The organism is Marinobacter sp. C2H3, assembly GCF_037080155.1.
In the GTDB taxonomy this organism is placed as follows: domain Bacteria; phylum Pseudomonadota; class Gammaproteobacteria; order Pseudomonadales; family Oleiphilaceae; genus Marinobacter.
The window spans coordinates 57,672-114,895 of the sequence record NZ_JBBBNZ010000001.1; the positions used below are offsets into that span (position 1 = coordinate 57,672).

A 57,224-nucleotide genomic window follows, 5' to 3' on the forward strand; every position below is an offset into this window, starting at 1 on the left:
CCCAACGTGCCCACCTGGATGTGCGTGAACAAGCAGGACCGGGAGTACGTGCTGGAGCACCTGGACGAACTGGTGGTCAAGCCCGCGAACGAGTCCGGCGGCTACGGCATGCTGGTGGGGCCGCACTCCACCAAGAAGCAGCGCACCGAGTTTGCCGCGCTGATCAAGAAGAACCCGCGCAACTACATCGCCCAGCCGACGCTGGCCCTGTCGGTGGCGCCGACCCTGTGCGACGGCGGCCTTGAGCCCCGGCACCTGGACCTGCGGCCGTTCGTGCTGCAGGGGGTGCGCACCTACGTGACCGCCGGCGGCCTGACCCGGGTGGCCATGCGCAAGGGCTCGCTGGTGGTGAATTCCTCCCAGGGCGGAGGCAGCAAGGACACCTGGATTGTGGATGGGGAGAACTGACGTGCTTTCACGCGTAGCAGAACGGCTTTACTGGATGTCACGGTACCTGGAGCGGGCCGAGAACACGGCGCGCATGCTCCTGGCGTTCAATTCCATGACCCTGGACATGCCCCGGCACGAGCGGCTGTCCTGGCGCGGGCTGGTGGCGGTCACCGGCATGCAGTCGATTTTTGACGAACACTACCAGCGGGAAGATGAACGCAACTGCGTGAAGTTCCTGATCGCCGATACCTACAACCCCAGTTCCATCCACGCCTGCCTGTGGGCGACCCGGGAAAACGTCCGGACGACCCGGGACCAGGTGCCCACGGAGGCCTGGGAAGTCATCAACGAGCTGTTCCTGTTTGTGAAGGACAACCTGGATGCCGGGCTGGCAAAGCGGTCCCGCTACGAGTTTCTGTCCAGCGTGGTGGAGCGCTGCCAGATGCTCACCGGCCTGTTGGCCGGCTGCATGAGCCACGACGCCGGCTACGACTTCATTCGGGTGGGCCGCAACCTGGAACGGGCCGACATGGCCACCCGGCAGATTGAAGTGGGGGCGCTCCAGTTGCTGGAGGGATTTGATCCCACGGAACCCTATGGCGGCCTGCTGTGGACCAGCGTGCTGCGCTACCAGAGCGCGTTCCAGATGTACCGCCAAAACGTCCGCCGGCGCGTGAACGGGCCGGCGGTGCTGCGGTTTCTGCTCCAGAATGATCCGTTTCCCCGCTCCGTGCTGCACAGCCTGACGGAAGTGGCCAGCGCGCTGGAGCGGCTGCCCCGGAACGAGCTGCCCCTGCGCACGGCGCTGCAGGCGGTGCGCCACACCCGGGACGCGGACGTGGACGGGCTGATTCGCAAGAACCAGGTAATTCCGTTCCTGGAGAGCCTGCAGCTGGAAATCGGTGAGCTGCACCAGGACATCGTCGACAACTGGTTCCCGGTAACCCACGCCGCCTGAGCCCACCACTCCGGTGATCGGAGGGAGTCCCTGTTATGTCCATCCACGTTGCCCTGAACCACACCACCCGCTATCGCTACGATCGGCCGGTGAACCTGGGTCCGCAGGTTGTCCGGCTGCGGCCCTGCCCGCATTCCCGGACCCGCATCCTCAGCTACTCCCTGAAGGTGACCCCGGCGGGCCATTTCATCAACTGGCAGCAGGACCCCCAGGCCAACTACCTGGCGCGGCTGGTGTTCCCGGAGAAAACCCGGGAGCTGTGCATCACCGTGGATCTGGTTGCCGAGATGGCAGTGATCAACCCCTTCGATTTCTTTCTCGAACCCCACGCGGAAACCTGCCCCTTCGAGTACGAGGACTGGCAGTTGGTGGAGCTTGCCCCGTATCTGCATCGGCTGCCGGAGACCCCCGTGTTCCGGGCGTGGCTGGCGACGCTCGACTGCAGCGAGCGACCCAGCGTCGACTACCTGGTGGCGTTGAACCAGCAGGTGTGCGAACGGGTGGACTATCTCATTCGCATGGAGCCAGGGGTACAGACCCCGGAGGAAACCCTCGAAAACGGTTCCGGATCGTGCCGGGATTCCGCCTGGCTTCTGGTGCAGACCCTGCGGCATCTGGGGCTGGCGGCCCGGTTTGTGTCCGGCTACCTGATTCAACTGACCGCCGACCAGAAAGCCCTGGACGGCCCCTCGGGCCCCGAGCAGGATTTCACCGATCTGCACGCCTGGTGTGAGGTCTACCTGCCAGGCGCCGGCTGGGTAGGGCTGGACCCCACCTCCGGCCTGTTTGCCGGCGAAGGGCATATTCCCCTGGCGTGCAGCCCCGAGCCGTCGTCAGCGGCGCCGATTACCGGGGCCGTGGATGAGGCCGAGGTCGAGTTTGAGCACCAGATGAGCGTGACCCGCATCTGGGAAGCGCCCCGGGTGACCAAACCCTACACCGAGCGACAGTGGCAGGCGGTTCTGGACCTGGGCCATCAGGTCGACCAGCGCCTGTCCGAACTGGACGTGCGACTGACCCAGGGGGGCGAGCCGACGTTCGTGGCGATCGATGGCCGTGATGAGCCGGAGTGGAACACCGAGGCCATGGGGCCGACCAAGCGGCGCCGGGCCCTGGCGCTCTACCATAAAATGAAAGCGCGCTACGGCGCCGGCGGGCTGGCTCACTTTGGCCAAGGCAAGTGGTACCCGGGTGAGCCGTTGCCGCGCTGGTCTCTGAACCTGTTCTGGCGCCGGGACGGCGAGCCGATCTGGCAGGACGACCGCTGGATCGACGACGGGGCCGGCACCGGAGCAAAGGCGGACAAAGGCGCGGGTGAGGGCGCCGACGACGCGGCCCGGGCTGAGCGTTTTTTGCACCACCTGGCCGGACGCCTGGGCCTTGACCCGGCGCAGCTGTTTCCCGCCTACGAGGACGCCTTTTACTACCTTTGGCGGGAACGTCGCCTGCCGGTCAACGTCGACCCGTTTGATTCGCGTCTGGACAACCCGCTGGAACGCCAACAGTTACAGGCCATCTACAGCCGTGGCCTGGACCGGCCCACCGGCTACGTGTTGCCCATTGCGGTGGCCGAGGACGACGACGGCTGGGTGACCGGCCCCTGGTTCCTGCGCAGCGAGCGCTGCTACCTCGTGCCGGGCGGCTCACCCATGGGCTACCGGCTGCCCCTGGACAGCCAGCCCTGGGTGGTGGAGACCGACTACCCATGGATTCACAGCCCGGATCCCTTTGCCCCCCGGGAGCCACTGCCCCCGGCCGGCAGTGAGGGTCGGCGCGCGGTACCCGCAATGGGCCCCGCGCAACCGCCAGAGCCCGGTGAGTCGGCGCCGGACATTGTGCGCACCGCCCTGTGCGTCGAGCCCCGGGATGGCGTGCTGAACGTGTTCATGCCGCCGATGGCGGAGCTTGAACCTTACCTGGAGCTGGTTGCCCAGGTAGAAGCGACCGCCGCGGCCCTGGGCCAGCCGGTGTCCCTGGAAGGCTACGAGCCGCCCCGCGATCCCCGGATCACGAACCTGCGCATCACCCCGGACCCGGGGGTGGTGGAGGTTAACGTGCAGCCGGTATCGTCCTGGGAGGCGTTGGTGGCGCAGACCGAGGCGCTGTACGCGGATGCCCATGAATGCCGGCTGACCCCGGAAAAATTCATGGTCGATGGCCGCCATGTGGGCACCGGTGGTGGTAACCACATGGTCCTGGGCGCCGCCCATGCGGACGATTCGCCCTTCCTGCGCCGGCCGGACCTGCTGCGCAGCCTGGTGGCGTTCTGGCACAACCACCCGAGCCTGTCGTACCTGTTTTCGGGGCTGTTCATCGGCCCCAGCTCCCAGGCGCCCCGGATCGATGAGGCCCGCAACGACCACGTCTTCGAGATGGAACTGGCGTTCAAGGAGCTGGACCGGCAATGCCCGCCGGGTGGTGACTGCGCCCCCTGGCTGGTGGACCGGCTGTTCCGGGACCTCCTTACCGACATGACCGGCAATACCCACCGGGCGGAGTTTTGCATCGACAAACTCTATTCCCCGGATGGTCCGACCGGCCGCCTGGGGCTGCTGGAACTGCGGGCCTTCGAAATGCCACCCCACGCCCGCATGAGCCTGACCCAGCAACTGCTGCTGCGCGCCCTCATCGCCCGCTTCTGGGAGACACCCTATACCCCCGACCGGCTGGTCCGCTGGGGCACCGAGCTGCACGACCGGTTCCTGCTGCCGCACTTTGTCTGGCAGGATTTCCGGGACGTGCTGGCGGACCTCGCCGACCACGGCCTGGCCCTGGATGACGCCTGGTTTGCGCCGCACTTCGAGTTCCGTTTCCCGCGCATCGGGGACTATCAGGTTCGCGGCCTGCAGCTGGAGCTGCGCAACGCCCTGGAGCCCTGGCACGTGACCGGTGAGCACGGCGCCATCGGCGGCACCGCGCGCTACGTGGACTCGTCCCTGGAGCGCCTGCAGGTGCGCCTGCGGGGCGCGGCGCCGGACCGCTACCAGATCACCTGCAACCAGGTGCCCCTGCCCATGCAGCCCACCGGCATGGTCGGGGAAAGTGTCGCCGGCGTGCGCTATCGGGCCTGGCAGCCGGCCCAGTGCCTGCATCCGACCCTGGGCGTGGATGGGCCGCTGGTGTTCGATGTGGTGGACACCTGGAACGAGCGCAGCCTGGGGGGCTGTGAGTATCACGTCAGCCATCCGGGTGGCCGCAGTTTCGAGACCCGCCCGGTGAACGCCTTCGAAGCGGAAAGCCGACGCATGGCCCGGTTTTTCCGGATGGGCCACCACGGCGGTGCGCAGCCCCGGCGGCCGGTGCCGGAACAGCGGGAATTTCCCTTTACCCTGGACCTGCGTTTTCATCACTGAGGCCCGTGGCGCTGGCTCCGCCGGCGCCAAACCGGCTATGCTGCGGGAACACGTCCGGCCTGCCGGGCCGCCCGTCGTACGACCACGCCCGTTCGATGAACACAAGGGAGCCACCAGCCAAGGTGACCAGACCGCGCCCGATAACCGACGTTCTGCGGCATTACGCCCCCGCCGCCGATCGCTATGACGAATTGCTGTGTGGCGGCTCTGTGCCCGGCGCCCACTGGCAGCCGCTGCTCCAGCAGCTGAACCAGGAGTCCCTGGATTCGCTGAACCTGCGGGCCCAGACGGTGGCCAACGCGATTGCCGAGGACGGCGTCACCTACAACGTCTACGAAGATCCCCGGGGCGTCGCCCGCCCCTGGGAAGTGGACCTCCTGCCGATGGTGCTGGGCGCCGGGGAATGGCAGGCGTTGTCCAACGCGGTGGCCCAGAGGGCCGAGCTGCTGGACCGGGTGCTGGCGGATCTGTACGGTGCCCAGACCCTGCTCAGCGATGGCCTGCTGCCGCCGGCCCTGGTCTACGGCCAGGCCGGGTTCCAGTGGCCCTGCCAGGGCATCCAGCCTGTCAGCGGCCGTCACCTGCACCTGTACGCGGTGGACCTGGCCCGGGCGCCGGATGGCGGCTGGTGGGTGATTGCCGACCGCACCCAGGCGCCTTCTGGCGCGGGTTACGCGCTGCAGAACCGGCTGGTGATCTCCCGGGCCTTTCCGGCGCCGTTCCACAACCTGCCGGTGGCCAACCTGGCGACCTTTTTCCGCAGCCTGCAGAACAGCCTGTCGAGCTTTGCGCCGTCTGGCCTGGAGACGCCTCTGTGCGTGCTGTTAACGCCGGGCCGGTTTAACGAAACCTATTTTGAGCACGTGTTCCTGGCCCGCTATCTCGGCTTCCCTCTGGTGGAGGGCCAGGACCTGACGGTGCGGGACGACGCCGTCTACCTCAAGACACTGCAGGGCCTGCGGCGGGTACACGCGATTTTGCGTCGCCTGGACGACGGCTTCTGCGATCCGCTGGAATTGCGCACTGACTCGGTACTGGGCGTGCCTGGCCTGCTTGGGGCGGTCCGTGCCGGCAAGGTGCTGATGGCCAACGCCCTGGGCTCCGGGGTGCTGGAAAGTGCCGCGCTGTTCGGCTTTTTGCCGGAGATTTCCAAACGCCTGCTGGGGGCGCCGCTGGCGATGCCCTCCGTGGCCTCCTGGTGGTGCGGTGAGAAGCCGGCACTCGAGTACGTGTTGGCAAACCTGGACGATCTGGTGATCAAACCCGCCTTTGCCACCATGCGGATGGAAGCGGTGTTCGGCCATAAGCAGCGGGGCGCTGCCCGGGACCGGCTGATTCGGAAGCTCCAGGCTCAGCCTCATGCCTATGTGGGCCAGGAACTGGTGCATTTGTCCCAGGCGCCGATCTGGACCGGTACCGCCGGAAGGCCGCTGGCCACCAGGTCGATGGGCTTGCGGGTGTTCGTTGCGGCAACGCCGTCCGGGTGGCAGGTGATGCCCGGCGGCCTGACCCGCATCGCCGCCGATGCCGGGGTGGAGGTGATCTCCATGCAGCGGGGCGGGTTTTCCAAGGACACCTGGGTGCAGACCGACGCCGCCCGGCAGGCGACCTCGCTGATCAAGAAGCGCCTGCAGGTGGCGGACCTGCTTGACGGCGAGCGGGATACGCCATCCCGTGTCGGGGAAAACCTGTTCTGGATGGGGCGCCACGCGGAACGGGCCGAAGGCACCGCGCGCCTGCTGCGGGCCGCCCTGAACCGGCTTTCCGGGCACGACCAGGCCGATGAAGAAGCGCTGCTGGGCCTGCAGCAGGCGGCCCGGGTGTTCGAAACCCTGCCGCAGCCGGCTGAGGGCGAAGCGCCGATACCGCTGCCCCAGGCGCTGCTCGCGGCGGTCAGTGACCCGGATAACCCGGGGTCTGTGGTGTCCATCCTTCGGGCCCTGCAGTTCAACGCCAGCCAGGTGCGAGACCGGCTCTCGGCGGATAACTGGCACGCGCTGCATCGGCTGGGCAAGCCCCTGGTGCCGGCGCCTGCGTCGCCGGACCGGGCGGTACGGGCGCTGAATCTGGTGCTGCTGGACTGCATCTCCCTCGCCGGGTTCGCGATGGACGACATCACCCGGGATACCGGCTGGGTGTTCCTGATTGCCGGCCGGCGCCTGGAGCGGTTGGCCAACCTGTGCGCGCTGGTCAGCGTGCCGCTGTTCAGCGACCGGTTCAGCCGCAGCGCCATGCTCGAATGGCTGCTTGAGATTGCCAACTCGGAGGTGACCTACCGCACCCGCTACCGGCGCGCGCCGGAATTGCTGGCGGTGATCCACACCCTGGTCATGGACCCGAGCAACCCGCATTCCATCGTCTACCAGATCCGCCATCTGCAGCAGGAACTGCCGGAAATGGGGCGCAAGACCGGCCAGCTGTTCCCGCCGGACCTGAATGGGTTTGAGCGGCGCCTGAGCACCCTGGACCTGCATCCGTTCGAGAAAAAGCGCCCGGACCAGGCCTGCGAAGCGCTTGGACAACTGCTGCTGGAGGTACGTGCGGCCGCGTATCGCGTGGCGGACGAAATCCAGCGACAATACTTCATTCATTCAAGGCTGTCCCATCGGGCAGGAACGGGTCACTGAGGCGCATCATGGCAGCTGTTCGCTATCACGTTCGTCACGAGACCCGCTACCAGTACGATCAGGTGGTCGGTGAATCGCACCATTTGCTGCGGCTCACGCCCCGCAACCTGCCCTGGCAGCGATGTCTGGAACAGCATCTGGCGCTGGTACCGGAGCCGTCCAAACGTCGCCAGTTTGCCGACAGCTTTGGCAATCAGATCACCGCGATCCAGTACATCCGGGACCACGACTCCCTGGAGGTGACCAGCGAATTCTGGGTCTCCGTGGACGCCCGGCCTGTGGTCCCGGCGGCGGTGGCCAGAGTGCCCTGGGAAACCGTGCGGGACAGCCTGCGGTATGACGCCGACCGTCGCTTCCCGCCGGAGCACCTGGCGGCCACGGCCTTCCGGTTCGCGTCGGCCAACGTGCCGATCGATTCCCGTTACGCCGACTATGCCCGTCGGGCGTTTACGCCGGGCCGGCCCCTGGCCCAGGCGGCGCAGGCGCTGATGGCGCTGATGCACGGGGATTTCGCGTTTGATGCCACGGCCACGGATGCGTTTACCCCTGTAGACCAGGCCTTCGAGCAGCGTCGGGGCGTGTGCCAGGATTTCTCCCACATCCTGCTGGCCTGCCTTCGGTCCATTGGGCTGGCGGCCCGGTACCTGAGCGGGTACATCCTGACTCACCCGCCCAAGGGCCAGCCCCGGCTGATCGGCGCCGACGCGACTCACGCCTGGGTGGCGGTGTTCCTGCCGGGCTATGGGTGGCTGGAACTGGACCCCACCAACAACGTGGTGGCGGGCCGGGAACACATCATCCTGGGCTGGGGCCGGGATTTTTCCGATGTCACGCCGCTTCGGGGCGTACTGCTGGGGGGCGGTGATCACGAGCCGGAGATTGCGGTGACCGTGGTGCCGGAACAGGATTTTGCCGCCTTGTACGGCGATGTTGAAACCTATCTGGAGGATGTGCCTGAGTGATGGAGTTGTTTTTTTCGACGTACCTCAGCAGTACGGTACGGTTTGTGTTCCTGCTGGCCCCGTTTTTTGTGGTGACCATGTTCCTGGCCCTGACCCGCGGGCTGCCGGCGCCCGAGAAATCCTCCATCATCCGGCGCTCCTGCGTGTCGGCGCTCATTCTGGGCCTGGTGCTGTTCTTCGCCGGCCCGGTCCTGTTTGATGCCATCGGCATTACCCTCAACTCCTTCCGCATCGGCGCCGGCTGCCTGCTGTTCCTGACGGCCGTCAGCCTGGTCAACAGCGGCACCCGCAGCCATGCCACGGGGTTGCCCGAGGAAGATCGGGACGACATTGCCGTGGTGCCCCTGGCCATTCCGGTGATGATCGGCCCGGCCACTATCGGTGCCATTCTCGTGTACGGCGCCGAACTGAAGTCCCTGCCGGCGGTGCTCGGCGGTCTGCTGGGGCTGGTCTCCGGCCTGGGCATCCTGGCGGTGCTGCTGCACCTGTCCGGCTACCTGGAGAAGGTGCTGGGCAAGACCGGCCTGAACATTCTCTCCAAGGTGAGCGGCCTGATTCTCTCTGCCATGGCGGCGGAAATCGTGCTCACCGGCATTTCCGGCTTTGTGCGCGCCACTGAGGCCGCGTCCTGAGCCCCGCTGTTGAACAGGTTTGATGCATGTCTGTGAACACCGTTGAGCACAATCGCCGCCGCTTCAGCTTCGAAGGTATCCGGGAGATCTGGCTGTTCGGCTACGGGTCACTGATCTACAAGGTGGACTTTCCCTACCTGGAGCGCCGGCCTGCCGCCATTCGTGGCTGGGCCCGCCGGTTCTGGCAGGGCTCCCACGATCACCGGGGCACGCCGGAGGCGCCGGGCCGGGTGGTGACCCTCATCGAAGCCCCCGGCACCGAATGCCGGGGCATGGCCTACCGGGTGTCGCCAGAGGTGTTCGAGCACCTCGATGAGCGGGAGAAGAACGGCTACCTGCGTTTCTCCACCCCAATGACGTTTGACGATGGCACCCGCGCGGAGGGCCTGGTGTACATCGCCACGCCGGATAACGCCGCGTTCCTGGGCGACGCGCCGGAGTCGGCCATCGCCGGCCAGATCGCCCGGGCCCACGGGCCCAGCGGCGCCAATGCGGATTATCTGTTGCAGTTGGCGGATTCACTGCGGGCGCTGGGCGATGATTGCCCCCATACCTTTGCCATTGAGGCCCACCTGCGGCCGTTGCTGGCCGAATCTGTGTCAGGAAACGACCCGATTCGGTAAAGCCTGTGTAAAGCCGGGCCCTGGCCGCTGACTTTCCATACCGCTGCGGTACCCTGAAGGTGAAGACACACTCAGGAGGTGCCCTATGAAACGCACACTGATTCTCGCGCTGGCCCTGGTTGGCCTGACGGTCTCGGCCGGTGCCCAGGCCGATGGCTTTGTGAAGCCGCCGGGGCTGGAGGCCTATCAGAAAGCCCACCCGCCGGGCCACGATAAACGGCCGATGCAGGCCCGGTATGAGCACCCCGGCAAGCACCACGGCTGGGACAAGGGACGCGGCCATGATCGTGGCCACTGGGACCGGTACGATCACGATCGCTATCGCCACCACGAACGGTGGGACAATGACCGCTACGGTTACCGGTATCCCCATCACCGGTACGAACATTCCGGTCATCGTCATGGAGAGTGGCGCTCGGGTTCCTGGATTACCTTTCAGTTCAGCGAGCGCCTGGACTGACGTGATTGGGCGGCAGCCGCTGCCCGAGCACTCAACGCCTTGCCCGATCTCGGCGGGCCCGCGGCCTCAGCCATTCATCGGCTGAGGCCGCAGCTCCCGGCGGCTCCGATCACGGGAGCGTAACCCCACCATCATCAGGGGCACCACGATCATGGCGCTGCCCACGGCGAACCAGAGATCCGGCATTTCACTGAAGCCGATCCAGCCAATCATCACCGCCCAGATCAGCCCGGTGTATTCCGCACTGGTGACCTGGTTGGCGTCCACCTGCTGATACGCCAGAAGCACGGTGATGTTGTAGCCCAGGATAAAGAAGGCGGAGCCGGCGGCACTCACCAGGATGCCCGGTGACCACGCGGCGCCTTCCCAGAGCGCCAGGGCGCCGGCGGCCGGCAGGATCAGCAGGTAGTTGAGAAACAGTTTGTGTACCGTGGACTGCTGTTTCGGTAGTTTCCGGACCATGACGGCGTTGATCGCCAGTGCCAGTGCGGCCCCGAGGGCGGCGATGGCGGCCCAGTTGAATTCCACCGGGCGCAGGATGACCACGATGCCGGCGAACCCGCTGAAGACCGCCAGCATGCTTACGGCTGTCAGCCGCTCCCGGAACACCAGGGCCGACAGCGCCATGACCAGAATCGGTGCGCCGTAGAAGAGCGCGTTGGCCGTGGCCAGGGGCAGGTTACTGAGGGCGACCACCATGCACAGAATGCCGGCCAGGTGGATGTGAGCGCGCACGGTGTGCACCCGCAGGCCGCTGAACAGCGCCCGCCGGTTGATCTGGCCCGCCAGCGGCAGCAGGAACAGCAGGGTCAGCAGGCAGCGCAGGAAGGCAAACTGGAACACCGGGGCGCCGGGTTCGAGCAGCTTGATGAACACGTCTGAGGCGATGGCCATGGCGTTGCCGATGATCAGCAGCAGAATGGCGCTGTTGACGGTTTTTCCTGACACCTTCGTTGACTCCCTGATCGTTAGAACTCTGACTATTGGGGGAAGAATCCGGCCGGGTGGGTGCTCCGAAAACCGCCGCGAGTACGTCCCTGTAGGCTTGCTTTCGGCCATCCCTGGCCTCCAGCATTTTCGGAGCACCCACCCGGCCGGATTCCCGGCGCTTGGTATGGGCTTTCTGAAAACCGCCGCAAGTAAGTCCCTGTAGGCTTGCTTTCGGCCATCCGTGGCCCCCAGCATTTCGAAGCGCCCACCCGGCCGGCTTCCCGGGCCTTCCCAAAACTCGTGGACAGTGTAGGGCTCTGCTACTATCCGATAAAATGATGATTCTTATCCCGTCATGAGAAATTTCGATAGATGAAGCTACCGCCCCTCAAAGCCCTGCCCGTGTTCGAAGCCGTTGCCCGGCTGCGGAGTTTTTCCCAGGCGGCGGAGGAGCTGGCGATTACCCAGAGCGCGGTCAGCCATCAGATCAAGCAGCTGGAAACCTATCTGGGGGAGCGGCTGTTCTGGCGGTCCGGGCGTTCGGTGACACTGACCGACGAGGGCCGGCAGTACGCGGAGGTGGTGGGCTCGGCGTTGTTGGACATTGAGCGGGCGAGTGAAACGCTGCTGGGGGAGGAGGCGTCCCGGTTGCGGCTGTCGGTGTTCAGTTCGTTTGCCGTGCGCTGGTTGGTGCCACGCCTGCCGGAGCTGCAGCGGCGGCACCCGCAGATGGATCTGGCCCTGGAGATGAGCAGCGGCAATCCGGTGCTGTCGGACCGGGTGGCGGACTGTTTCATCACCATTCGCACCCAGGCGCCGGCCTACAGCTACGAGCTACTGTACGAGGAACGGTTGTTTCCGGTGTGCAGTCAGGCGTACTGGCAGAAAATCCTGCGGACGCTGGGGCGGGATCTGGCGCCGGCGGCTGCTTCCGGGCCTGAGGATCCGGACCGGGCGCCGCTGTTACCGGCGGAGGTGGCGCGGTTTCCGTTGCTGTCGACCCACAGCATTTTTGACCGGGCCGCCGGGGACTGGCTGGCCTGGTATGGGGCGGCAAACGCGACGTTGCCGGAGGCGGCGCGGGTGCAGCACTTCAGCCATATGCTGTTGGCGCTGGAGGCGGCCCGGTATCACCAGGGTATCGCCCTGACTAACGACTACATGCTGAGTACGCGGGAGGATTCGGCGGATTTCGTGCGGCTGCCGTGCCACGCCGTGGTTACCGGCGACAAATTCCATTTTGCCTGGAAGACCAGCCGGCGGCAGGAGCGGGGCATTCAGACCCTGCGCCGCTGGCTGGTGGAGGAGGCCATCCGGGGCGGTCTGCGAGCCCCGTGATGGCGATGGCGGCGGTTACAGGTACTGGTAGCGCAGCAGGCGGTGCTTGATGCGCTCCAGCAGCACCTGGTCGATGACGGCGGCCAGCACGGCGATCACCAGGATGTTGGTCATCACACCGGTCATGTCGGCGATTTCCCCGGAGTAGGCCAGGGACTTGCCGAGGCCGGCGCTGAAGCCGACGATCATTTCCGCGGAGATCAGGGCGCGCCAGGCATTGCCGAAGGCGAGTTGGGCGCCGGTGATCAGCTCCGGCGTCACCGCCGGGAAGTACACCCGCTTGAGCATCTGGTAGCGGGACGCGCCCATGACCCGGGCGGCGGCGATGTGCACCCTCTCGACGCTTTCGGTGGCGTTCATCACGCTCAGGGCGGTCGGGAAGAAGGCGCCAATGCCCACCACCACGATGATCGGCAGGTTGCCGAAGCCCATCAGGATCAGAAACAACGGCACCCAGGCGATCGAGGGGATGGACTGCAGGATGATGATGGCGGCCTTGAGGGTGCTGCGCACCGCGTTCAGGGAGCCGCCCACCAGCCCCAGCACCACGCCGGCCACCAGCGCCGCGCCGTAGCCGGCGCCCAGGCGCATCATGCTGTTGCCCAGGCCCTCATAGAAGCTGGCGCTGTTGAGCTCTTCCCAGAGCCGGGCGATGGCGGTGGGCACGTCCGGCATCAGGAAGTCGGGCAGGAACCAGGCCGCCACCTGCCAGAACAGCAGGATGACGGCGATGGCGATCACATAGGCCCGCTTGCTGGCAACGCCGCTGGAAGGGGTGGCCGCCATGTTCAGAGCTCGCGCGCGTTCTGCCAGGACAGGTCAAGCAGGGCGTCAACGTTGAAGGCCTTGTCCGCCGGCAGGATGCCCTGGGATTGCATGATGCCCGCCAGTTCCTTCATCCGGCTGATGTCCTGGTCGGTCAGCTTGGCGCTGAAGTCGTTGGTCTTGATGGCGCCTTCGATGACCTGTTCCGCCGGGATTTCACCTTTATCCAGGGATTTGATGGTGTCTTCCTTGATGAAGTAATCCGTGATCAGCGGGGAGGCCTTCTCCGGGGCGTTCTCGAGCATGTCGATGGCGTCACGCTGGGCGTCCAGGGCGGACCACAGGACCTCTTTGCGGTTCTTCAGGGTCTCCGCGGAGGTGATGACCACCATGCACGGGAACGGCCAGACGTCACCGATCTGGTACACCTGCTTCACCGGCGCAACCAGCTGGGCGATGGTATCGTACGGCTCGAACAGGAACGCGGCGTCCACACGGCCACCCACCAGGGACTGCACGGCCACGGCCGGTGCCACGCCCATGATGTTCAGGTCGTCCGGGGTCAGGCCGGCGTTGGCCAGCATCACGCCCTTGAGCACGATGTCGGCGGTGCTGCCCTGTTTCTGGGAGGCCAGGCTGTGGCCCTTGAGGTCTTCGACCGAGTCGATGCCGGCGTCCTTACGAACCACCAGGGAGTGGTAGCCGCGCTGGGCACCGCCGACGATTTTCAGGTCCGCGCCGCGGGCGGCCCAGGTGAAGGCGTTGGAGAAGCCCAGCACGCCGATGTCCAGCTGGCCGCCAACGATGCCTTTGATCAGGTCGGTGCCGGAGCTGAATTCAATCAACTGGGCATCCAGGCCGTATTTTTTGTACAGGCCGGCCTCGTAGGCCACCATGGCCTGGGCGTCGTCCATCACGCGGACGTAGCCGACTTTCAGGGTTTCGGCGGCGGATGCCGGGGCGGCGATGGCCAGGGCCAGGATCAGGGTACTCAACCAGCGAATCATGCGCTTGCTCCTTCCTCTTTGGGATGGGTTGTGGTTTGTGTCTCGGTGTCTGCGTCCGTGTCGATGCCCAGCAGGGTCAGGATGTCCCGGCGGATGGGGGCGAACGCGGACAGGTCGTGGGTCTTGGGAATGTGCCCGATGGTGATTTCCTTGAGGACCGTGGCCGGGCGATTGCTGAACACCAGCACGCGGTCAGCCAGGTACAGGGCCTCGTCCACATCGTGGGTCACCAGCACCACGGTGGGCCGCTCTTCCTCGATCAGGTCCTTGAGCACGCTCTGCAGCGTGAGCCGGGTGAGGGCGTCCAGGGCACCGAACGGTTCGTCCAGCAGCAGCACCTGGGGCCGGGCGATGAACGCGCGGGCCAGGGCGCAGCGCTGGCGCATGCCCCCGGAGACCTGGTGCGGGTAGTAGTCTTCAAAGCCGGCCAGTTTCACCCGGCCCAGCCAGAGCGTGGCCTTCTCCCGGGCGCTGGCGCGGCCTTCACCCTGGAATTCCAGCGCCACGGCCACGTTTTCGATCAGCGTCATCCACGGGTACAGCGCGTGCTCCTGGAACACCAGGGTGCGCTCCGGGGACGGTTTTTCCACCGATTTGCCGCCCGCGGTCAACGTGCCGGTGGACGGGCCCTGGAGCCCGGCGACCATGTGTAGCAGGGTGGATTTGCCGCATCCGGACGGGCCGACAAGGGCGACGATTTCGCCGTTGCCGATGGTGGCGTCAAACTGTCCGATCACGCTCAGATCACCAAACTGCTTGGTCACCTGCTTGAATTGGAGTTCCATATAACCTGCCGGTCTAACGTTATATTCTAGAAAAGAATAGTGATGGGTTATTTTATAACCTTTAGGAGTCCCGGGGAAAGGTGCCAATGGCCTTTCTGTGCGCGGTGACGTAGCGACTTTCCGAAAGGGTCTGATACTCTTCGACCGATACGTTGGACCACCTGGATGGTCTGTTTTTCCGCACTAAACGATAAGGACATCTGCCCATGCACTCGCAATCTCACACCGCTTACGTCAAAAACCCGCCCGCGATGCCCCGTAAGGCCGAGGCCGGTCCGCCGCTGAGCTGGATCGTCCAGTCCATGCGTCTGTTCCGTGCCCATTGGGGGCTGGTACTGTCCGCTTACCTTCTGATTCTGTTGGTGACTGTGCTGATCCAGCTGGGCGTTGTTGCCCTGATGGCAAGCGCCGGGATGGCGGCCGCGGTGGTGGCCAGTGTGATCGGCGTTGTGGTGTCCTGCGCGATCAACGCGGGCCTGCTGGCGGTATTCCACGGCCTGGCCGAGGGTCGGCCGGCGTTTTCAGACGTGCTGGCCGGTTTTACCCGCCACGCCCTGTTGCGCGTTCTGCTGATGTTGGTGATGCTGCTGCTGATGGGGGTGGCGCTGGCGGCCGTAGGGTATTTGGCGGTTTCGTTTTCGGCGCCCTCGGGGGCCGGTTTTGACAGCCAGGATCTGAACCAATTGATGATGGCTGGCCCTTTCGCCCGGCAGGGCGGGGCCGCCGTTGCGGTCGCTGTGGTTGTTGGGGTGGTGCTGGTGGCGGTGTTTGCCACCCTGTTTGCGTTTGTGCTGCCGCTGGTGGTGATTTCACGGCAGGGTTTGTTTCGGGCCATGGCTAACAGTTTCCGCGCCAGCATGCAGAACATACTGGTGCTTCTCTTTTTCGGTATTAATAGTGTGGTGTTTGCCCAGTTGCTGATGCTTCCGGTATTCGCCATCGGAGTGGCGACCGCCTCCGAGGTGGTTCTGGGTGGACTGGTGCTGATCGCGTCCCTGTTCTGGGGCGCGATCCTGGGTGGCGCGTATTATCTGTCGTTCCGCGCGATCTTCCTCGATGAGCCCGGTCAGGCGTCGCCCTCGGAAGACTCAGCCGCTGCTGCGGTCTGATCGAGCCAAGGGAACACGGTATCCTCGATATCGCCAAAGAACCGGCCGCCCACGGTCCAGTGGTCGCAGCCGGGAATTTCCACCAGCCGGCAGCGATCACCGTAGCGCCGGGCAATCTGCCGCTGGACGCGGATCGGCGTAATGCGGTCCTCCGTGCCCCCGATGATCAGCATCGGGCAGGTAATATGGCCCGGTGCCACGTCGGCCGGTGATCTCCGGCTGAAGGCCGCCAGCGTCAGTTCAAAAGTTACCCGCCCCGATTCGTAGCCGCAGCGGTCGGTAATGTCCCGCTGTTCGACGTCGCTCTGGGCGTTGGCAATGCCGTAGCGGACGTTGGCCAGGCCCAGTTCCGTTGCCTGGGTCCACAGTGGGAATTTCAGCAGGTTGCGCCCGAGGGTGCGCAGCACCGACAGCCCCAGCCCGTTGATGCCCGCCGGCGCTGCGGACGACAGCAGAACCAGCCGGTCACAGGGCATCCGAGCGGCGACGAGCTGGGCCAGCAGCCCGCCCATGGAGTGGCCCACCAGGATGGGTGGCCGGTCCAGGGCGCGGACCTGGTCCACCAGGAAGTCGACGTACGCCTGCAACCCGGTGCGGCCAAGCGCCGCCCGGCTTTGTGCGGTGTGCTGCGCCCGGGGAGCGTGGTGGGGCAGGGTGACGGCGGTGACGGGGTAGCCCCGGGCGGCAAACGCGTCCCTGAGTTCCCGCAGGGTATCGGCGTCGCTCCACATGCCGTGGATCAGCAGAACCGGCGGTTTCTGGCCAGTGGTCATGGCGGTGTCTCCCGGTTCGGTGCCCGTTGCCGTTTGCATCAGGCGGTTGCCGCCATCGGCGGGCGCTCACCGGCGACCGCCGTCGGTGCCTCGAACTGGAGAATGCCGTCGTCCACGGGGTCATCCACCAGCATTTTCTTGTCCTTGCCGTAATGCATGGTGACTTTCCACGGGCCGCGCAGGCCCTGGCGGGGCATGCGGTCTTTGGCGCGCATAATGTAGCCGGGGGCAAACCCGTCCAGCATGCCGCCGTCGCTCTCAAGCCCGTCCATGTCCACCGGGCGCACGGCGGCCGCGCCTCGGGCGTCCATCTGCTCGAACAGCCGGCACAGGTAGCGCCCACCGATATCGCACTTGAGGGTCCAGGGCGCGTTGGTGTAGCCGAAGATCCAGGCGTAGTTGGGCACGTCCTGCAGCAGGATGCCCTTGTAGGTGAGCTTGCGGGTAAGGTCGACCGGCTCGCCGTTCAACTGCAGCGCCAGGCCGCCCATCAGTTGCACGTCCAGGCCGGTGGCGGCCACGATGATGTCGGCCTCCAGGGTTTGTCCGGATGTGAGCACAATGCCGGTTTCAGTGAGGTGGTCGATGTGGTCGGTCACCATGTCCGCCTTGCCGGACCGCAGGGCCTTGAAGAAGTCCCCGTCCGGCGCCGCGCACAGCCGCTGCTCCCAGGGGTTGTAGCTGGGCGTCAGGTGGCGCGGATCGATGTCCGGGCCGGCCTGCTTGCGCATGTGGCTCAGCATGAACCGGCGCATGGCGTTGGGCCAGCGCATGGAGGCCAGGTACAGGCCCCGCTGGAACAGGATGTTGCGCTTGCGGGCGAGGGTGAACACCAGTTTTTTCGGCAGCACCTTGTTCAGGGCCATGGAGATCTTGTCCGTGTCCGGCATGGCCATGATGTAGCTGGGGGAGCGCTGCAGCATGGTGACGTGGCCGGCCTTCTCCGCCATGGCCGGCACCACGGTGATGGCCGTCGCCCCGCTGCCGATCACCACCACTTTCTTGCCTTCGTAGTCCAGGTCTTCCGGCCAGAACTGGGGGTGGATCAGGGTGCCCTTGAAGTTCTCTTCGCCCTCGAAGGTAGGGCGGTAGCCGTGGTCGTAGTTGTAATAGCCCGCGCAGTTGAGCAGGAAGCCGCAGGTGAACCGGCGGGTATCGCCGGTTTTCTCGTGGAGGGCGGTCACCGTCCACTGCTGGTCCGCGTCGGACCAGTCGGCGCCGGTGATCTTAAGGCCGTAGTGCACCTTGTCCTGGAGGTGGAACTCCCGGGCGGTCTCCTCCACGTAGTGGCGGATATCGGTGCCCTTGGCCAGTACCCGGTCGGAATACCAGGGTTTGAAGTTGTAGCCGAAGCTGGCCATGTCGGAGTCGGAGCGGATGCCCGGGTAACGGAACAGGTCCCAGGTGCCCCCAATGCTCTCCCGCCGCTCCAGGATCGCCAGGGTCTTGTTCGGATACGTCTGGGCAACCCGGCAGGCGCTGCCGATGCCGGACAGGCCGGCACCGATGATGATGAGATCGTAATGGGGCGTGGCCATGGGATTCTCCTTGTTGTTGATCGTCCACGGTATACCACCACTATGCCAAGCGTCCGGCTTGACAATATTGCCGGATCTGGACATATTTTTGACAAATCGCGACAACTGATGGGAGCCAGGCCACGTGTCCAGCCTGATCCGGGCCACCAACCTCTGGGGGTTCGACGAGCGGGTCCGACGGCAGGGCGGCGACCCGCTGCCCCTGCTGGCCCGTTACCACATTCCGCCCGAAGAGCAGCGGGACGACCAGTCGTTCCTGGTGTTCCGACACATGACCGCGCTGCTGGAAGACACCGCCGAGGCCCTCGAAGATCCGGCCTTCGGCATGATGCTGGCGCAGTACCAGGGCATGGACATCCTCGGCCCCATCTCGGTCATCGCCCGCAGCTCGCTCACGGTGGGTGAGGCCATCAACAGCATTGCCCGTTACCTGCACCTGCACTGCCCGGCGCTGGCCATGGCCATGTCCCGGACGACCCTCAACGAGCAGCCGGTGATCCGGTTTGTCTACACCATCGACCCGGAAGGCGGCGACTATCGGGCCCAGGCCTACGAGCTGAGCCTTGCCAACGCCATGCAGGTGATGAAGCTGCTGTGTGGCGAAACGTTCACCCCGCTGTCGGTGCATTTTCAGCACCGGCGCCAGGCATCGCTCGCGGCGTACACCGAGGTCTTCCGCTGTGACGTGCGTTTTGCCGAGCCCTGGTGCGGGTTCTACCTGCCGGCGTCCGTGGCGACCCTGCCCCTGCCCAGCGCTGACCACCGCACCTGGCAGTTGGCCCAGCGCTACCTGGAGGCGCAGCAGGCCCCAAACGCCCACACCCTCTCGGAGGACGTCATCCGGCTGATCAACACCCTGCTGCCCACCGGGCAGTGCGCGAGTGCCACCATTGCCGCCCACTTATCCCTCAATAAGCGCACGCTTCAGCGCCGGCTGGCACGGGAGGGCACCCGCTACGAAACGCTGCTGCAGGACGAGCGCAAGCGCCTCGCCCGGCAGTACCTGGGCGAGCCCAATCTGGGATTTGGCCAGATTGGTGGTCTGCTGGGCTATTCGGAGCAGTCCGCGTTCAACCGGGCCTGCCGGAGCTGGTTTGGCCAGACGCCGAAAGCCTACCGCCAACGGCTGTTGGGCGACGCCGGGGGGAACCTCGGAGGCCCGCAGCGCGTGTGAACTCTCAAAGCCACTGAACGACTTTGAAGGACAGACATGACGAAACGCACAATGATGGCACTGGTCTCAGCCCTGACCGTTTCTACCGCCGCCTGGGCCGGGCACGGCCACGACGGCCGCGGCTCTCTGCCGCCGGGTCTGCAGAAAAAACTGGACCGGGGCGAGGCGCTGCCGCCGGGCTGGCAGGACCGGGTGGACTACCATCGCGGCGATCACCTGGATGAGGCGGTGATCCGTTACGGTCACGTCTATGACATCGACGGCCGCCGCGAGCGGGTGGAAGTGGAGGACCGGGTGTACACCATCCTCAAGGACACCCGGGAAATCGTGGACATTCTCAAGGGCGAGCGCTAAGCCGCCGAGGGCGGCGGCTGCCATAACCGGCCGCCCTGCAAAACCGGTCAGGCCTCAGGCCTGATCGACCGGCCGCTCCACCACCTTGCGCTTGCCCTTGGCGCAGCGGGCCAGCGCCTGCAGGCCGTCACCGTCAAAGGCGTCTACCCGGATCACGTCGTACAGGGCCGTGAGGGCCGTTTCCAGGTGTTCGCACTCGCTCTCCTTGACGAGCCCCTCCTTGCAGGCCCACTGCACCAGCTCCTTGCGTTGGTGGCCCATGAGCAGGGCGATACCGTCCAGATCGTCCTCGTCCCGGTGGCGAATGGCCTCGTGCAGGCGGTCACGGACGCCGGCGGTGTCGTTGGCCAGGCGGTAAGCGTTCAGCACCCGGCCAAGCGGATCGGCCGGGTCTTCGGTGACGAACACGCCCCGGCTGATGCGATGGCGTAACGGCGTGTCGTCCACAATGGTACGGGCCACGCGGGCGCCAAGGCGGTCGTCCGGGCCGTTCAGACCGACGGCGCCGACCGGGAACACAAGCAGGCGCAGGGGCCAGCGCAGGGCTTTTACCGGGAAGTTGAGGATCGCCGCCCGCAGGGACCGTTGCAGGTCCCTCAGGCAGGTCTGCAGGCACCACTCCACCAGCGGGCGCTGGTCGTCCGGGTAGCCCTCTTCGTGCCACTGTTTGATCACCGCGCTGGCGTAGTACAGGTGCACCAGGGCATCGGCCATGCGGCCAGACAGCCGCTGCCGGGCCTTCAGGCCCCCGCCCACGCTCAGCAGGGTGACGTCCGTCATCAGGGCAAAGGCCGACGAGAAGCGGGCCAACTGGCGGTAGTAGCGTTTGAGGTCGCCCTGCCGGGGCACGGGTTCCAGATACCCGCCGGTGAGGGCCAGCACGGTGGACCGCAGCGCGTTGCGGGTGGTGTGGGCAATGTGGCGGTAGAAGATGCCGTCGAACCGGCGTACCGCCTCGTCCTGATCGTCCATGCCGGCGGCCTCGATTTCCTCCACGATGAACGGGTGACAGCGGATGGCGCCCTGGCCGAACACCATCAGGCTGCGGGTGAGGATGTTCGCCCCCTCCACGGTGATGCCAATGGGTACGGCCTGATAGGCCCGGGCCAGGAAGTTCCGGGGGCCGGTGATCACGCCCCGGCCGGCGACCACATCCATGGCGTGGTTGATGACGATGCGCATCAGATCGGTGTTGCGGTACTTGAGCACGGCGGAGGGCACCGACGGCCGCACGCCCCGGTCCAGCATGCCGGCGGTGAGCAGGCGAGCGGCGTCCATCATGTAGGTGTAGCCGGCGATGGGTTCCAGCGCCTCCTGCACCCCTTCAAACTGGCTGATGGAGCGGCCGAACTGCTCCCGGGTGTAAGCGTAGGAGCCGGTGGCCAGGCTGGCCAGCTTGCCGGCACCGGTGCCCAGGGCCGGCAGGGAAATGGAGCGGCCGATGGACAGGCACTCCAGCAGCATGGTCCAGCCCTTGCCGAGCATGTCCTGGCCACCGATCACCTGGGTCATCGGGATGAACACGTCGTTGCCCCAGGTCGGCCCGTTCATGAACACGGTGTTCATGGGCAGGTGACGGGCGCCGGCATTCACGCCTTCGGTCTCCCGGGGCACCATCACGCAGGTCACCCCTACCTCGTCGTCCTCACCGAGCAGGTGGTCCGGATCATACACCTTGATGGCCAGGCCAATCAGCGTGGCCACTGGCGCCAGGGTGATGTAGCGCTTGTTCCAGGTGACTTTCAGGCCCAGCACTTCCTCACCGTTCCAGGTGCCCTTGCAGACAATGCCCTTGTCCGGGATAGCACCGGCGTCCGAGCCGGCCACCGGGGAGGTCAGGGCAAAGCAGGGGATGTCCTCGCCGCCGGCCAGGCGCGGCAGGTAGTGCTGCTTCTGCTCGTCGGTGCCGTAGTGCATCAGCAGCTCGCCGGGGCCGAGGGAATTGGGCACCATCACCGTGACCGCGGCGGACACGCTGCGGGTGGAGATTTTCATGACAATTTCGGAGTGGGCGGTGGCGGAGAAGCCCAGGCCGCCGTCCTCCTTCGGGATCACCAGCCCGAAGAAGCCGTTTTCACGGATGTAGCGCCAGACCTTGTCCGGCAGGTCATAGTGTTCGTGGGTGATTTTCCAGTCGTCCAGCATGCCGCAGAGGGTTTCCACGGGGCCATCGAGAAAGGCCTGTTCCTCGCTGGTCAGGTGGGCCGGGCGGGCGTCAAACAGGGCGTTCCAGTCCGGCTGGCCGGAAAACAGCTGGCCGTCCCAGTCCACGGAGCCGGATTTGAGGGCTTCCTGCTCGGTGTCGGACAGCTTCGGCAGGCGGCTGCGGACCCAGCCCAGCAGGGGCCGGCTCAGGCGGCTGCGGCGCAGGTCCCCGGGGATGGCCAAAACCAGCGCGAGGGCGAGCAGGGCGCCGCCAAACACCAGGCTGGCCGGGTGCCAGCCGTCCTGGATAACGCCGAGCACGGTGGCGACGATCAGGGTCACCACCGCCGGGGTGCCGCCGATGCCCAGATAGATCAGCACCAGGGCCGCAATCACCAGAAACAGTACGCTCATGCACAGACCTCCTTATCGTCAGTGACGTCAACCGGATCTGCCTTTAACCATCGGCGAAAGTGAGTCCGGTTGCAAGGCGGTCGGCGTGGATGCCGCGAACTGGGCGGAGGAAGACGGCGGAGGCCTCACCGGCGCGATGAAGGCGCCCGGGCAACTCAGACGTAGCCGGCGGCGAACACCAGGCCGAGCACGATGGGCATGACCACGAGGCTGCCAAGGTTGCTCAACAGCACCAGCGAGGCCACCGTATGGGGCTCCTGGCGGTATTGTTCAGCCACCATGTAGTTGAGCACCGCCGGGGGCAGGGCGGCAAATACCCAGAGGGCGGCAATCTGCAGGCCTGGCAGGTCCAGCAGGGCCACCATCGGCCAGGCCAGCAGCAGGCCGCTGGCGGGGCAGGCCACGGCCCCCAGCAGGCCCAGCTTCCAGTCGCTGAAGTCCACCTCCAGCATGCGCACGCCCAGGGCAAACAGCATCAGCGGAATGCACACCTCCCCGAGCATGTGCATGGATTCCAGCAGCCAGCCGGGCAGGTGCACGCCGGCCAGGTTCACCGTCAGGCCGGCGATGCTGGCAAACACGATGGGCAGTTTCAGCCGCTGGATTATGGAGCTGTGGGGGTCGAGCATGTAAAGGCCCACCGAGAAATGCAGCAGCATTTCCACGATGAACAGCACGATGGCGGCGGGCAGCGCCTGGTCGCCGAACGCCAGCAGGATCACCGGAATGCCCATGTTGCCGGAGTTGTTGAACATCATGGGGGGCAGGAAGGTTTTGAGGTTCAGCTTCAGCACCCGGGCCAGCGGGTACAGCACCACGCCGGAACCGAGCACTACCACGGTAGCGGCCAGGGCCAACTGGGCGTAATCCTGCAGCGGCGCCTTCTGATCGGCCAGCACGCCAAACACCAGCAGTGGCACGAACAGCTCCATGTTGAGCACGTTCAGGCCCTTGATGTCCGGGCTGCGGAAGCGGCCGTACAGGGCGCCACATCCGGCAATCAGGAACACCGGCAGCATGGTGGAGATAATCTGGCCAATCATCGGGGGCTCCGTCAGAATCGTTCGCGCCATGGGGTTCGGGCACGGTGCGGTTGTGAAGACATAAACGGTTAGGTTCGCAAGTATTTGCGGCCGTGGCAAATACTATCCGGAGGCCTTAGACCAAAGCCGAATCGGCCGGAGGGTCGTCCCCCGCTTTGCCCGAACGCCGGCCCGCATCGGCCGTGGCCGTGGCCCTTGGATCTCCTGTGTCGGCAGGGGAGAATAGGACCTGACCGGCGCTGGCGGCCCGCCAGAAACGACGACCAGCGCCGTGACCATGACCAGAGGAGAGTGTGAATGTCCCGATTCGATCAGTGCCCGTCACGGGAGGGCACCGCTGCCGTCAAGCTCGACGCCCGCCAGGCGGTGTTTGGCCGGGCCGACGTGGTGCCGGCCTGGGTGGCGGACATGGACTTCGCCGCCCCGGAGGCGGTGACCGAAGCCCTGGTGGCCAGGGCACGCCATCCGGTCTATGGCTACACCCTGTTTCCGGACTCGCTCTACGAGGCCATGATCGACTGGTTCGAGCGCCGCCACGGCCTGCGCCTGGACCGGGAGGCGATCCTGATGGCGCCGGGTGTGGTGCCGTCTCTGCACGCCGCGTGCCTGGCCTTTGCCGGCTCGGGGGAGGGGGTGATTGTGCAGCCGCCGGTGTACCCGCCGTTTTTCAGCTCGGTCACGGTCACCGGCCGCCGGGTGATCGAGAACCCGCTGCGGTGCATCGACGGCGACGATGGCCCCGACTACGCCATGGACCTGGACCACCTGGAGGCCTGCGCCGCCCGGCCGGAGGCGCGTCTGCTGTTGCTGTGTTCGCCCCACAACCCGGTTGGTCGGGTCTGGCGCCGGGACGAGTTGGACGCGGTGCTGGCCATTGCCCGCCGGCACGGGCTGGTGGTGTTCAGCGACGACATCCACGCCGATCTGGTGTACCCGGGGGAGGCACCCCATACCCTGCTGGCCAGCCTGGCCACGGAGGAGGACGCCCTGGTCACGGCGCTGGCGCCGAGCAAGACCTTCAACCTGCCCGGGCTGGGGCTGTCCGCCCTGGTGGTACCGGACGCCCGCCGGCGCCGGGCCCTGCAGGCGGAATTCGAGCGCCTGCACCTGCCTCAGTGCAACCCGTTCAGCATGGTCGGGTTCGAGGCCGGTTACCGCCACGGCGGCCCGTGGCTGGACGAGTTGATGGTGTATCTCCGGGGCAACCGGGACGCGGCGGTGAGCTACGTGCGGGAACACCTGCCGGGCATTCGGACGCGGGCACCCGAAGGTACCTACCTGCTCTGGCTCGACTGTCGGGAACTGGCGGCGTGGCTGGACGACGGTAAGACGTCGCGGGACCGGGCCCTGCGGCGCTTCTTTGTGCAGCAGGCGGGCGTGGGCCTGAACCCCGGGGCGTCGTTCGGTGCCGCCGGGGACGGCTTCATGCGCCTGAATCTGGGCACCAGCCGGGCCACGCTGATGACGGTGCTGGATCAGATCCGGGACGCGCTGCAGGCGCTGCGGGGCTGATCAACGCCCGCAGTTGCCGGGCGCGGCCTCCCAGGCCGGCGGCATGCCCACCCCGGGCATGCTGCCGTTGGACGGGCGGATGGCCCGCCAGGTCTGGCCCTTGTACTGCACCCGGGTGCCGACGGTATAGCTGACGGCAAATGACCACTCCGGGGCCTCCGGGCAGGGGCGCGCCGCCGGTTGGTTGTCACGCCCGTGGGCGCTGCTTCCGTTTTCCTGACCGTGACCTTTGCCGGTGTCGGCGTTCGATGGCGGGTGTTTATCAGCGACGCCGGGGGCGTTGCTGTCGGCCGCCTGGTTGGCCGGTGACCGGGTCACTGGCTCGTCGCAGCTTGGCACCGTGTCCAGCGCCTGCCATTCAAAGGCCGCGCCCGGGGTGCGGCCTTCCTGGAACTCCCGGGACCGGTACCACTGGCCGTTGTGATAGACCACGGCGCCCTGGCCGTAGTAGCGGGAGGGCAGCCAGCCGTGACTGGCCGGGTCGCAGGGCGCGGCAGCGGCGGTGCCCGCCCCGGCAAGCCCGGCCAGGGTGAGGGCGGCCAGAAGCCAGCGGCGGGAACGGTCGATCTGGGTCATGAAGGTCTCCCGGATGAGGTCGAGGGGGCAAACGCGGGCCGCTTGACCCGGGTGGCCAGCAGCAGGCCGGCCAGGATCAGGGCGCCGCCGACGATGTGGAAGACGCCCAGGGATTCGCCGAGGAACACCCCCGCCAGCACCGACGCGTACACCGGCGTCAGGTACATGAAGATGGCGGCCCGGCCGGGGCCGATGGTGTGCACCCCGTGGTTCCAGAAACCGTAGGCCAGAATACCGGGAAAGATGGCAAAGTACACCAGCGGCCAGGCGGTATCGCCGGACAGGGAAAAGCCGCCGGCGAACCAGGTCAGATCGATCAGGTACACCGGCAGGATAATCAGCGTACCGAGCAGAATCTGTGCGGTCAGGAAGGTCAGCGGCGGCAGCGGCACCGCCTGGCGCCGCAGCAGCACCGAGAACAGCCCCCAGCAAAACACCGCCCCCACCATGATCAGGTCGCCGGGCTGCGCCTCGAGCCCCGTCAGCACCGACCACTGGCCCCGGGCAATCACGATCAGGATACCGGTCAGCGCCAGCACAATCCCCAGGCCCTGAATCGGCCGGGTGCGGTCCCCCAGCATCAGCCAGGCCAGCAGTGCCACGAAAATCGGAATGGTGGCGTTGATCAGCGCAATGTTGGTGGCCGTGGTGGTGATGGCGGCGTAGTACAGCAGGGAATTGAACGCGGCCACGCTGAACAGGGCGAGCGCCAGCATGGAGCCGAGGTGCTGGCGGATTACCCGCCGGTGCCGCAGCACCCCGGGCAGCCCAAAGGGCAGCAGGATGGCCAGGGCAATCACCCAGCGCCAGAACGACATGGACAGGGGCGGAATCTCAGCCACCGTGCCCCGGGCCACCACGGCGTTGCCGGCCCAGAACAGGGGGGTGAGCACCAGCCCGATGTAGGCGAGCGCGTTGGCGGACAGGGGCAAACGGGTGCCAGTGGATGTATCGGCCAAACCGGAGTCTCCTGTAAAGATCACGCCTGACGGCGGAAAATCACTAGGATACTACTCTCCCGGCACCTCTGCCTCTGTACCAACGTGGTAGGCGGCGAAGCCCGCCATCACCACCTGATCCACCGCCATGCCAATCACCCGGCCATCCGCCTTGGCGCGGATCGGGTACTGGGCGTTGGTGATCGGGTCTGCCACGTAGCCCAGCACCTCGCCCTTGCTGATGCGATCGCCGAGATCGACGTCACTGAACAGGATGCCGCCGTGGTCTACCCGGATCCAGGACGATTGGTAGTACACCGGCTCCGGATCGCCCCATTTGAACATGCGGGAAATCATGCCCTGCTTTTCCATCAGGCTGGTGATGCTGTTCACCCCGGCTTTGATCTGATGTTCCTGAATGCGCTCGGATTCCCCCGCCTCCAGGGTGACCGCCCGGATGCCGGCCTCGGTGGCGGCAATCCTCAGCATGCCCTTGCTGCCCGGGCTGTGGACGACCGCCATGCGGTCGAAGCCTTTGGTGAAGTTGGCCACTTCCGGGTTGTTCATGTCCGCCCGCAGCTGCGGCAGGTTGGTGCGCTTGAGCGACCCGGTGTGGATGTCCACCAGCATGTCGCAGTGGTTGATCACGCTGTGGAAGAGCGAGTAGGCGATGCGTTCGGCCAGGCTGCCGTCCGGGGAGCCCGGGAAATAGCGGTTCAGGTCCCGGCGGTCCGGCAGGTAGCGGCTGCTTTCCTGAAACCCGGGCAGGTTGACGATGGGAATACCCACCACCCGGCCGGTCAGGCTTTCCGGATCCAGGTCGTACATGACCCGCCGGATGATCTCGATGCCGTTGAGCTCGTCCCCGTGGATGGCGCCGGTGAGGCACAGGGTGGGGCCGGCGCGTTCGCCGTTGACCACCAGCACTGGGGTGGGCTGGGACAGGCCGGCAATCTGGATGCCGGGGGTCCACGCCAGCCGGGTGGCAATGCCCGGACGCACTTCGCTGCCCAGCAACTCGAAGGTGGTGGCGGGCACGTACTCCACCAGCGGCGCCCCGTTGCCTGTGCCGGGAGCGGGCTCTTGGGTGCCCGCGTCTGTGGGGGCGTTTTCGTCCGCGGCCTGCGGGGCTGCGGCGGTATCCCCCTCCGTGGCCTCTGCGCCCGCACCGCTTTCCGTAAGGGGCGCCGGCGCGGGCGGGGCCATGGGCGCGACTTCCTTGAGGTCCATCGCTGGCGCCAGGTTCGGGCCACTGTCGCCATCGGGGGTGCCGTCGTCGGCGGAGGTCTTCCCGGCAGCACTGGCGGTTTCGGCCGAGGCATCGTTCGGGCCGGTGGCGTCATCGACGGTGGTGCTGACGGCCTGCAGGTCGTCGTCGGGCTTGGCCGGCGCCTCGTCCTGGGCGAACGCCGGGGGCGCCAGCAGGGTGAGGCAGCCGGTGAGCAGAATAGGGGCGCAGCGTGGCAGGGGCAGTTGTCGCAGCATAAAGGGTGGCAGCATCCTCGGGTTGGCGATCACACACTCGGTTTTCGCAAACCTTAAGAATAGAGGGTCGGCCCGGGGTCTGCCTATGGTTGTGAAAAAGCTTTAATGGCGCGGTGTCGGGGCGATCTGCCAGAGGCCTTCGGCATCCTGCCGTGCCCGGTTTTCCTGTGCCAGCTTCAGCAGGTGCGCCAGCAGGGACCGCTGAGCCACGCCGTGCAGGGCATCGGGAACGTCGTCGTAGGCATGGCGGACCAGGGTGGCCAGTGCCGCTGGCCCGTGCTGCCCGAGGCTGCGGACGACTTTGTGCTCCCGGGACAGGCGGTGGGTGATCAGGTAATCGATCACCGCTTCCGGCTGGGCCATCAAAAAACCGTGGGCCGGAGCGATCACCCGGATGGGCTCGGCCAGCAGATCGTACAGGGATTCCAGGTAGGCCTTCATGTCGCCATCCGGCGGGTTAATCACCACGGTGGAACCCTGCATGATGTGATCGCCGGAAAACAGGATGCCCTGCTCCAGCAGCAGAAAGCACAAATGGTTGGAGGCGTGGCCCGGCGTGTGCAGGGTGCGCAGGACGCCCGCCTCGGTCACAATCAGATCGCCGTGGGACGGTTCGTCGTCGGCCCGGAACGCCCGGTCGTGGCCGGGCGCCTCGGGTGCCGGCCAGCCAAATACCCGACATCCGGTGCGGGCTTTGAGGGTCTGCGCCGCCGGTGAGTGGTCCATGTGCGTGTGGGTGACCACCACCTGGTCGATCACCCCGCCGGTCAGTTCGAGCAGGCGTTCAATGTGGCCGGGGTGGTCGGGGCCAGGGTCGATCACGGTAAACCGCTCGAACCCCAGCAGATACGTGTTGGTGCCCGGCCCGGTCATCAGGCCCGGATTGGGGGCGGTCAGCCGACGCACGCCGGCGCCGAGGGTCACCGGCTCGCCCGGAAGAATCTCCGCCCGGGTCTGGCCTTCGCCCTCCGGGTCGAGCCGTACGGCTTCGTCGTAAGCGGGCGCGCCCGGTTCCAGGGTGACCGGCTGGCCCTTTTTCAGGGCGGGCCAGGGCTGGGACGGCCGGGGCTCCGGCGGGTTGGCGTGGGCGTAGCGCATCAGCGCGGCGGTAGTGTCGAACTCGCTCAACACCCGCAGGGTACGCAGGGTCGGCAGGCCCAGCAGTCGGTGGCCCTGGCGGTGATCCTCCAGCGCCCGGGCCGGGGACAGCCAGGCGTGGGCGATGGTTTCCACGCCGTCGTGGCTGGCGGGCTGGCCCTCGGGTGCGACCGCCACGAAGAATCGGGTATCAAACCGCCGGGGCGGCCCCGGTGGCGTCACCCAGTGGCTCAGGTACGCGAGCCGGTCCAGGGGCAGTTGCAGCCCGTGGCGCTGGCACAGCTCGGCCAGGGACGTTTCGCCTTTGAACACCGCCTCGCGTTCCCGGTGAGCGGGGTGCGCTCCGTCAATCAGAGCGCCGCTGGCGTCGGTGGCCAGCAGGATGCCCGCTTCCTCAAAACATTCGCGGATGGCGCTGAGCATGTAGTCCGCGCCGCCTTCGTCCAGGCTCATGGTCTGGCTGATGTCGCTGTCCGCCGGGCCGGTGGCGTGCCGGCGACCCAGGAGCTCCTGATCGTCCACCGCGCCGCCGGGGAACACGAAATACCCGGGCAGGAACACCGCGTCCCACGTGCGCTGGAGCAGCAGGACCTCGAGCCCGTTTTCCGTGTCCCGGGTCAGAACGAGGGTGGCGGCGGGGCGAATGTCCATAGGGGGTCCTGTGGTCTGGTCAGGGGGTAGTTGTGGCCGCTCTGGCGTCCAGCCGGGCCATGCCCGCGCGGTAGAAACGGTAGGCCATGGCGCCAGCAAACAGGTTGCCCAGCAGGGCACCGGTCATCAGACCATAGATACCATTGAGCTGGCTGCCGATCCAGAGGGCGGGCAGAAAACACAGGAACAGGCGCAGGGTGGACACCAGCAGCGCCCGCATGGCCAGGCCCAGGGCGTTGCACACGGACACCATCAGCATGCAGATGCCGAGGCCGCTGTAGCTCAGGGGCACCCGCACCAGATAGCCTTCCAGCACGGACTGAACGCTCTGGTCACTGGTAAACAGCGTGGAGACCACGCCGGAGGCCAGCAGCCAGACCAGGCCCACCACCAGCTGGAACACCAGCACAAAGCGCACCGCCAACGCCACCAGCTCGCGGATGCGGGCCAGATCGTTACGCCCGAGCATGCGGCCGATCATCGGCGGCATGGACATGGTCAGGGCCAACACCACCACAATCGAGAAGAACTCCAACCGGGTGCCCAGGCCCCAGGCGGCCACGGCGGCGGAGCCCGATCCGGCCACCAGGGCGGTGGCGAGCATGGCGGACACCGGCGGCATCAACTGGCTGACCATGGCCGGGGCCATGATGCGGTTCAACTGGGCCAGGGCCTGGCCGAGGGCCAGCTGGCGCAGGTCAAAGCGGGCCCAGCCCCGTTTCAGAACGGTGGGGTACACCACCGCGCATCCGGTGCCAAAGGCGGTCACGGTGGCCCAGGCAGCGCCCGGCAGGCCCCAGTCGAAAACAAAGATGTAGAGGTAGTCGAACCCGATGTTGAAGCCGCTGGTGATCATCATCAGGTAGCCGGGCAGGCGGGTGTCGCCGTGGGAGCGGCAGACGCTGTAGCCGAAGTAGAGCATGGCGCCGGTCCAGGCGGACAGCAGCCAGGGCAGCCAGTACCGGTGGATCAGGGGCAGCAGGCTTGGGTCGGCGCCCAGCGCGGCCATGATCGGTGCCCGGGACAGCCAGAGCCCGATGCACAGCAGCAGGACCAGGGTGCCACCGACCACGACCACCAGGCCGCCCTGTCGGTGGGCGCGGGTCTCGTCGCCGGCGCCGAGGGTGCGGGAGATGATGGCGGTGGTGGCAATCCCGAGGCCCACCTGCAGGCCGATGATCAGTTGCTGCATGGGCAGGGTGAAGCCCAGGGCCGCCAGCGGATCGCGGCCCAGTTGGCCGACGAAGGCGCTGTCCACGAGCTGGAAGGTCATCAGCGAGAGCACGCCAAACAGCATCGGCCAGGTCATGGCGTACAGCTGGCGGCCCAGGCTTGGGTTCTGGGAGTTCGATTGCACGGGGTGTTGGGGGCCTTGGGTTCAGGGTTCGGCGTCTGAACTAATCATGACGCGCAAGTCGCTTAGCTTACCAAATTCAGCGTGGGCGTTCGCGATCTTGCCGGCCGGGGCGCCCAGGACACGCCGTGAACCCGTCCCTGGGGGCTTGGCATTGCCATCCCTGGCAATGCACAGTCCTGGGCGCCCCGGCCGGCAAGATCGCCCCTGAATATGCGGGTAACGTCGACGACTGGGGAGTCGGCCGTCGGGCTGGGCCTGCCGCTTGAAACCGTGCGGAGCCAAGGATGGCGGAGCCGAGCTTACAGGGATGTATTTACAGCGTGTTTCAGGCGGCAGGCCCAGCCCGGCGGCGCGGGCCTGCTCCATTAGCTCAGAGCACGCTCAGGGCGGCGTCGTAATCCGGCTCGTTCTTGATTTCGTCCACCAACTGGCTGTGCAGGACCTTGTTGCTTTCGTCCAGCACCACCACGGCACGGGCGCACAGGCCGGCGAGGGGGCCGTCCTGGATGGCAACGCCGTAGTCCTGCTGGAAGCTGTAGTTGCGGAAAGTGGAGAGGGTCTCGACGTTCTTCAGGCCTTCGGCGCCGCAGAAGCGGGACGCGGCGAACGGCAGGTCGGCGGAGACCACCAGCACCACGGTGTTGTCCAGGCTGCCGGCTTTCTCATTAAACTTGCGCGTAGAGGCCGCGCACACGCCGGTGTCGATGCTCGGGATGATGTTCAGGATCTTGCGCTTGCCCGCCCACTGCTCCAGCTTCACTTCCTGCAGGCCGCTGTTGGTGAGGGTAAACGGGGGGGCGTTGTCGCCTTTCTGCGGAAACTTGCCGCTCAGTTCGAGGGGGTTGCCGTCCAGTGTCACTTTGCTCATGGTGCGCTCCTTGGGGTATCGGTCTGTTCATTTACTGCTGACAGACTAGTTTGGATGTGCGCGCTTGTCACCGCCCCCGTTGTGCCGGCGTGGCCGTAACCAGCGCCGGCAGCCGGTGATTCAGGCCCAGGTACAGCCCCAGGCCCGCCAGGGCGCACAGGGCGATGGTGGTGGCCATGGTCAGCGATGTGCCGGAATCCAGGTGCCCCACGAGGGCGCCAATGGCGGCGGCCACCGCCATCTGCACGAACCCGAACAGGGCCGAGGCGGAGCCGGCCATGGTGGGAAACGGCGCCAGGGCGCCCGCCATCGTCTGCGGCAGCACCAGGCCAGTGCCCACCATGAACAGCGCCTGGGGCAGGATCACCGCCCACACCGAATACACCTCTTGCCCCGCCAGCAGCGCCATGAGGCCGCCGCCGGCGACGGTGATCAGCAGGCCCCGGAGCAGCACCTGGTCCGGCAGCAGGCGGCGGCCAAGGCGCACCGAGAGCAGGTTGCCGAGCACATAGCCGGCGACCATGCAGGCAAAGTACAGCCCGAAGCGGTCCGCCGGGACGTTCAGGAAATCGATCAACACGAACGACGCCCCGGACAGGAAGGCGAACAGGCCGCCGAAGATGGCGGCGTTGGTGAGGGTATAGCCGATGAAGGTGCGGTCCCGGGCGATGTGCCGGTAGTTGGCCAGCAGCACGCGCGGCCGCAGGGGCTGGCGGTACGCCGGGTTCAGCGGTTCGGGCATGCTCAGGGCCACCACCATCGCCACCATCAGGGCGTAACCCGCCAGAACCATAAAGATCACCGGCCAACCCAGGCTGACGGTAATCAACCCGCCGATGGTGGGTGCCAGCGCCGGCGCCAGGGCCATGATGCTGGCCAGAATCGCGAGCAGGCGAGCGGCGTCCCTCGGCGCGTAGATGTCCCGGATGGCGGCGCGGGCCAGCACCGGCCCGGCCGAGCCGCCGAGGGCTTGGAGGAACCGGCAGACCTGCAGGGTGGTGATGTCCGTGGCCAGGGCACAGCCGACGCTGGCGAGGGCGAACAGGGCCAGGCCGCCGATCATCACCGGTTTGCGGCCGAAGCGGTCCGACAGGGGGCCGCACACCAGCTGGGCCAGGGCGAAGCCGATCATGTACAGGCTCAGGGTCAACTGGACCTGGCCGGTATCCGCGTCCAACTGTTGACCAATGGCAGGCAGGGCCGGCAGGTACATGTCGGTGGCGAGCGGCCCCATGGCCACGGCGGCGGCGAGCAAAATGGTGGTCCAGAGGCTGGTCAGGGCAAACATGGGGGCGGTCCGCAACGGGTGACTGTGGGAGCAGTGTAGGGCTCGCACCCGTCGGGATCATGAGCCTGGCGCTCATGGGACATATGAAGAAAATTGATGAATCAGCGGCCGACGCCGTTGATGGTCGCCGCGACCGCATTGACCTGATGACGCATCCAGCGATGCGCAGGATCATTCTGGTTTCGGCGGTGCCACAACATGAGCAGGGTAAACGGCTTGATCTCCACCGGCAGGTCGGACACCGCGAAGTCCCGCAACAGGTTGGCGGCCATGCGTTCCGGCGCCGTCGCCAGGCGCTGTGATCCGCGCAGGAAGGCGGGCAGGCCGGAGAAGTTGGACACCGTCACGGGCGTGCGCCGGGTCAGCCCCAGGGCCGCGAAGGTGGTCTCCAGGGCCGGGCGCTCGCCGGAGGCAAACACCACCGCCACGTGGTCCGCCTTCAGGTACTCGGCCAGCGTGCCGGGCGCCGTCCGCACCGCCGGGTCGTGGTAGACCACCATCCGGTCCGCCAGCAGCCCTCGCTGCATGATGTCCGTCGCCTCCGGCGCGTGGGGGGAGAGGATCAGGTCGCAGGCCTCCTTGCGCAGCAGATCGGCGCTGGGAATGCCCGAGGGCGTCACCTGCAGCCGTATGCCCGGTGCCAAACGGGCCAGGGCGTCCGCCAGGCCCGGCAGCAGCAGGTCCCGCTGGTAGTCGTTGGCGGCAATGGTAAAGGTGAACTCGGCGGTGGCCGGATCAAACGGCGGCCCCGACTGCAGCGCCCGCAGATCGTCCAGCACCTGGCGGATATGGGGCCCGGCCTGAACCGCGTAACGAGTGGGCGCGATGCCCCGGCCGGATTTCACGAACAACGGATCGCCCAGGGCGCCGCGCAGGCGCTCCAGGGTGTGGCTGACCGCCGATTGGGTCACCCCCAGGCGAACCGCCGCCCGGGACACGCTGCCCTCATCGAGCACGGCCAGAAAGGTGGTCAGGGCGCGAACGTCCAGATTCCATGTATCAATGGGATTCATGAGTGGCAGTGTAACCGGCCCCGAGGAACCCGACCAGCGCCTTCGCCATATCCGGGAACCACGGATTCCACGTCAGCCGGCTGGTGGGCACCTCCAGGGCGCCCTCGTGCCAGGCGCCGTACCAGAGCGCGCCGTCTGGCAGCGCCTGGCAGTCCGCGACGGAAAGCCCGTTGGGTTCCAGGCACCGCTGCAGCGGTGCGCCCGGGCCATAGAGCGGGTTGCTGGGCGCGATGGCCAGGGACTGGTGGGAAAACTCCCGGATGTTCAGTTTCGGCAGGTAGCTGTTGAAACTGCGGATGCGGGCATCGCCATCGCCTTCCGGCCAGGGCTCGCGGAGATCCCGGAACACCAGCATGCGGTTCGCCGGGGCCACGAACCGGGACCGGAACTGACGGGTGAGGTAGCCCAGGTTGATCACGGAGTCCGCCTCGCTGGCCACCAGGAACAGGGGCAGATCAATGCGCTCCTGGCCCTCAATGGCCGCCTGGGCACCGCTGAGCACGTCGGCGGTCTGGGCACCGGCGTTGAACGGTACCGACTCGTACTTGACCGGATTCCGCTCCGGCTCCCGGGCCACAAAATCCGAAAACAGCCCCACCACCGGCGCCAGCCAGAGCACCTTGCTCAGCCCATTCAGCTCCCAGGCCGGGGCGAATGACACCAGCCCGGCCGGCACCGGCGCCTGCCCGGACAGCGCGTATTCCGTGGCCAGTCCGCCGCCAAGGGAAAACCCGCCGATAAAGGCCCGGTCCACCGAGCGGGCCAGGGCCCGAAACTGGCTCGCCACCTGAGCCCGCCACACATCGGCGTCGGCACCCACCAGATCCCCCGGCCGGGTGCCGTGGCCCTGAAGCAGCAGGGTACGGACCTCCACGCAGTGGGCCGATAAATACGCGCCGAGATCCCGGAACACAAACGGCGAATCGCTGAGCCCGTGCACCAGAAGGATCCCGGTGCTTGGCGCCGCCGGCTTTAGCGAACAGTTCCGGGCCGGCAGCCGGAACGGCAGGTTCCACTGAATCTGCTGCACCCGCGGAAATCCCGGCACCGCCACCAGGTTGGCTTCCAGCACCCGTTTTACCCGGGCCTGATAGTTGCCGAAAGGGTCCGCCGGCAGGGGATCAAGCACCATGGGCCCGGGCCGGTACTGGTTCTCGTCCAGGGGCGGTTCCCCCGGAGCCGGGAGGGCGGCACAGGCACTTAGCAGACTGGCGATCACAGCCGGCGCTAGCCAACGCCCCCAAGGCCGGATACGAGCGTTTATCGACACCCTCGTTGGTAGCCTTACCGGCCCTTTCAACAGCATTCCCACCCGTACTTTCATCGGCACTCTCATCAGCACTCTCATCAGCAACCCGGCGAATTGCAATTCACACTCGCTAGGTTACGCTGAAATCTTCATTCGTGGATGCATCGCAACAGCGAGAGGGGGACTGACATGACGCTCTACGTGGCCTTTGATGTGTACGGCACGCTGGTGGACCCCATGGGCATGGCCGACCTTCTGGTCCCGGAGGCGGGCAGCGACGCCAGTGCCCTGGCGGCCCTGTGGCGGGAAAAGCAGCTGGAGTTCTCGTTTCGCAAGGGGCTGATGAAAGCCTATGAAGATTTCGGTATCTGCACCCGGCAGGCCCTGCGCTACGCCATGGCCAGCCGCGGGCTGCCGCTCTCGCCGGAGCGGGAAGACGCCCTGATGACCGCCTACCTCACGTTGCCGGCCTTCGATGACGCCGCCGACGCCCTGGCCGCCCTCGACGGCCAGTACCCCCTGTTCGCGTTCTCCAACGGCACCTACTCCGCCCTGGAAAAGGTCCTCGGCCACAACCGCCTGCTGGCCCACCTGGACGGCCTGGTGTCCGTGGACGACGTCAAAAGCTTCAAACCCGACCCGGCCGTCTACGCCTACGCCCGCCGGGCCACCGGCGCCTGGGACGACCCCCTGTGCCTGGTCTCCAGCAACGCCTGGGACGTCATCGGCGCCCGCGCCGCCGGCCTGAAGGCCATCTGGGTGCAGCGAGATAAAAACAAGGTGTTGGAAGACTGGGGCATCCGCCCGTCGGCGGTGATTCATTCGCTGGCGGATCTGCCGGAGGTGTTGAAGACTCTCTGAAATGGGCCCCGATAAAGAGCGTGCCGGCTTCTGGGTGTATTAAGCGGGAGGCAGCGGAGCCGTAATCCGACTGGGCTATCGGAGGCAGGGCGCTGGGTGAGGTCGCCAAAACTGTGCGCCGCCAGGGATGGCGGCGCTCAAGCGACACAGGGATGTGCTCGAGCGGGTTTTGGCGACCTCACCCAGCGTCCTGCCGCCCTGCACCCAACCTCAGTCCGACCGCTCGGCCAGCCACTGCGCCATCTCCAGCCAGCTTGCCGCCGGCGCCTTGCTGCCCGCCAGAATGCCCATATGGCCGCCGGGCACCACCCGGAAGGTCTTGTCGGTGGAGCTGACATGGTCCATCACCCGCTTGGCCGCCCCCGGCGTCACCATGGTGTCGTCGCTGCCGGCAATCGCCAGTAAGTTGGCACTCACGTTCCCCAGGCGGGCAATGTCATCACCAATCTGAATCTCGCCGTTGGACAGCTGATTGTCGATCCACACCCGCACCACCGTGTCCTGAATGATCCCGCCCGGATAGGCCACCATCCGGTCCAGAAACGCCGACGTGGTGGCATGGCTGGTCACAAACTCCCGGTCTCCCAGGCGAACCAGCAGCTCCCAGTAGCCCATCACACTGCCGATCGGATTGGTCAGCTTGAACCCGATGGTGTTGGCCCAACCCGGGCTGTGGAACCAGTCCGGCTTGAGGTTGTGCAGCCGGAATCCCGTTCGCGCCCGCACGAACTCCGCCACCTCCGCAATGCCCCGGGACGCCAGCCCCATGAATCCCGACGCGTGACTGTCAATGGGTGACCCCAGCACCACCGCGTTGCGCACGTGCTGGTCCTGGCTCAGCGCCGAATAGAACAGCGTGAACATACCGCCCATGCTCCAACCGTGCAGGGACAGCTCCTGCTCGCCGCTGTGCTCGCGCACCCGGTTCAGGTACGCCGGCAGCAGCTCCGCCACGTAGGTGTGCAGATTGTAGTGATTGTGGGCCCGGGTCGGCGTGCCCCAGTCAATCAGGTACACCTCAAAGCCCCGCGCCCGCAGAAACCGCACCAGGCTGCGCTGAGGGAACAGATCGTAGATCAGCATGTTCACCGCCAGCGGCGGAATGATCACGATGGGGGTGCGGTGGCGGTCAGGGTTGACCGGAACGGTAAGGCCTTCAAGTTCAATCGACGACTCCGCCAGGGGTGGGTAGTAGCGAAGGCTCACCAGGCCATCGGAAAACAGCGTCTCGAACGGCGTCTGGCCGGCCTGCACCAGGCTGGCGGCGCGAAACACCCGGTCAAAGGCGTTGCCGGCGTAACCGGACGCCTGCCGGGTCAGGTGGGTGGCGGCGCCAATGACAGAGCGCAGGGGGTTGGACATAGCGGCTTCCAGGCTGAAATGATGAAACGTTTACCGTGGAGCCGAAGGCTACCTTTGCGGGCCAAACGGCGCTATGGCACATTCGTCATCCGCCCCCGGCGAACCGGTCAGTTCCGGCCAGCTTGCCATGGCAGGCTACGTTGCTATCATGCAGCCCTAGCCAAAAACAACGGAATAGCCATGCTGCGTTTTCTCCCCCCCACCCTCAAAGGCGTGATCAGCGCGATCCTGCTCGGGCTCAACACCCTGATCTGGTGCGTCCTGCTGTACATCCCCGCCGTTCTGAAGCTGGTGGTGCCCATCCAGGGCTTCCGGGTACTGTGCACGCGCCTGATCATTGCCATCGCCGAAGCCTGGGTGGCCTGCAATACCGGCTGGATGAAGCTGACCCAGAGCACCCAGTGGCAGATCACCGGCGCCGACCAGCTCCAGCGGGAAAGCTGGTACCTGGTGCTGGCCAACCACCAGAGCTGGGTGGACATCTTTGCCATGCAGCGGGTGTTCAACCGGCGGGCACCGTTTCTGAAATTCTTCCTGAAGCAGCAACTGATCTGGGTGCCGGTGATTGGCCTGGCCTGGTGGGGGCTCGATTTCCCGTTCATGAAGCGCTACACACGGGAATACCTGATCAAGCATCCGGAGAAACGTGGTGAGGACCTTCGAGCCACCCGTCGAGCCTGTGAGAAGTTTCGCTACACGCCGGTGAGCGTGATGAACTTTGTCGAGGGCACCCGGTTCAGCCAGGGCAAGCACGACCAGCAGAAATCCCGCTACACCCACCTGCTGACGCCAAAAGCCGGCGGCGCCGCCTTTGTGCTGGACGCGATGGGCGACACCATTGACACCCTGGTGGACGTCACCATCGCCTACCCCGGCGGCGCGCCGACGTTCTGGGAGTTCCTGTGTGGCAAGGTGCCGGAGGTTCGGCTGGATATCGCCACCCAGCCGATTCCGGAGCACCTGAAGGGGCGGGACTACGCCAGCGACGCGGAGCACCGCCGCAACGTCAAACAGTGGCTGGCGGAGCTCTGGGCCGCCAAGGATGCGACGCTCAGCCGCCACCTGGACGGCGAGCACCGCGCCTCCTGATCAGAGCCCGGGTCAGTCGTCTTCGACCTGGCCCGGGTGCTCCTTCTTGTACCGCTCCCATTCTTCCCAGTCGTGGGGCGTGCCGGCGTGGGGGCGACGCAGCTTCTTGGCGTGATCCAAGGCGTTTTCCCGAAGGCTGTGTTCCCGTTCGTCCTCCTTGTCGAAGCCGTATTTTTTCAGGAATTCCTGTGGGCTGATGGACATAAAAGGTCTCCTGTGGTCGCAGGCATGCATCAGAGGCACGGCCTGGGGTCCGGTCTTGCCAGAACCGTCCTCCGCCAGGGATGGCGGAGGCCGAGCTTACACGGACGTATTCACAGCGGGTTCTGGCAAGACCGGACCCCAGGACGGGCCGGAGCCTCGCCAGAACTCAGCCGATAACGGTTACTCTGTAGATACGGTCTGTCCCGAATCGCGGTTTTCAACCGGCTCCGCCTCCAGAAGGCGGAACTGGATCTGGTGACGGTCGTCGTCCACACCGCTGACGCACACGGACACCCGCTGGTCGAGCTGGAACATGCGGCCGTTCTTGGTGTGAGTCAGGCGCAGAGTAACCGGATCAAAGCTGTACTTGCCGTCCAGATCCTTGCAGCTGACGAATCCCTCCAGTCCATTGGCGTCCAGCCGCACGAAAAAGCCGGCCGGAACGGTGCGCACGATGGTGCCGTCCATGGGGGTGTCCCCCAGGGTCTTGGCAAAATCGCTCTTCAGCCAGGCGTCCAGCGAGCCGGCGGCCTGGCGGGCTTTCAGTTGCGTCGCCTGCAGCGTGTCCAGGCCGGCGGCGTCCAGCGGCGTCATCGGCGCCTGCCAGAGCCGGGCCTTGATCAGCCGGTGCACGTAAAAATCGGTGAACTTGCGCAGCGGCGAGGTGAATGTGGTGTAGGCCGGCAGGCCCATGCCCTGGTGCGGGGCCGCCTCTGAACTCAGTTCGGCCCTGGCCAGCTGGCGGGACAGGATGGTCTTGATCGGCAGCGGTCCGTCGAGGGCCTCGGTGGCGTTCATCAGGGTGCGGAACCCCTCGCTGCTGGCGGGGTCGACGGATGCCAGATCCGGTGCGTACTCCGCCAACAGCTTGCGGATGTTGTCCAGTCGATCGGCCCGCAGGCCCGGATGCTGAATAAACAGGCCCCCGGGCTGCTGGCCCAGAAAGTCGGCGGCGCAGCGGTTGGCCGCCACCATGCATTCTTCCACCAGCCGGTGCGCCTCGTTCTGGGTCGCCGGTTCAATGGCGCGGATGCGCTTGTTCTCGTCCAGGCGCAGGCGGAATTCGGGGCGCTCGTTGCCCAGCAGGGCGTGCTCGCCCCGCCACTGGCGCAGCGCCAGCGCCAGGTCCCGCAGGTGGCGCAGGCTCTCCACCACCGGTGCCGGCAGGGCCGGGTCGTTGTCCGCCGGCGCGTCGTCAAACAGCCGGGAGACCTGATCGTAGCCGAGCTTTCCGTGGGACCGGATCAGCGCCTGTCGGAACCGGTAGTCGCCAAGGCGGCCATCCGCATGAACCCTGAGGTCACAGACCAGCGCCAGCCGGGTGGCGTCCGGCATCAGGGAGCAGAGCCGGGTGCTCAGAGCGTCCGGCAGCATGGGCAGCGGCTCGCCCGGAAAATAGATGGCCGTGCCCCGCCGAAAGGCTTCCTGCTCCAGCGGTGAGCCCGGCTCAATCAGGGCTGTTGGATCGGCAATGGCGACGGACAGCCGCCAGCCCTCGGCATCGGCGACGGCCAGCACGGCGTCGTCCATGTCCTGCGTGGCGGGGTTGTCGATAGTCACGTAGGGTTCGGCGGTCAGGTCCTCACGGCCCTCGGCCTGGGCCCGAATGGCCTCTTCGGAAAGCGCCGCGGCCTGTTCGAGTACGGGCTCAGGCCACGCGTCCGACAGATCAAAGCTGGCCAGCGTAAACGCCCGCTCGATGCCCGGGGCGCCGGCTTTGCCGATCACCTTCAGGACCCGGGCCTGGCCTTTGCCGTCCTTGATGGGATGGCGGTGAATCTGGCAGTACACCAGATCGTCCGGCGCCGCGCCCTGGCGCTCCTTGGGGGGAATGAAAATCCAGCGATTCACCCCCGCCGCGTCCGGTGCCACGAAATGGCCCTTGCCTTTGACCAGATACCGGCCAACAAAGGTGGTCAGTTGGGTCTCCACCAGGCTTTCCACCACGCCCTGGGTCTTGCCCTTGTCCACTTCCTGCTCAGACAGGGTGATGCGGTCCCCGGGCAGCACCTTCTGCATTTCCTCCGGCGGCAGAAACACGTCCCGACCGTCCTCCAGGGCCACGAAGCCAAATCGCCCCTGGGTGGCCTTCACGGTGCCGGAGAGCACCACCTTGTTCTGCTTGATGTCGGTCTTGAGCTGGCGCAACTGGCTGAGCGCGTCGGCGTTGAGCATGAGAAGGGAACCTGGCTGCCTTAAGAATGTGGGCCGCAGTATACCGGTTCTGGGGGCGGCCGTCAGAGGCCGCCCCCGGGAAAGCGGTCAGCGTTTGCCGGACAGCCAGAACCACCAGACGATGGCCCCGATCAGAACCAGCCCGAAGGCGTTGATCAGAACGGTGCTCATGCGTGGGCCTCCTTTTCATTGGCCGGGGTCGCCACGGGGCTTGGAGTGCCCGGGCGGAACAGCCGCAGGCGGTTGGCGTTGGTGACTACGGTGACCGATGACAGCGACATGGCCGCGCCCGCCAGGATCGGGTTCATCAGCACGCCCCAGAACGGGTACAGCAGGCCAGCGGCAATGGGAATGCCCAAGGCGTTGTAGACAAACGCGCCGAACAGGTTCTGGTGGATGTTGCGCACGGTGGCCTTGGAGATGGCAATGGCGTCCGGCACGCCGTGCAGCGACCCGCGCATCAGCGTAATGGCCGCGCTCTCGATGGCCACGTCCGTGCCGGTGCCAATGGCAAAGCCGACGTCGGCGGCGGCCAGGGCCGGCGCGTCGTTGATGCCATCGCCCACCATGGCCACGGTGTAGCCCTTACCGCGCATTTCACTGACCACTCGGGCCTTGTCCTCCGGCAGGACGCCAGCCCGATAGTTGTCGATACCGGCACGGTCGGCAATGGCCCGGGCGGTGGCGTCCACGTCACCGGTGACCATCATCACCCGAATACCGCTGTCGTGCAGGCGCTCGATGGCCGCCCGGGAGTCGGGCTTGATGGCGTCCGCGACCCCCAGGACGCCCAGCGGCTGGTTGCCGAGGGCCAGAAACAGCGGCGTGCCCGCGTCATCGGTGATGCGGCGTTCGGCGTCGGCCAGGGCGGGGTTCTTCAGGTCGACCCCTCCCGCCTCGAGCCAGCGGCGGTTGCCCAGAAGTACGGTCTGGCCGTTGGCGGTACCGCGGACGCCCTTGCCATTGACCGCCTCGAAACCGGTTACCGTTGCCGGGCTGACCGAGTGCCGCTGGGCGCCGGCCAGAACGGCCTCGGCCAACGGATGCTCAGAGCCCTGCTCGAGGCCGGCGGCCAGGGACAGCAACTGCGGCTCGTTGTCGTGCAGCGCATGGACGTGCGTCAGGGTCGGGTGCCCTTCGGTGATCGTGCCGGTCTTGTCGAGGATCACCAGATCCACCTTGCCCGCCGTTTGCAGGGCATCGCCCTGGCGGATCAGCGCGCCGTATTCCGCCGCCTTCCCCACGCCCACCATCACCGACATGGGTGTGGCCAGGCCCAGTGCGCAGGGGCAAGCGATGATCAGCACGGTGGTCGCGGCCACCATCATGTGCACCACCGCCGGTTCCGGCCCGACGTTGTACCAGACCAGCGCCGCGATCACGGCAATGATCATCACCGTGGGCACAAACACCGAGGAAATCCGATCCGCCAGCCGGCCGATGGCGGGCTTGGAACCCTGGGCTTTTTTGACCAGTTGAATGATCTGGGCCAGCGCCGTCTCGCTGCCAACCCGGGTGGCCTCATACACCAGGGAGCCGTGGGTGTTCAGGGTACCCGCAGAGACCTCATCGCCCACGCCTTTGCTCACTGGCATGGGTTCCCCGGTCAGCATGCTTTCATCAATGCGGGACTCGCCGTCAACGATGACCCCGTCCACGGGCACCTTTTCCCCCGGGCGGACACGCACGCGATCGCCCCGTTGCACCTGCTCCACCGGGACGTCCTGCTCCTGGCCATCCCGCACGACCCGGGCGGTTTTCGCCCGCAGGTCCAGCAGCCGGCGCACCGCCTCGGACGTCTTGCCCTTGGCCCGAAGCTCCAGGGCCTGGCCCAGGTTGATCAGACCAATGATCATCACCGAGGCCTCAAAATACAGGTGCCGGGCCATGGCCGGCACGAAATCCGGCGCCAGGGTCACCGCCATGGAATACAGCCAGGCGGTGCCGGTGCCCAGGGCAATCAGGGTGTCCATGTTCGCGTTGTGATGGCGGAACGCCTTCCAGGCACCGACGAAAAAGTGCCCGCCGGTGGCGGCCATGACCACCAGGGTGACCAGACCCAGGCCAAGCCAGGTGGGCTGGTTGTCGGCAGTCACCATCATATCGCCTGAGATAAGTCCCCACGCCATCAGGCCGATGCCAAGCGCGAGACTGACCGCCATCTTCACCAGCAGGCTGCGGTACTGCCGCTTGTCCTCGGCCTGCTTGCGGGCGTCCGCCTCATCGGCGTTCTCGATCACCGACGCGCCATAACCCGCACTTTCGATAGCCGCGACCAGGGCTTTTGCGTCCGCGGCGCCCGTGGCGGTAGCGGTGTTGTCCGCCAGGTTCATGTGGGCGTGTTCGACGCCCGCCACCGACCGCATGGCCTTTTCAATGGTGGCCACGCAGGAGGCACAGGTGGCGCCGGTCACCGAGAGGCTGACGGTGTCGGCACCGCTTGCCGGTGCCACCGTTGATGTCGGCTGCTGCGGGGCCTTTTGGGCGCCACTGGTGCAGGTCGATGCCTCCGGCGCCTCGCCACCGCTGTGGCAACTGCCAGACGCGGCGTCCGAATTGCTGCTGCCTTTGGACGCGCAGCAGGACGAAGACGATACCGACGCGTCTTTCTCTTCTAGCGGCGAAGCCGGGTAGCCGGCGTCGGTCACCCGCTTGGCGGCATCGGCCAGGTCCAGACCGTCCGGCAGCGACACCGTCTGCTGCTCCAGATTCACCTCCACCTTTGACTCGTCCCCGGTCAGCGGGACCAGGGACTGCCGGATTTTCCGGGCACAGCCCTGGCAGGTTGCCCCGGAAACCGACAGCCGGGGTATCAGCGTTTCTGCGTGACTCATGATCCTGCCTCCTCTGAAGAAGCCTCGGTGTGCTGCGAATCGTCCCAGCGTTCGATCAGCCGGCAAATGGTGTGGCCGTCCGGCGTTCCGTCCGGCATGGCCTGCCAGGCCTCTAGCGCCGACATCATGCGGGTGCGCAGGGCCTGGAGCTCAGCGATTTCCCGCTCTACCTCGGCCAGCCGGTGCTGGAACACGTCCCGCACCATGGGGCAGGGGGAGTGGTGATCGTCCGCCTGCTCCAGAATGTCCCGGATCTCCGGCAGCGAGAACCCGAGCTGCCGCGCCTTGCGGGCAAACCGCAAACGCCGGAGATCCTCGGCGTCATACTGCTGGTAGTTGTTGTCCGGATTGCGCACCGGACGCAGCAACCGCTCCCGGGTGTAGAAGCGAACGGTGTCCGGGTTCACTCCGGCGGCGGTTGCAATGTCTTTGACTTTCATAGCTCTCGCTCCCGGCGGCGCTGTCATTTAGCCAGCACATGCGCATTGGATGTGGAGGGTTGCAGCTTAAGTTTCGGAGCCCGGCCGGTCAGTCAATGCCGAAAATGCTCTGCGCCATGGATGGCGCAGGCAAGCCTACACGGATGTATTCACGGCGCTTTTCGGCATTGACTGACCGGCCGGGCGGACACCACCCAAATCCACACTAAAATAACCATAAAACCTGTGAGCAACTCACAGGTCAAAGGTTTTCAGAAGGAAAACTCAGGAGGTGGGCGATTTCGCCCGAAGAAAGGTCTTGCAGGAGGCGCACTGGTCCGGTGCCATCAGTTTGGCCTGCCAGCCGATCGGCTCACCGCAGGCCGGGCAGCGCAGCCGCAGCTGCATCACGATAATGGGCGCGACGATCACCGCCAGCAGAATGCCCAGGCCGCTCCAGCTTTCGCCGCTGGACAGGCCCAACTGGCTGCTGAACACCAGCACCACCAGCAGCGCTGTAAAGGCCAGCACAAAATAGCGCCGGTTCCAGCGCTCCCAGCGTCGCAACTGTGCGTCCTGTTCCGCTGTCAGATAACTCATTCGCACCTCTCAAGGCCTGTTGTCCGCGGTTACAGCCCGGTACCCTCGGGCAACCCCGTTAGCAGAATGCCCTCCGCCAGGGCCTTCTCCAGATCCCCGGCCGGCAGTGGGTGGCTGATCAGATAGCCCTGGGCCATGTTACAGCGATGATTGCGCAGGAAGTTTAGCTGCGCCTCCGTCTCCACACCCTCAGCAATCACCTGGATGCCCAGGTTATGGGCCAGATTGATCACCGCCCGGGTAATCACCGCATCGTCGTAGCGCTCCGTCACCTCGGTAATGAACGACCGGTCGATCTTCAGCAGATCGACCGGGAAGTCCCGGAGGTAGCCCAGGGACGAATAGCCCACGCCAAAGTCATCGATGGCCAGCTGCACCCCGAGCCCCCGGAGCCGGTTCAACTGATTACGATTGCGCTCGAGGTTTCGGATGAATATCTCCTCGGTCAGCTCGATTTCCAGCTGATCCGCCGACTGGCCCTCGGCCGCCAGCGCGTCCCGGATGTGATCCACCAGATGCTCATCGTCCAGCTCCCGACCAGACAGGTTCACCGCGATGCGCAGGTGTTCGCAGGCTGTGCCCTTCCAGCGAGCCAGCTGGCGACAGGCCGCCATCACCACCCAGCGACCGATCTCGGTAATACGACCGCTCTCTTCTGCCAGGGGGATAAACTCCACCGGAGGCAGCAGGCCCCGCACCGGATGGCGCCAGCGAATCAACGCTTCCACGCTGTGAATCTCACCGGAATCCAGATCCAGCTGGGGCTGATAGAACAGCACGAATTCTTCGTTGGCCAGGGCCTTGCTCAAGTCCTTGTCCAGCTCCAGACGCATCACCTCGCGGTCCTGCATCCCCTCGGTGTAGAACTGGTAGGTGTCCCTGCCCTGATCCTTGGCCCGGTACAGGGCAATGTCGGCGTTGCGCAGCAGCGCGTCGGCATCCAGGCCGCTTTGCGGATACACGGCAACGCCCATGGTGGCGGTAATGCTGTGGTCCTCGCCCTGAATCAGGAACGGCTCGGCAAAGCTTTGCTTGATCTGGCCCAGCAGCTTGATGACATCGTCGATGTCGTCCAACTGCTGCTGGCACACCATGAACTCATCGCCGCCGGAGTAGGCCACCAGCACCCGCTCATCGCTCAGGCTGTTGAGCCGTTCGGACACCTTGATCAGCAGCTCGTCCCCGAACTGATGGCCGAGCGTATCGTTCAGCATCTGGAAGCGGTCCAGATCGATCATGATCAGCGCCACCTGACGCATCTGCCGGTCGGCGATACTGAGGGTGTGGGCAAGGTCTTCCATGAAGAACCGGCGGTTGGCCAGGCCGGTCAGGGCGTCCGTGGACTCGAGGCGGGCCAGGTCCTGCTGCATCAATTTACGCTGGTCGATTTCCTGTTCCAGCTCCTGCCGGGTTTTCAGCAGGGCCTGGTTGCGCTTGAGAATCAGCTGGACCAGCAAGGTGGTGAGGCTGGTGAGCAGGCCCATGAACAGCACCGTGCCGAAGGTCAGCCATGGCCAGGCGCTGCGCTGGGCCTCAACCCATTGGTCGGTGGGCTCAACGGTGAGCGTCCAGTCCAGGGACGGTAGTGACACCGGTGCGGTGGCCCGGTAGCCGGAGTGGGGCTGCACAGCGCTGGAATGGTTGAGCGTGTAGCTGAGCCGGTCGCCGTTGTGGATATCGACACGAAAATCCCGGAGCACCCGTTTGTCCAGCAGTTGCTCGGCCAGCACCTTCATGCGGAACACGCCGGCAATAAAGCCCCGGTTGTTGTCGCCGGTGCCCACGGGTGCATAAATCACCATGCCTTTGCCGCCCTGGTGCAGTTCAATCACATCGGAGATGTCATAGCGCCCGGAGGCCCTGGCCGCCTCCAGCGCCTGGCGGCGCTGTTCAGAAAAGGCGACATTGAATCCAACGACGTTTTCATTGTCCGCCATCGGCTCCAGCCAGCGGACGATGAACTGGGGATCAATCCACTCAATGGCCTGGTACACGCCAAAGTCGGCGAGGTACTCCCGGGCATCCTGGCGCCAGGTGGTTTCCGTCATATCCGGGCTGACATTGAGGCGGGCGGCCATCCGGCGGATCGCCTCGGCGTGGATCTGAAATTCCCGTTCCAGCAGGCCGGCCATGGCCTCGGCCTCGTTGGTGAGGTTGGCCTGGATCTGGGCCCGGTCCTGCTGCACCAGGCCCAGCTTCAGGGTGGTGGCCAGGGCCAGGAATACGAGGGCAATCAGGGCGGCGAAGCCGGGATGCAAAAGCACCCGGGCAAGGGTCTTGCTGGACGTTACCGACACGTTCACTGGCTTCCCCGCAGTGGCCATACAACTGCCAGCTTAACGGCAGACCAGGATGAGAGTTTACGCATTATAACCTGCGTCCTTGGTCAACTGGGCAATTCTGTCCCTTAGGGACATTCCGTGGGCGCCATCCGGCAACCCGCCGGCAATTTCCCGGGCCGGGCTGCCGGCGCTCGCCGGCGCGGACAGATCCACAATGTGAGGCGTCACCGGCTGTTTGTCCGGTCCCATAAGCACCTCTACCTTGGGCGCCAGCTTGCGGCCTGGGTGAGTGGCCACCACCAGTGCGACCTCTCCGGTGTTCAGCTCCACCAGACTGCCGGCGGGATAGAGGCCGATCATCCGGATGAACGCTTCCACCATGGCGGCATCAAACTGCTGGCCCCGGTTGCGGTAGAGCACCCGAATGGCTTCCGCCGTGGGCAGCCCGTCCCGGTAGCAGCGGTCGCTGGTCATGGCATCGAAGGCGTCGACAATGGACACCAGCCTGGCAAACCGGCTGATCTGCCAGTCCGCCAGCTTCTGCGGGTAGCCGTGGCCATCGATGCGCTCGTGGTGGTGCAGGGTGACGTCGGCGACGATGGGGTCCAGGGAGGTGTCGGACCGGATCAGCTCATGGCCCAGGTTGGTGTGCTCCCGCATGACCCGGTATTCGTCCGGGCTCAGGGCCCCGGGCTTGTTGAGAATGTGCGCCGGCACCCGAAGCTTGCCCAGATCATGGAGCAGGCCGCACTGGCCGATAATGTCCAGGTCCTCGTCCGGCACCCCCAGAAAGCGGGCGAAGGCGATGGAGAAAATGGCCACCCGCAGGCAGTGCTCGGCGGTGTAGGCGTCCCGGTGCTTGATCCGGCTGATCCAGAACATGGCGCCTGGATTGGCCTTGATGCTCTCGACACAGGCCTGCAGGGCCGGCCGGGCTTCCGCGAGGTTCAGATCGTTACCTGCCTCGATGTCCTGCACCACCCGCTCCACGAAGGATTGGGTACGGGTCCAGGCGGCCTGGGCGGCGGGCAGTTCGGCGGTGAGCGGGCGGGCTTCCGGCAGCGGCTCGTTGGCCCGGGCCTTGCGCGCGGCGACGGCATCGAGGGCGGAGGCCAGTTTGTCCTGCTCGTCCTCCACCAGCACCCACTCGCAGTGCTGGCGCAGGATGCGGGCTTCCCGCTCGCTGCTCAGCACAAAGCCCTGGAACAGCACTGGTACCTCGGTCCAGGGACGGTCAAGTTTGACAACGCGCATGCCCGGTTCGAGCAGGTCCACCGGTAATCTCACCCGATGTGGGGTAATGCCGCTGGCCATCGCACCGGACGGTGTCCGTTCGGCGCGGGAGGGCGTAGTGCTGGGGGAACGACGAGACCGCATGGCGTTGACCAGACTGTGTGGGTAGCGCCTGGCATTATGACACGCGAAAAACACGCGAGACAGGTCCGCCGGCCGGCAAATCACCGGTTCGTGATTCTGTTCCCGTCTGTCCGGTCAGGCGGCAGGGGTGTGCACCCCAAGGCGGGGAATTTCCTGCTTCGGGCACCGGTCCATGACCACCCGCAGGCCCGCCGCCTCGGCTCGCGCGGCGCCGGCGGAATTGATCACGCCAATCTGCATCCAGACGGCCGGGATGCCCAACTCGATGGCGGCATCAATGATCGGGTCGGTGCGTTCCGGGGCCAGGAACAGATCGGCCATGTCCACCGGTACCGGCAGGTCCTTCAATTCGGCGACCACCGTTTCCCCCAGCAGGGTCTTGCCGGCAAGCCGGGGATTTACCGGGATCACACGGTAACCCTGCCTCTGCAGGTACGCCATGACGTCGTGGGAGGGCCGGTGGGTTTTCTCGCTGGCGCCCACCAGGGCGATGGTACGCACGTTCTCGAGCAGGCTTCGAAGCTGATCTGGGGAAGACAGGGGCATACCGGCGACTCCGGTCTCAGGCGATGGGTGACACGGGATGGGGCGCTTGGCAAGGCCCGGCGCTGTTGGCCGGAAGGCGCCCGGCCCCGTGCCGGACGCTCAGCGACGGGCTTCCAGGGCAACCGACACCGATTCCGCGTAGCGTAGCGCATGGGGCTTGTCGATTTCCACCCGCGCCCACTGCACCGGTGCGTGGCTCATGACGATGCCCAGAACCTCGTGGGTCAGCCGCTCCAGCAGGGCGAACCGCTGGCCATCCACGTGGGCGATGACCTGCTTGGTGATGGTCCGATAGTTGAGCGCAGCGGAAATTTCATTGCGCTCGATGGCCTCGGTGGCGTCGTAGGTCAGCTCGACGTTGATCACCACGTCCTGCTGGTTATTGATCTCTTCTTCCTTGATGCCGATGTACGCCCGCAGCAGCAGGTCCTTGATGCGGACGCGGGCTTCCGGGTATTCACGGGTATCGGTCATGGGCTCTCCGCGAGTCTGGTAATCAGCGGGCGTTGCTGATCAGGTTGAGGAATTCGGTGCGGGTGGCCTGGGACTTGCGGAACTGACCCAGCATCATGGAGGTCTTCATGCTGGAATTCTGCTTCTCCACGCCCCGCATCATCATGCACATGTGGCGGGCCTCAATGACCACCGCCACACCTTTCGCGTTGGTGACCTGCTCAACGGCCTCGGCAATCTGCCGGGTCAGGTTCTCCTGGATCTGCAGGCGCCGGGCGTACATATCCACAATCCGGGCGAACTTGGACAGACCCAGCACCTTGCCCTGGGGCAGGTACGCGATGTGACACTTGCCGATAAACGGCAGTACATGGTGCTCGCACATGCTGTACAACTCGATGTCCTGGATCACCACCATTTCGTCCATGGTGGATTCGAACACCGCGCCGTTCACGAGGTCGTTGAGGTCTTGCTGGTAGCCCCGGGTCAGGAACTGCATGGCCTTGGCCGCGCGCATGGGCGTGTCCTGCAGGCCCTCGCGTTCCGGATCTTCCCCCAGGCCCTGGAGAATGGCCCGGTAGTGGCCGCTGATATCGTTGAGGGAGTTGCTCATAATCGTATCCGGTCTGGCTTAAGGTTCAGGGGCCAAAAGCTTAAGGCAATTTGTCCACCATCTCCACGATTTACGGACCGCGCGGGCGGCCGGACCACTGCGTTTCTGACGAACCGTTCACACCCGTCCCATGGCGGCAAACGGCGCCTTGGGCTAAAGTCTGAGTCTCAGTTTGGTCGCCGGGAAAAATGCATGGAGCAGATCATGACCGGGCGCGCGGGCGCGGCGTTGGCCGCCTCCGAGGGACGCCTTGAATCGTGGCAGGAACGGGGGTGCTGGTTCCGGTACGGCGAGCACGCCATCTTCAGCCGCATGGCCGGTCGTGGTGAGCCGCTGGTGCTGCTGCACGGCTTTCCGACCGCCAGTTGGGACTGGCACCGGCTGTGGCCAATGCTGTGCCAGCAGTACACCGTCTACACCTTGGATCTGCTGGGCTTTGGCCTGTCCGATAAACCGCTGGGCTACGGGTACAGCATCGAAGACCAGGCGGACCTTGTGCAGGGCTGGCTGGCAGGCCTGGGCCTGGGTCGGGTGCACCTGCTCACCCACGACTACGGCAACAGCGTCGCCCAGGAACTGATGGCCCGGGAGCAGGAAGGGCAATTGCCGTTCGGCCTCGACAGCGTGTGCTTTCTCAACGGCGCGCTGTTCCCGGAAATGCACCGCCCCCTGCTGATCCAGAAAGTCCTTCACAGCCGCTTTGGCGGGCTGATCAGCCGGGCCCTGGGCCGCCGGGCCTTCGAACACAGTTTCCGACAGCTGTTTGGTAGCCAGAATCCGCCGGACGATCAGGACATGGACGATTTCTGGATGCTGGTGACCTACAACAACGGACGGGCCGTGTTGCCAGACCTCATCCGCTTCATGGAGGAACGCCGGCTGCACCGCAACCGCTGGGTGGGGGCGCTACAGGCGGCCCGTCAGCCCCTGCGGCTGATCTCCGGCGCCGCCGACCCGGTCTCGGGGGCCGCCATGGCCGCCCGTTACCGGGAACTGGTGCCAGGCGCCGACGTGGTCAGCCTTCGACACGTGGGTCACTACCCGCACTTTGAACATCCGTGGGAGATGTTTTCGGCGTATCAGGCGTTTCAGCGCTCCGTTCGGCGTTGATCACCTGGTTCCGGCCCCGGGCCTTGGCCTCATACAGCGCCTGATCGGCCCGGTTGAGCCACACCGACCAGGTCTCGCCCCGATTGACTTCGGCAACGGCAGCGCTGGCGGTCAACCGGATGTTGTCCAGGAACGGCCGACCGCTGACCGCCGACAGCAACTGCTGCGCCAGGCTGTCCGCATCCCGCTGGCGGGTTTCCGGCAGCACCACCATGAATTCCTCGCCGCCGATGCGGAACAGCTGGTCGCTCTCCCGCAGCCTTTTACGCAGGCGCCGGGTCATTTCCTTGAGCACCTTGTCCCCGGCCAGGTGGCCCCACTGGTCGTTGATCGCCTTGAAGTAATCCAGGTCCAGCAGGATCAGGCTGGAAACCCGCTCGTAGCGTTCCCGCATCTGAATCTGCTGGTTCAGGATGTCGGCCAGTTGGGACCGGTTCAGGCAACCCGTCAGCGGATCGGTGGTGGCCAGGCGGGTCAGCTCCTGCTGCAGACGCCCCACCAGCCAGGCAAAGACCCCGGAGAAGATGCAGGTGAGGCCCAGGGAAAAGGTGATGCGCCAGAAGTCGGCGACCGGGAACTTCACGAACGACACCGCGGACATCACCGTCACGAACAGGGTGTTGGTGACGATGGCCTCCCGTAGCGGCAGCAGGAAAAACAGCGCGGCCGCCGCCGGGTAAGACCAGTAAAGACCTGCGTGGCCATTGATCGCCGTCGAGTAGGTGGCACTGACCACCGCCAGCAGCGGAAACAGTCGACCCTTGAGAAAGTAGGTGTTTCGCCAGCGAAGGAACACAATCACCAGCACGGCGTTCAGGCAGAACAGCACCAGCAGCCACGACAGCAGAAGATGCCCCGCCCGCCATTGCACCATCACCAGCGGGGCCACCGCGACAAACGCCCAGAAGTGCAGGTGGTAGACCAACTGTTTCTTGAAACCCAACACCGCGAGGGTAGGCGTGGGCGCCAGGGAAGCCGTAGGGGGAAAAACGTTCACGCATCGCTCCTGCGTTCGGCCGGCGTTCCTTGACGCGGATCCTGGACGGTCGACCCGGGCCAGTGCCGGACCGTTTCCCTTACTTAAGCAGAAAGCCGGGCCGGAGGCCATCTCTTCCTGCCCGCACTTGGTCTGTCGCCTGGCGCTCCGGTAGACTTCCGGCATTCGCCATCGGAGCCAGACATGACTGCACTGCACCTGCGCCAGCCGGCGCTCACCCTAAAAGCCGGTTACCGGGCGCTCCAGCGACTGCGGGAGGCGCCCTTGACGCCGGCGGACGTCCACGTCATTCCGGGCGCTGCCGGCGGCCCCAAAGCCCTCGGCCTGACCGGGCTGGACAAAGCTGTTTTTGGGCAGTGGCTGCCCAGGGTGCCGCAGCAGCGGGCGCTGATCGGCTCCTCCATTGGCAGCTGGCGGTTTGCCGCCGTGGCCTCCTCGGACGACCCCGCCGTCCAGCTGGAGCGGCTGGCGGAGCTGTACATCAGCCAGCGTTTCGACCGGGGCGTCACCGCCGAAGAAGTCACCCGCAAAAGCGATGAGTTCCTGGCGTCGCTGCTGGCGGGCCGGGAACAGCAAGTGCTCGACCACCCGTGGTACCGTTTGGGCATTCTGGTGGTGCGCAGCCACGGCCGGCTGGCGGACGATCGGCGGGGCCGGCTGCTGACCGGATTGGCCCAGGTGGTGGCCGCCAACCTGGCCGGTCGGCGCCATCTGGGCCGGTTCATGGACCGGGGGCTGGTGCAGGACCCCCGCAGCCCCGTGCCGCTGGCAGACCTGACCGATTTCCCCACCCATCGCATTGAACTGACCGCCGAGAACCTGCGGCCGGCCCTGCTGGCGTCCGCGTCCATTCCCCTGGTGATGTCCGGGGTCCGGGACCTGCCGGGCGCCCCCGCCGGCGTTTACCGGGACGGCGGCCTGCTGGATTACCACCTGGACCTGCCCTACCAACAGCCGGGCATCGTGCTGTTTCCCCATTTCACCGACCGGGTAGTGCCGGGCTGGTTCGACAAGGCCCTGCGCTGGCGTAAGGGCACCGCCGAACACCTGAAGGATGTGCTGCTGGTGGCGCCCTCGCCGGAGTACCTGGCCGCGCTGCCGGACGGCAAGCTGCCCGACCGGCGGGATTTCGAACGCTACGCTGGCAACGACGCCGGCCGGGAGCGGGCCTGGCGCCGGGCGGTGGCCGAGAGCGAGCGGCTGGGAGAGGCGTTTCTGGAGGGGCTGGAGACCGGGAGGCTGATGGATTGGGTGCAGCCTCTTTAACCGGCAGCGGTCGTCAGCCGCTCTGTTGCGCAAACGGATTGGCCAGAGCGGTCAACCGATAGCCGGTGAGTGCCTGGTCGACGGCCGTGGTCGCCCGCAGCCGAACGGTCACGGGCACTGTGCGACCGTCTGCGTGGCGCAGGCTCAGGTCCAGCCGTTCAATCTCGCCGCTGTTGCGGGCGGCGGCCAGGGTGCGCCGGAAGTTGTCCGTGGTGCTCCCCTCTGCCTGAGCGATATGCCCCGTAAAGGGTTGGCCGACCAGGTCCGCCGGCGCCTGCCCGAGCAAGTCCGCGCTCTGGGGCGACACGAAACCGATCACGCCGTCCGGGTCCAGCTCACACACCAGGGCCCCGGACAGGGCCACCAGGTCCCGACTGCGGCTTTCGGCGTCGTTCAGGGCCTGGCGTAGGACGGTCTTTTCCACCTGAAGGGCGGCCAGCTGCCGTAACAGCTGCTGGTTGGCGCCGTCCCGTCGGGCCAGGGTCTGATACAGCCGGGCGCGCCACCGGCACAGGATCAGCGCCAGGGCTGCGAAGGCGACGGTCAGCACGCCGCCGGCCAGCCATGCCCGGGTCTGGGCGCGTTGGGCCGGCGCCCACGACGGGTCCGCCGGGGCGGTGGTGACGAGCCAGTGGTAACCCGGGCCGTGCACCTCGGTTCGCAGAGATCGCTCTGGTGCTGGCTGCTCAGGCAGTTGCCGTTGCCACAGGGGCGATTTGGTGTGCCGGTCCAGGGTGTCGATGCGAAGGCCGACGTCGGCGGGAAGCGTGCTGGCAAACACACCGCTCAGCCAGCGCTTCACCGGTTCTTCCGGGCCCGGGGGAGCGGCCAGGGTGCGAGCCAGCAACTCTTTGACCAGGCGTTCGTGGGTGGCGTCAAGATGGCTCGCGGCCAGAGTGTTGGCGCGGTCGGCGGCCAGCCTGGCCTGCCAGAAGGTCAGGCCGGCGCCGGTGAGCAGGATAAGCAGCGCCAACCATGCGCCAGGCAAGCGCCCCCGCCGCCCGGTATCAGAGGCTGGGAGAGGGTCGGGCCGGTCAGAAGCGGTGTCCAAGGGCGCGAAGCCTCGTGTCTAACGTTCGGAGCGAGCGTGTCGCCTCAACCTTAGCCTACTTCTGAAATATCGACCACTTTGGCGTCAGGCCGGGCAGACGGCCGCGTTCGAGCTGTCTTTGACGGCTCAGGCCGAACGGGCGGTGGCGGCCTGGGTCAGCAGAAAGGCCACAAACGCCGCCACCACCACCGATGGGCCGGCCGGGGTATCCAGGGTCCAGGACAGGGCCAGCCCGCCGCCCACGGCCAGCCAGCCATAGCCCACCGCCAGGACCGCCATGCGCTCGGGGGTGGCGGCCAGGCGCCGGGCGCTGGCGGCGGGGATGATCAGCAGCGCGGTGATCAGCAACACGCCGACCATCTTCATGGCCACCGCGATCACCAGGGCAAACATCAGCATCAGCACCAGCCGCAACCGTTCCACCGGCACGCCTTCCACCCGGGCCAGCTCCTCATGAACGGTGGCCATCAGCAGCCCCCGCCAGAACCGGGCCAGCACCAGCAGCACCAGCGCGGCGCCGCCGTAAATCCAGATCAGATCCTGGCGGTTCATGGCCAGCAGATCGCCAAACAACAGGCCGTTCAGGTCCACCCGGACCGAGGGCATGAAGCTCAGGGTCACCAGGCCGATAGCGAGGGCGCTGTGTGCCAGGATGCCGAGCAAGGTGTCGGTGGCCAGGGAGCGGGAGCGGCTCAGCGCCACCAGCACCAGGGCCAGGGTGACGCACAGCGCCATCACCCCGAGGTTCACCGGCAGGCTGAGCAGCAGGCTGAGCACAATCCCAAGCAGCGCGGAGTGGGCGAGGGTATCGCCGAAATACGCCATCCGCCGCCAGACCACGAAGCAGCCCAGGGGCCCGGCTACCAGGGCAATGCCGACGCCGCCGATCACTGCGCGCCAGAAAAAATCGTCCAGCAGGGCGTCAAACGGGGTCATGGGAGCAGTGTCCTGGGGCGTGTGAGTGGCCGACCACGTTGCCGTGCAGGTCGTGGCCGTGGTTGTGGTGGTGATGGTACACCGCCAGGGATTCTGCCACCGGCCGGCCAAAGGTCTCGATAAAGGACGGGTCCCGGGAGATGTCCGCCGGAAACCCGCTGCAGCACACGTGCTGGTTCAGGCAGATGACTTTGTCGGTGGCCGCCATCACCAGGTGCAGATCGTGGGAGATCATCACCACGCCGCAGTTCAGCTCGTCCCGGACATCCCGGATCAGGTTGTACAGGGCGGCCTGGCCGTTGATGTCTACGCCCTGGGCGGGCTCGTCCAGCACCAGCAGATCGGGCCGCCGCACCAGCGCCCGTGCCAGCAGCAGTCGTTGGCGTTCGCCCCCGGACAGGCGCTGGACGGCCGATTCGGACAGGTGGCCGATGCCGGTGCGGGCGAGGGCCTGCTGGCAGGGCCCGTCACCGTGGCCACTCAGGGCCATGAAACGGCGGACGGTCAGCGGCAGTGTGGGTTCGATGTGCAGCTGTTGTGGCACGTAGCCGATCACCAGATCGCTGGCCCGGACCACCTGCCCGGCGGTGACGGGCTGCAAGCCTACAAGGGCTTTGATCAGGGTGGTCTTACCGGCACCGTTGGGGCCGATCACCGTGAGGATGTCGCCCCGATGCACGCTCAGGTGCACGTCCCGGACCACGTCGCGGCCGTCAAAACGCACCGTCACGCCCTTCACACTCACCAATGGATCAGTCATCGACAGCCTCTGTCTGGCAGGTGGGGCAGAGCCCGGACACTTCCAGGGTTACGTCCTCGGCCTGGAAGTGGGCGTCGCCGGCGGCGGCTTCGACCGCCGCATTGACGGGAGGCGCGGTCAACTCGAGCACGTTTCGGCACCGGCGGCAGATCAAAAACAACCCGCGATGCCGCTCGCCGGCGTGGCTGCAGCCAACAAACGCGTTCAGGGAGGCAATCCGGTGCACCAGCCCGTGCTGCTGCAGGAATTCCAGCGCCCGGTACACCGTCGGTGGCGCGGCGTGCTGACCCCCGCGGGCCAGTTCCGCCAGTACATCGTAAGCGCCAAGCGGCCGGTGAGATTGCCAGACCAGGGCCAGCACCCGCTCGCGGATGGCGGTCAGGCGGGCATTGCGCTGCTGACAGAGAACCCTGGCGTGGTCCAGGGCGGCATCAATGCAGGCGTTGTGGTTGTGGGGGCGGTAGGCCAGGGGCGAACGTGCCATGAGGGAACTCCGGGAAATAATGAAACATTATAACATTTCCCGGCGTCGTCGCCAGAGCGGTCAGAAAAGTGGCCGCCAGGGTCGGTATTGCTCAGCGCCGGACCTCGGCGGCCAGGGATTCGAGGTATTCCAGATTGGGAATCCAGGCGTTCTCCCCGTCCACGGACACGCTCATCAGGTCCGCCGGCCCCGGCTCCCCGTCTGCCGGATGCAGGTCTTCCTCGGTCAGCCGGGCCTGGCTGGGGATGCCCTGGGTGACCAGGGCCATGAACGGAACGCTCTGGTGATGTTCGCCAATGGTGTTGAGCACCACGATGCGGCCCCGGTTGTCGCCGGGCACGGCCAGGGTGCCGCCGTTGGCGGCGTCGTAGGACACCACCGGGAGCGTCA

Annotated in this window: 51 protein-coding genes (2 of these 51 cut by a window edge); 17 read left to right on the forward strand and 34 right to left on the reverse strand. The window is 66.1% G+C overall.

The genetic code is table 11. From position 1 onward, the window contains the following. The 8 genes from V3388_RS00240 to V3388_RS00275 form a co-directional block, all read left to right on the forward strand. On the forward strand, positions 1-408 hold the final stretch of the coding sequence (locus tag V3388_RS00240) for a circularly permuted type 2 ATP-grasp protein (protein WP_336365510.1). Its footprint begins 1,053 nt before the window's first position; only the last 408 of its 1,461 coding nucleotides appear in the window; its start codon lies off the left edge, out of view; the stop codon is at positions 406-408. Between the two features lies 1 nt (position 409). Continuing rightward, positions 410-1,348: an alpha-E domain-containing protein gene (locus tag V3388_RS00245; RefSeq protein ID WP_336365511.1), complete on the forward strand. Its 939-nt coding sequence runs from the start codon at positions 410-412 to the stop codon at positions 1,346-1,348. A 35-nt stretch (positions 1,349-1,383) separates the two neighbouring features. Continuing rightward, on the forward strand, positions 1,384-4,701 hold the full coding sequence (locus tag V3388_RS00250) for a transglutaminase family protein (RefSeq protein ID WP_336365512.1): 3,318 nt from the start codon (positions 1,384-1,386) through the stop codon (positions 4,699-4,701). Between the two features lie 140 nt (positions 4,702-4,841). After that, on the forward strand, positions 4,842-7,328 hold the full coding sequence (locus V3388_RS00255; RefSeq protein WP_442915607.1) for a circularly permuted type 2 ATP-grasp protein: 2,487 nt from the start codon (positions 4,842-4,844) through the stop codon (positions 7,326-7,328). 8 nt (positions 7,329-7,336) lie between these two features. Beyond that, positions 7,337-8,290, forward strand: coding sequence for a transglutaminase family protein (locus tag V3388_RS00260; protein WP_336365514.1), 954 nt, complete (start codon positions 7,337-7,339; stop codon positions 8,288-8,290). Further along, positions 8,287-8,922, forward strand: a complete 636-nt coding sequence (locus V3388_RS00265; RefSeq protein WP_336365515.1) for a MarC family protein — start codon at positions 8,287-8,289, stop codon at positions 8,920-8,922. The genes V3388_RS00260 and V3388_RS00265 overlap by 4 nt, the downstream gene beginning before the upstream one ends. A gap of 26 nt (positions 8,923-8,948) precedes the next feature. Then, complete coding sequence (locus V3388_RS00270) at positions 8,949-9,545, forward strand: gamma-glutamylcyclotransferase (RefSeq protein ID WP_336365516.1); 597 nt, start codon at positions 8,949-8,951, stop codon at positions 9,543-9,545. Between the two features lie 85 nt (positions 9,546-9,630). Continuing rightward, positions 9,631-10,005, forward strand: a complete 375-nt coding sequence (locus V3388_RS00275; RefSeq protein WP_336365517.1) for a hypothetical protein — start codon at positions 9,631-9,633, stop codon at positions 10,003-10,005. A 66-nt stretch (positions 10,006-10,071) separates the two neighbouring features. Here the strand turns inward: V3388_RS00275 and V3388_RS00280 are convergent, their stop codons facing one another. Beyond that, the gene (locus tag V3388_RS00280) at positions 10,072-10,953 is read right to left on the reverse strand and encodes a DMT family transporter (protein ID WP_336365518.1); all 882 of its coding nucleotides are present in this window, start codon (positions 10,951-10,953) and stop codon (positions 10,072-10,074) included. A 354-nt stretch (positions 10,954-11,307) separates the two neighbouring features. Here V3388_RS00280 and V3388_RS00285 point away from each other — a divergent pair, with 354 nt between their 5' ends. Continuing rightward, a complete protein-coding gene (locus tag V3388_RS00285) occupies positions 11,308-12,273 on the forward strand; it encodes a LysR family transcriptional regulator (RefSeq protein WP_336365519.1) in 966 nt (321 codons plus the stop codon). Between the two features lie 15 nt (positions 12,274-12,288). Here V3388_RS00285 and V3388_RS00290 read toward each other — a convergent pair whose 3' ends face one another. The 3 genes from V3388_RS00290 to V3388_RS00300 are packed head-to-tail and all read right to left on the reverse strand — an operon-like array spanning position 12,289 to position 14,830. Continuing rightward, positions 12,289-13,059, reverse strand: a complete 771-nt coding sequence (locus tag V3388_RS00290) for an ABC transporter permease (RefSeq protein WP_336365520.1) — start codon at positions 13,057-13,059, stop codon at positions 12,289-12,291. Positions 13,060-13,061: 2 nt separating this feature from the next. After that, positions 13,062-14,045, reverse strand: coding sequence for an ABC transporter substrate-binding protein (locus V3388_RS00295; protein ID WP_336365521.1), 984 nt, complete (start codon positions 14,043-14,045; stop codon positions 13,062-13,064). After that, positions 14,042-14,830: an ABC transporter ATP-binding protein gene (locus V3388_RS00300; protein ID WP_336365522.1), complete on the reverse strand. Its 789-nt coding sequence runs from the start codon at positions 14,828-14,830 to the stop codon at positions 14,042-14,044. Before V3388_RS00300 ends, V3388_RS00295 begins: the two co-directional genes overlap by 4 nt. A 206-nt stretch (positions 14,831-15,036) precedes the next feature. Here V3388_RS00300 and V3388_RS00305 point away from each other — a divergent pair, with 206 nt between their 5' ends. Then, the gene (locus tag V3388_RS00305; RefSeq protein WP_336365523.1) at positions 15,037-15,939 is read left to right on the forward strand and encodes a hypothetical protein; all 903 of its coding nucleotides are present in this window, start codon (positions 15,037-15,039) and stop codon (positions 15,937-15,939) included. Here V3388_RS00305 and V3388_RS00310 read toward each other — a convergent pair. Further along, positions 15,897-16,751, reverse strand: a complete 855-nt coding sequence (locus V3388_RS00310; protein ID WP_336365524.1) for an alpha/beta hydrolase — start codon at positions 16,749-16,751, stop codon at positions 15,897-15,899. The two genes, V3388_RS00305 and V3388_RS00310, sit on opposite strands and share 43 nt — an antisense overlap. After that, positions 16,751-18,250 (reverse strand): flavin-containing monooxygenase, encoded by a 1,500-nt coding sequence (locus V3388_RS00315; protein WP_336365525.1) that lies wholly within the window; start codon positions 18,248-18,250, stop codon positions 16,751-16,753. The genes V3388_RS00310 and V3388_RS00315 overlap by 1 nt, the downstream gene beginning before the upstream one ends. A 124-nt stretch (positions 18,251-18,374) precedes the next feature. Between V3388_RS00315 and V3388_RS00320 the strand changes: the two genes are divergently transcribed. Both V3388_RS00320 and V3388_RS00325 read left to right on the forward strand, forming a co-directional pair. Next, positions 18,375-19,424 (forward strand): AraC family transcriptional regulator, encoded by a 1,050-nt coding sequence (locus tag V3388_RS00320; RefSeq protein WP_336365526.1) that lies wholly within the window; start codon positions 18,375-18,377, stop codon positions 19,422-19,424. A gap of 36 nt (positions 19,425-19,460) precedes the next feature. Further along, positions 19,461-19,778 (forward strand): hypothetical protein, encoded by a 318-nt coding sequence (locus V3388_RS00325; protein WP_336365527.1) that lies wholly within the window; start codon positions 19,461-19,463, stop codon positions 19,776-19,778. Positions 19,779-19,832: 54 nt separating this feature from the next. On the opposite strand, the gene V3388_RS00330 is transcribed toward V3388_RS00325, so the two are convergent. Then, positions 19,833-22,337, reverse strand: coding sequence for an acyl-CoA dehydrogenase (locus V3388_RS00330; RefSeq protein ID WP_336365528.1), 2,505 nt, complete (start codon positions 22,335-22,337; stop codon positions 19,833-19,835). A 155-nt stretch (positions 22,338-22,492) separates the two neighbouring features. After that, entirely contained in the window at positions 22,493-23,380 is an 888-nt protein-coding gene (locus V3388_RS00335) for an AEC family transporter (protein ID WP_336365529.1), read from the reverse strand. Between the two features lie 297 nt (positions 23,381-23,677). Between V3388_RS00335 and V3388_RS00340 the strand changes: the two genes are divergently transcribed. Beyond that, the gene (locus tag V3388_RS00340; RefSeq protein WP_336365530.1) at positions 23,678-24,892 is read left to right on the forward strand and encodes a MalY/PatB family protein; all 1,215 of its coding nucleotides are present in this window, start codon (positions 23,678-23,680) and stop codon (positions 24,890-24,892) included. Here V3388_RS00340 and V3388_RS00345 read toward each other — a convergent pair whose 3' ends face one another. From V3388_RS00345 to V3388_RS00385, 9 genes are all read right to left on the reverse strand, one after another. After that, positions 24,893-25,468 carry a hypothetical protein gene (locus V3388_RS00345; protein ID WP_336365531.1) on the reverse strand — a complete coding sequence of 192 codons (576 nt, stop codon included), beginning with the start codon at positions 25,466-25,468 and terminating at the stop codon, positions 24,893-24,895. Further along, positions 25,465-26,427, reverse strand: coding sequence for a DMT family transporter (locus V3388_RS00350; protein WP_336365532.1), 963 nt, complete (start codon positions 26,425-26,427; stop codon positions 25,465-25,467). Before V3388_RS00350 ends, V3388_RS00345 begins: the two co-directional genes overlap by 4 nt. Positions 26,428-26,478: 51 nt before the next feature. Then, positions 26,479-27,891, reverse strand: coding sequence for a succinylglutamate desuccinylase/aspartoacylase family protein (locus V3388_RS00355; protein ID WP_336365533.1), 1,413 nt, complete (start codon positions 27,889-27,891; stop codon positions 26,479-26,481). Positions 27,892-27,993: 102 nt separating this feature from the next. Continuing rightward, complete coding sequence (locus tag V3388_RS00360) at positions 27,994-29,640, reverse strand: MBL fold metallo-hydrolase (RefSeq protein WP_336365534.1); 1,647 nt, start codon at positions 29,638-29,640, stop codon at positions 27,994-27,996. Between the two features lie 19 nt (positions 29,641-29,659). Further along, positions 29,660-30,997, reverse strand: coding sequence for an MATE family efflux transporter (locus V3388_RS00365; protein ID WP_336365535.1), 1,338 nt, complete (start codon positions 30,995-30,997; stop codon positions 29,660-29,662). Between the two features lie 370 nt (positions 30,998-31,367). Then, positions 31,368-31,865, reverse strand: coding sequence for a thiol peroxidase (gene tpx, locus V3388_RS00370; protein WP_336365536.1), 498 nt, complete (start codon positions 31,863-31,865; stop codon positions 31,368-31,370). Between the two features lie 67 nt (positions 31,866-31,932). Next, positions 31,933-33,153 (reverse strand): multidrug effflux MFS transporter, encoded by a 1,221-nt coding sequence (locus V3388_RS00375; RefSeq protein WP_336365537.1) that lies wholly within the window; start codon positions 33,151-33,153, stop codon positions 31,933-31,935. A gap of 101 nt (positions 33,154-33,254) precedes the next feature. Beyond that, the gene (locus tag V3388_RS00380) at positions 33,255-34,166 is read right to left on the reverse strand and encodes a LysR family transcriptional regulator (RefSeq protein WP_336365538.1); all 912 of its coding nucleotides are present in this window, start codon (positions 34,164-34,166) and stop codon (positions 33,255-33,257) included. Next, on the reverse strand, positions 34,153-35,298 hold the full coding sequence (locus tag V3388_RS00385) for an alpha/beta hydrolase (RefSeq protein WP_336365539.1): 1,146 nt from the start codon (positions 35,296-35,298) through the stop codon (positions 34,153-34,155). Before V3388_RS00385 ends, V3388_RS00380 begins: the two co-directional genes overlap by 14 nt. A 306-nt stretch (positions 35,299-35,604) precedes the next feature. On the opposite strand from V3388_RS00385, the gene V3388_RS00390 reads away from it, so the two are divergent. Continuing rightward, positions 35,605-36,276, forward strand: a complete 672-nt coding sequence (locus tag V3388_RS00390) for a haloacid dehalogenase type II (RefSeq protein ID WP_336365540.1) — start codon at positions 35,605-35,607, stop codon at positions 36,274-36,276. A 210-nt stretch (positions 36,277-36,486) separates the two neighbouring features. Here the strand turns inward: V3388_RS00390 and V3388_RS00395 are convergent, their stop codons facing one another. Next, a complete protein-coding gene (locus V3388_RS00395) occupies positions 36,487-37,638 on the reverse strand; it encodes an alpha/beta fold hydrolase (RefSeq protein WP_336365541.1) in 1,152 nt (383 codons plus the stop codon). A 180-nt stretch (positions 37,639-37,818) separates the two neighbouring features. On the opposite strand from V3388_RS00395, the gene V3388_RS00400 reads away from it, so the two are divergent. After that, the gene (locus tag V3388_RS00400) at positions 37,819-38,727 is read left to right on the forward strand and encodes an acyltransferase (RefSeq protein ID WP_336365542.1); all 909 of its coding nucleotides are present in this window, start codon (positions 37,819-37,821) and stop codon (positions 38,725-38,727) included. Between the two features lie 12 nt (positions 38,728-38,739). On the opposite strand, the gene V3388_RS00405 is transcribed toward V3388_RS00400, so the two are convergent. The 10 genes from V3388_RS00405 to folE form a co-directional block, all read right to left on the reverse strand. Next, a complete protein-coding gene (locus tag V3388_RS00405; protein ID WP_336365543.1) occupies positions 38,740-38,931 on the reverse strand; it encodes a hypothetical protein in 192 nt (63 codons plus the stop codon). Positions 38,932-39,111: 180 nt separating this feature from the next. Continuing rightward, entirely contained in the window at positions 39,112-41,106 is a 1,995-nt protein-coding gene (locus V3388_RS00410) for a ribonuclease R family protein (protein WP_336365544.1), read from the reverse strand. Between the two features lie 167 nt (positions 41,107-41,273). Beyond that, on the reverse strand, positions 41,274-43,940 hold the full coding sequence (locus V3388_RS00415) for a heavy metal translocating P-type ATPase (protein WP_336365545.1): 2,667 nt from the start codon (positions 43,938-43,940) through the stop codon (positions 41,274-41,276). After that, a complete protein-coding gene (locus V3388_RS00420) occupies positions 43,937-44,380 on the reverse strand; it encodes a MerR family transcriptional regulator (RefSeq protein WP_336365546.1) in 444 nt (147 codons plus the stop codon). Before V3388_RS00420 ends, V3388_RS00415 begins: the two co-directional genes overlap by 4 nt. A 264-nt stretch (positions 44,381-44,644) precedes the next feature. Further along, positions 44,645-44,965 (reverse strand): hypothetical protein, encoded by a 321-nt coding sequence (locus tag V3388_RS00425; RefSeq protein ID WP_336365547.1) that lies wholly within the window; start codon positions 44,963-44,965, stop codon positions 44,645-44,647. Between the two features lie 23 nt (positions 44,966-44,988). Beyond that, on the reverse strand, positions 44,989-47,262 hold the full coding sequence (locus V3388_RS00430) for a putative bifunctional diguanylate cyclase/phosphodiesterase (RefSeq protein ID WP_442915591.1): 2,274 nt from the start codon (positions 47,260-47,262) through the stop codon (positions 44,989-44,991). A gap of 57 nt (positions 47,263-47,319) precedes the next feature. Beyond that, positions 47,320-48,618: an HD-GYP domain-containing protein gene (locus tag V3388_RS00435; protein WP_336365549.1), complete on the reverse strand. Its 1,299-nt coding sequence runs from the start codon at positions 48,616-48,618 to the stop codon at positions 47,320-47,322. A 114-nt stretch (positions 48,619-48,732) separates the two neighbouring features. Further along, positions 48,733-49,164 (reverse strand): CoA-binding protein, encoded by a 432-nt coding sequence (locus V3388_RS00440; protein WP_336365550.1) that lies wholly within the window; start codon positions 49,162-49,164, stop codon positions 48,733-48,735. Positions 49,165-49,263: 99 nt separating this feature from the next. Continuing rightward, on the reverse strand, positions 49,264-49,638 hold the full coding sequence (gene folX / locus V3388_RS00445) for a dihydroneopterin triphosphate 2'-epimerase (protein ID WP_336365551.1): 375 nt from the start codon (positions 49,636-49,638) through the stop codon (positions 49,264-49,266). A gap of 22 nt (positions 49,639-49,660) precedes the next feature. After that, positions 49,661-50,230, reverse strand: coding sequence for a GTP cyclohydrolase I FolE (gene folE, locus V3388_RS00450; protein ID WP_336365552.1), 570 nt, complete (start codon positions 50,228-50,230; stop codon positions 49,661-49,663). A 192-nt stretch (positions 50,231-50,422) separates the two neighbouring features. Between folE and V3388_RS00455 the strand changes: the two genes are divergently transcribed. Then, complete coding sequence (locus V3388_RS00455) at positions 50,423-51,340, forward strand: alpha/beta fold hydrolase (RefSeq protein WP_336365553.1); 918 nt, start codon at positions 50,423-50,425, stop codon at positions 51,338-51,340. Here the strand turns inward: V3388_RS00455 and V3388_RS00460 are convergent. Beyond that, positions 51,246-52,337 carry a GGDEF domain-containing protein gene (locus V3388_RS00460; protein WP_336365554.1) on the reverse strand — a complete coding sequence of 364 codons (1,092 nt, stop codon included), beginning with the start codon at positions 52,335-52,337 and terminating at the stop codon, positions 51,246-51,248. The genes V3388_RS00455 and V3388_RS00460 overlap by 95 nt on opposite strands. Positions 52,338-52,520: 183 nt before the next feature. Here V3388_RS00460 and V3388_RS00465 point away from each other — a divergent pair, with 183 nt between their 5' ends. Next, positions 52,521-53,603 carry a patatin-like phospholipase family protein gene (locus V3388_RS00465; RefSeq protein WP_336365555.1) on the forward strand — a complete coding sequence of 361 codons (1,083 nt, stop codon included), beginning with the start codon at positions 52,521-52,523 and terminating at the stop codon, positions 53,601-53,603. A 13-nt stretch (positions 53,604-53,616) separates the two neighbouring features. On the opposite strand, the gene V3388_RS00470 is transcribed toward V3388_RS00465, so the two are convergent. From V3388_RS00470 to V3388_RS00490, 5 genes are all read right to left on the reverse strand, one after another. Next, positions 53,617-54,591, reverse strand: a complete 975-nt coding sequence (locus tag V3388_RS00470) for a PAS domain-containing protein (RefSeq protein WP_336365556.1) — start codon at positions 54,589-54,591, stop codon at positions 53,617-53,619. A gap of 189 nt (positions 54,592-54,780) precedes the next feature. Next, a complete protein-coding gene (gene znuB / locus V3388_RS00475) occupies positions 54,781-55,590 on the reverse strand; it encodes a zinc ABC transporter permease subunit ZnuB (RefSeq protein ID WP_336365557.1) in 810 nt (269 codons plus the stop codon). Continuing rightward, positions 55,577-56,350 carry a zinc ABC transporter ATP-binding protein ZnuC gene (gene znuC / locus V3388_RS00480; RefSeq protein ID WP_336365558.1) on the reverse strand — a complete coding sequence of 258 codons (774 nt, stop codon included), beginning with the start codon at positions 56,348-56,350 and terminating at the stop codon, positions 55,577-55,579. Before znuC ends, znuB begins: the two co-directional genes overlap by 14 nt. Continuing rightward, entirely contained in the window at positions 56,343-56,834 is a 492-nt protein-coding gene (locus V3388_RS00485) for a Fur family transcriptional regulator (RefSeq protein ID WP_336365559.1), read from the reverse strand. Before V3388_RS00485 ends, znuC begins: the two co-directional genes overlap by 8 nt. A gap of 91 nt (positions 56,835-56,925) precedes the next feature. Then, a protein-coding gene (locus V3388_RS00490; RefSeq protein ID WP_336365560.1) for a chemotaxis protein CheW crosses the window boundary here: on the reverse strand, positions 56,926-57,224 show its 3' portion. Its footprint extends 163 nt past the window's final position; the window shows 299 of its 462 coding nt (coding positions 164-462); the start codon falls outside the window, past its right edge — the gene reads right to left on this strand; it ends in the stop codon at positions 56,926-56,928.

What these genes read in the sequence shown, in the direction of transcription:
- folE (WP_336365552.1), bottom strand. Translation starts at nt 50,230, where the DNA reads ATGAGCAACTCCCTCAACGATATCAGCGGCCACTACCGGGCCATTCTC.
- V3388_RS00455 (WP_336365553.1), top strand. Translation starts at nt 50,423, where the DNA reads ATGGAGCAGATCATGACCGGGCGCGCGGGCGCGGCGTTGGCCGCCTCC.
- V3388_RS00290 (WP_336365520.1), bottom strand. Translation starts at nt 13,059, where the DNA reads ATGGCGGCCACCCCTTCCAGCGGCGTTGCCAGCAAGCGGGCCTATGTG.
- znuC (WP_336365558.1), bottom strand. Translation starts at nt 56,350, where the DNA reads ATGACTGATCCATTGGTGAGTGTGAAGGGCGTGACGGTGCGTTTTGAC.
- V3388_RS00250 (WP_336365512.1), top strand. Translation starts at nt 1,384, where the DNA reads ATGTCCATCCACGTTGCCCTGAACCACACCACCCGCTATCGCTACGAT.
- V3388_RS00285 (WP_336365519.1), top strand. Translation starts at nt 11,308, where the DNA reads ATGAAGCTACCGCCCCTCAAAGCCCTGCCCGTGTTCGAAGCCGTTGCC.
- V3388_RS00415 (WP_336365545.1), bottom strand. Translation starts at nt 43,940, where the DNA reads ATGAGTCACGCAGAAACGCTGATACCCCGGCTGTCGGTTTCCGGGGCA.
- V3388_RS00400 (WP_336365542.1), top strand. Translation starts at nt 37,819, where the DNA reads ATGCTGCGTTTTCTCCCCCCCACCCTCAAAGGCGTGATCAGCGCGATC.
- V3388_RS00275 (WP_336365517.1), top strand. Translation starts at nt 9,631, where the DNA reads ATGAAACGCACACTGATTCTCGCGCTGGCCCTGGTTGGCCTGACGGTC.
- V3388_RS00380 (WP_336365538.1), bottom strand. Translation starts at nt 34,166, where the DNA reads ATGAATCCCATTGATACATGGAATCTGGACGTTCGCGCCCTGACCACC.
- V3388_RS00295 (WP_336365521.1), bottom strand. Translation starts at nt 14,045, where the DNA reads ATGATTCGCTGGTTGAGTACCCTGATCCTGGCCCTGGCCATCGCCGCC.
- V3388_RS00345 (WP_336365531.1), bottom strand. Translation starts at nt 25,468, where the DNA reads ATGACCCAGATCGACCGTTCCCGCCGCTGGCTTCTGGCCGCCCTCACC.
- V3388_RS00305 (WP_336365523.1), top strand. Translation starts at nt 15,037, where the DNA reads ATGCACTCGCAATCTCACACCGCTTACGTCAAAAACCCGCCCGCGATG.
- V3388_RS00440 (WP_336365550.1), bottom strand. Translation starts at nt 49,164, where the DNA reads ATGCCCCTGTCTTCCCCAGATCAGCTTCGAAGCCTGCTCGAGAACGTG.
- V3388_RS00360 (WP_336365534.1), bottom strand. Translation starts at nt 29,640, where the DNA reads ATGGACATTCGCCCCGCCGCCACCCTCGTTCTGACCCGGGACACGGAA.
- V3388_RS00270 (WP_336365516.1), top strand. Translation starts at nt 8,949, where the DNA reads ATGTCTGTGAACACCGTTGAGCACAATCGCCGCCGCTTCAGCTTCGAA.
- V3388_RS00385 (WP_336365539.1), bottom strand. Translation starts at nt 35,298, where the DNA reads ATGGTGCTTGATCCCCTGCCGGCGGACCCTTTCGGCAACTATCAGGCC.
- V3388_RS00335 (WP_336365529.1), bottom strand. Translation starts at nt 23,380, where the DNA reads ATGATTGGCCAGATTATCTCCACCATGCTGCCGGTGTTCCTGATTGCC.
- V3388_RS00325 (WP_336365527.1), top strand. Translation starts at nt 19,461, where the DNA reads ATGACGAAACGCACAATGATGGCACTGGTCTCAGCCCTGACCGTTTCT.
- V3388_RS00310 (WP_336365524.1), bottom strand. Translation starts at nt 16,751, where the DNA reads ATGCAAACGGCAACGGGCACCGAACCGGGAGACACCGCCATGACCACT.
- V3388_RS00485 (WP_336365559.1), bottom strand. Translation starts at nt 56,834, where the DNA reads ATGGCACGTTCGCCCCTGGCCTACCGCCCCCACAACCACAACGCCTGC.
- V3388_RS00410 (WP_336365544.1), bottom strand. Translation starts at nt 41,106, where the DNA reads ATGCTCAACGCCGACGCGCTCAGCCAGTTGCGCCAGCTCAAGACCGAC.
- V3388_RS00355 (WP_336365533.1), bottom strand. Translation starts at nt 27,891, where the DNA reads ATGCTGCGACAACTGCCCCTGCCACGCTGCGCCCCTATTCTGCTCACC.
- V3388_RS00330 (WP_336365528.1), bottom strand. Translation starts at nt 22,337, where the DNA reads ATGAGCGTACTGTTTCTGGTGATTGCGGCCCTGGTGCTGATCTATCTG.
- V3388_RS00260 (WP_336365514.1), top strand. Translation starts at nt 7,337, where the DNA reads ATGGCAGCTGTTCGCTATCACGTTCGTCACGAGACCCGCTACCAGTAC.
- V3388_RS00465 (WP_336365555.1), top strand. Translation starts at nt 52,521, where the DNA reads ATGACTGCACTGCACCTGCGCCAGCCGGCGCTCACCCTAAAAGCCGGT.
- V3388_RS00340 (WP_336365530.1), top strand. Translation starts at nt 23,678, where the DNA reads ATGTCCCGATTCGATCAGTGCCCGTCACGGGAGGGCACCGCTGCCGTC.
- V3388_RS00405 (WP_336365543.1), bottom strand. Translation starts at nt 38,931, where the DNA reads ATGTCCATCAGCCCACAGGAATTCCTGAAAAAATACGGCTTCGACAAG.
- V3388_RS00315 (WP_336365525.1), bottom strand. Translation starts at nt 18,250, where the DNA reads ATGGCCACGCCCCATTACGATCTCATCATCATCGGTGCCGGCCTGTCC.
- V3388_RS00300 (WP_336365522.1), bottom strand. Translation starts at nt 14,830, where the DNA reads ATGGAACTCCAATTCAAGCAGGTGACCAAGCAGTTTGGTGATCTGAGC.
- V3388_RS00375 (WP_336365537.1), bottom strand. Translation starts at nt 33,153, where the DNA reads ATGTTTGCCCTGACCAGCCTCTGGACCACCATTTTGCTCGCCGCCGCC.
- folX (WP_336365551.1), bottom strand. Translation starts at nt 49,638, where the DNA reads ATGACCGATACCCGTGAATACCCGGAAGCCCGCGTCCGCATCAAGGAC.
- V3388_RS00390 (WP_336365540.1), top strand. Translation starts at nt 35,605, where the DNA reads ATGACGCTCTACGTGGCCTTTGATGTGTACGGCACGCTGGTGGACCCC.
- znuB (WP_336365557.1), bottom strand. Translation starts at nt 55,590, where the DNA reads ATGACCCCGTTTGACGCCCTGCTGGACGATTTTTTCTGGCGCGCAGTG.
- tpx (WP_336365536.1), bottom strand. Translation starts at nt 31,865, where the DNA reads ATGAGCAAAGTGACACTGGACGGCAACCCCCTCGAACTGAGCGGCAAG.
- V3388_RS00435 (WP_336365549.1), bottom strand. Translation starts at nt 48,618, where the DNA reads ATGCGGTCTCGTCGTTCCCCCAGCACTACGCCCTCCCGCGCCGAACGG.
- V3388_RS00420 (WP_336365546.1), bottom strand. Translation starts at nt 44,380, where the DNA reads ATGAAAGTCAAAGACATTGCAACCGCCGCCGGAGTGAACCCGGACACC.
- V3388_RS00395 (WP_336365541.1), bottom strand. Translation starts at nt 37,638, where the DNA reads ATGTCCAACCCCCTGCGCTCTGTCATTGGCGCCGCCACCCACCTGACC.